The 57435-nt window shown below is 63.8% G+C and carries 48 protein-coding genes (2 of these 48 running past the window's edge); 20 read left to right on the forward strand and 28 right to left on the reverse strand.

The annotated features are described in order from the left end of the window. Together AC5O5R_RS26310 and glnK are read right to left on the reverse strand one after the other, a co-directional pair. Positions 1-912, reverse strand: partial view of an ammonium transporter gene (locus tag AC5O5R_RS26310; RefSeq protein ID WP_172219292.1) — the 5' portion only. Its footprint begins 420 nt before the window's first position; 912 of the gene's 1332 nt are visible here — the first part of the coding sequence; it begins with the start codon at positions 910-912; the stop codon falls past the left edge of the window. 47 nt (positions 913-959) lie between these two features. Next, the gene (gene glnK, locus AC5O5R_RS26315; RefSeq protein WP_002555808.1) at positions 960-1298 is read right to left on the reverse strand and encodes a P-II family nitrogen regulator; all 339 of its coding nucleotides are present in this window, start codon (positions 1296-1298) and stop codon (positions 960-962) included. A 372-nt stretch (positions 1299-1670) separates the two neighbouring features. Between glnK and AC5O5R_RS26320 the strand changes: the two genes are divergently transcribed. Together AC5O5R_RS26320 and AC5O5R_RS26325 are read left to right on the forward strand one after the other, a co-directional pair. Then, the gene (locus tag AC5O5R_RS26320; RefSeq protein ID WP_172219293.1) at positions 1671-1934 is read left to right on the forward strand and encodes an accessory factor UbiK family protein; all 264 of its coding nucleotides are present in this window, start codon (positions 1671-1673) and stop codon (positions 1932-1934) included. A gap of 13 nt (positions 1935-1947) precedes the next feature. Beyond that, complete coding sequence (locus AC5O5R_RS26325; protein WP_372242405.1) at positions 1948-2097, forward strand: hypothetical protein; 150 nt, start codon at positions 1948-1950, stop codon at positions 2095-2097. Positions 2098-2099: 2 nt separating this feature from the next. Here the strand turns inward: AC5O5R_RS26325 and AC5O5R_RS26330 are convergent, their stop codons facing one another. After that, positions 2100-4118, reverse strand: a complete 2019-nt coding sequence (locus tag AC5O5R_RS26330) for a DUF4034 domain-containing protein (protein ID WP_172286943.1) — start codon at positions 4116-4118, stop codon at positions 2100-2102. A 255-nt stretch (positions 4119-4373) separates the two neighbouring features. On the opposite strand from AC5O5R_RS26330, the gene AC5O5R_RS26335 reads away from it, so the two are divergent. Then, complete coding sequence (locus AC5O5R_RS26335) at positions 4374-5864, forward strand: YifB family Mg chelatase-like AAA ATPase (protein WP_494511836.1); 1491 nt, start codon at positions 4374-4376, stop codon at positions 5862-5864. Positions 5865-5966: 102 nt separating this feature from the next. On the opposite strand, the gene AC5O5R_RS26340 is transcribed toward AC5O5R_RS26335, so the two are convergent. The 3 genes from AC5O5R_RS26340 to AC5O5R_RS26350 are packed head-to-tail and all read right to left on the reverse strand — an operon-like array spanning position 5967 to position 7825. Next, entirely contained in the window at positions 5967-6404 is a 438-nt protein-coding gene (locus AC5O5R_RS26340; protein ID WP_172219315.1) for a DoxX family protein, read from the reverse strand. Positions 6405-6455: 51 nt separating this feature from the next. Continuing rightward, a complete protein-coding gene (locus AC5O5R_RS26345) occupies positions 6456-6842 on the reverse strand; it encodes a response regulator transcription factor (RefSeq protein WP_172219317.1) in 387 nt (128 codons plus the stop codon). Continuing rightward, positions 6839-7825, reverse strand: a complete 987-nt coding sequence (locus AC5O5R_RS26350; protein ID WP_494511837.1) for a response regulator — start codon at positions 7823-7825, stop codon at positions 6839-6841. The genes AC5O5R_RS26345 and AC5O5R_RS26350 overlap by 4 nt, the downstream gene beginning before the upstream one ends. A 238-nt stretch (positions 7826-8063) precedes the next feature. Between AC5O5R_RS26350 and AC5O5R_RS26355 the strand changes: the two genes are divergently transcribed. Then, complete coding sequence (locus AC5O5R_RS26355) at positions 8064-13112, forward strand: trifunctional serine/threonine-protein kinase/ATP-binding protein/sensor histidine kinase (RefSeq protein WP_494514853.1); 5049 nt, start codon at positions 8064-8066, stop codon at positions 13110-13112. A gap of 54 nt (positions 13113-13166) precedes the next feature. Here AC5O5R_RS26355 and ycaC (AC5O5R_RS26360) read toward each other — a convergent pair whose 3' ends face one another. Next, on the reverse strand, positions 13167-13793 hold the full coding sequence (gene ycaC, locus AC5O5R_RS26360) for an isochorismate family cysteine hydrolase YcaC (protein WP_172222600.1): 627 nt from the start codon (positions 13791-13793) through the stop codon (positions 13167-13169). Positions 13794-13864: 71 nt separating this feature from the next. After that, on the reverse strand, positions 13865-14227 hold the full coding sequence (locus AC5O5R_RS26365) for a helix-turn-helix domain-containing protein (RefSeq protein ID WP_172222597.1): 363 nt from the start codon (positions 14225-14227) through the stop codon (positions 13865-13867). A gap of 179 nt (positions 14228-14406) precedes the next feature. Between AC5O5R_RS26365 and AC5O5R_RS26370 the strand changes: the two genes are divergently transcribed. Together AC5O5R_RS26370 and AC5O5R_RS26375 are read left to right on the forward strand one after the other, a co-directional pair. After that, positions 14407-15381: a GlxA family transcriptional regulator gene (locus AC5O5R_RS26370; protein WP_494514854.1), complete on the forward strand. Its 975-nt coding sequence runs from the start codon at positions 14407-14409 to the stop codon at positions 15379-15381. Between the two features lie 241 nt (positions 15382-15622). Next, positions 15623-17410 carry a monovalent cation:proton antiporter-2 (CPA2) family protein gene (locus AC5O5R_RS26375; protein ID WP_494514855.1) on the forward strand — a complete coding sequence of 596 codons (1788 nt, stop codon included), beginning with the start codon at positions 15623-15625 and terminating at the stop codon, positions 17408-17410. A 4-nt stretch (positions 17411-17414) separates the two neighbouring features. On the opposite strand, the gene AC5O5R_RS26380 is transcribed toward AC5O5R_RS26375, so the two are convergent. Both AC5O5R_RS26380 and AC5O5R_RS26385 read right to left on the reverse strand, forming a co-directional pair. Further along, the gene (locus AC5O5R_RS26380) at positions 17415-17699 is read right to left on the reverse strand and encodes a HigA family addiction module antitoxin (RefSeq protein ID WP_172222584.1); all 285 of its coding nucleotides are present in this window, start codon (positions 17697-17699) and stop codon (positions 17415-17417) included. Between the two features lie 12 nt (positions 17700-17711). After that, on the reverse strand, positions 17712-17987 hold the full coding sequence (locus tag AC5O5R_RS26385; RefSeq protein WP_494515483.1) for a type II toxin-antitoxin system RelE/ParE family toxin: 276 nt from the start codon (positions 17985-17987) through the stop codon (positions 17712-17714). Between the two features lie 830 nt (positions 17988-18817). On the opposite strand from AC5O5R_RS26385, the gene AC5O5R_RS26390 reads away from it, so the two are divergent. Further along, positions 18818-19111 carry a hypothetical protein gene (locus AC5O5R_RS26390; RefSeq protein ID WP_494514856.1) on the forward strand — a complete coding sequence of 98 codons (294 nt, stop codon included), beginning with the start codon at positions 18818-18820 and terminating at the stop codon, positions 19109-19111. Between the two features lie 319 nt (positions 19112-19430). On the opposite strand, the gene ycaC (AC5O5R_RS26395) is transcribed toward AC5O5R_RS26390, so the two are convergent. Then, complete coding sequence (ycaC, locus tag AC5O5R_RS26395) at positions 19431-20060, reverse strand: isochorismate family cysteine hydrolase YcaC (RefSeq protein ID WP_172222571.1); 630 nt, start codon at positions 20058-20060, stop codon at positions 19431-19433. Positions 20061-20195: 135 nt separating this feature from the next. Between ycaC (AC5O5R_RS26395) and AC5O5R_RS26400 the strand changes: the two genes are divergently transcribed. The 3 genes from AC5O5R_RS26400 to AC5O5R_RS26410 all read left to right on the forward strand — a co-directional run bounded on the left by AC5O5R_RS26400 (position 20196) and on the right by AC5O5R_RS26410 (position 24173). Next, entirely contained in the window at positions 20196-21107 is a 912-nt protein-coding gene (locus tag AC5O5R_RS26400; protein ID WP_172222566.1) for a LysR substrate-binding domain-containing protein, read from the forward strand. A 203-nt stretch (positions 21108-21310) separates the two neighbouring features. Further along, positions 21311-22573, forward strand: a complete 1263-nt coding sequence (locus tag AC5O5R_RS26405) for an OprD family porin (RefSeq protein WP_494514857.1) — start codon at positions 21311-21313, stop codon at positions 22571-22573. A gap of 1 nt (position 22574) precedes the next feature. Beyond that, on the forward strand, positions 22575-24173 hold the full coding sequence (locus AC5O5R_RS26410; protein ID WP_172222556.1) for an MFS transporter: 1599 nt from the start codon (positions 22575-22577) through the stop codon (positions 24171-24173). 165 nt (positions 24174-24338) lie between these two features. Here the strand turns inward: AC5O5R_RS26410 and AC5O5R_RS26415 are convergent, their stop codons facing one another. The 4 genes from AC5O5R_RS26415 to ycaC (AC5O5R_RS26430) form a co-directional block, all read right to left on the reverse strand. Then, on the reverse strand, positions 24339-26321 hold the full coding sequence (locus tag AC5O5R_RS26415; RefSeq protein WP_172222553.1) for an amidohydrolase: 1983 nt from the start codon (positions 26319-26321) through the stop codon (positions 24339-24341). 175 nt (positions 26322-26496) lie between these two features. Then, a complete protein-coding gene (locus AC5O5R_RS26420; protein WP_172222550.1) occupies positions 26497-27315 on the reverse strand; it encodes an alpha/beta fold hydrolase in 819 nt (272 codons plus the stop codon). Between the two features lie 39 nt (positions 27316-27354). Next, positions 27355-27921 (reverse strand): antibiotic biosynthesis monooxygenase, encoded by a 567-nt coding sequence (locus tag AC5O5R_RS26425; protein ID WP_172222546.1) that lies wholly within the window; start codon positions 27919-27921, stop codon positions 27355-27357. Positions 27922-28037: 116 nt separating this feature from the next. Beyond that, positions 28038-28667, reverse strand: a complete 630-nt coding sequence (gene ycaC / locus AC5O5R_RS26430; protein WP_172222542.1) for an isochorismate family cysteine hydrolase YcaC — start codon at positions 28665-28667, stop codon at positions 28038-28040. Between the two features lie 309 nt (positions 28668-28976). Here ycaC (AC5O5R_RS26430) and AC5O5R_RS26435 point away from each other — a divergent pair, with 309 nt between their 5' ends. Then, positions 28977-30404, forward strand: coding sequence for a mechanosensitive ion channel family protein (locus tag AC5O5R_RS26435; protein WP_172222539.1), 1428 nt, complete (start codon positions 28977-28979; stop codon positions 30402-30404). 108 nt (positions 30405-30512) lie between these two features. Here the strand turns inward: AC5O5R_RS26435 and amaA are convergent, their stop codons facing one another. Both amaA and amaB read right to left on the reverse strand, forming a co-directional pair. Continuing rightward, positions 30513-31799, reverse strand: coding sequence for an L-pipecolate oxidase (gene amaA, locus AC5O5R_RS26440; protein ID WP_172222535.1), 1287 nt, complete (start codon positions 31797-31799; stop codon positions 30513-30515). Between the two features lie 149 nt (positions 31800-31948). Further along, positions 31949-33439, reverse strand: a complete 1491-nt coding sequence (gene amaB, locus AC5O5R_RS26445; RefSeq protein ID WP_494511845.1) for an L-piperidine-6-carboxylate dehydrogenase — start codon at positions 33437-33439, stop codon at positions 31949-31951. Between the two features lie 135 nt (positions 33440-33574). Here amaB and AC5O5R_RS26450 point away from each other — a divergent pair, with 135 nt between their 5' ends. Both AC5O5R_RS26450 and hglS read left to right on the forward strand, forming a co-directional pair. Then, complete coding sequence (locus tag AC5O5R_RS26450; RefSeq protein WP_172285945.1) at positions 33575-34465, forward strand: LysR family transcriptional regulator; 891 nt, start codon at positions 33575-33577, stop codon at positions 34463-34465. Positions 34466-34666: 201 nt separating this feature from the next. Further along, the gene (gene hglS, locus AC5O5R_RS26455; RefSeq protein ID WP_494514858.1) at positions 34667-36061 is read left to right on the forward strand and encodes a 2-oxoadipate dioxygenase/decarboxylase HglS; all 1395 of its coding nucleotides are present in this window, start codon (positions 34667-34669) and stop codon (positions 36059-36061) included. A gap of 11 nt (positions 36062-36072) precedes the next feature. Here hglS and AC5O5R_RS26460 read toward each other — a convergent pair whose 3' ends face one another. Continuing rightward, positions 36073-36999 (reverse strand): LysR substrate-binding domain-containing protein, encoded by a 927-nt coding sequence (locus AC5O5R_RS26460; RefSeq protein ID WP_172231453.1) that lies wholly within the window; start codon positions 36997-36999, stop codon positions 36073-36075. 153 nt (positions 37000-37152) lie between these two features. On the opposite strand from AC5O5R_RS26460, the gene AC5O5R_RS26465 reads away from it, so the two are divergent. Beyond that, positions 37153-38541 (forward strand): NorM family multidrug efflux MATE transporter, encoded by a 1389-nt coding sequence (locus AC5O5R_RS26465; protein ID WP_172231450.1) that lies wholly within the window; start codon positions 37153-37155, stop codon positions 38539-38541. A gap of 49 nt (positions 38542-38590) precedes the next feature. On the opposite strand, the gene AC5O5R_RS26470 is transcribed toward AC5O5R_RS26465, so the two are convergent. Then, a complete protein-coding gene (locus AC5O5R_RS26470) occupies positions 38591-40255 on the reverse strand; it encodes a putative bifunctional diguanylate cyclase/phosphodiesterase (RefSeq protein ID WP_172285943.1) in 1665 nt (554 codons plus the stop codon). Positions 40256-40508: 253 nt separating this feature from the next. Between AC5O5R_RS26470 and rep the strand changes: the two genes are divergently transcribed. After that, positions 40509-42518, forward strand: coding sequence for a DNA helicase Rep (gene rep, locus AC5O5R_RS26475; RefSeq protein ID WP_172285942.1), 2010 nt, complete (start codon positions 40509-40511; stop codon positions 42516-42518). 65 nt (positions 42519-42583) lie between these two features. Next, positions 42584-43156 (forward strand): xanthine phosphoribosyltransferase, encoded by a 573-nt coding sequence (locus AC5O5R_RS26480; protein ID WP_172232644.1) that lies wholly within the window; start codon positions 42584-42586, stop codon positions 43154-43156. Between the two features lie 123 nt (positions 43157-43279). Here the strand turns inward: AC5O5R_RS26480 and AC5O5R_RS26485 are convergent, their stop codons facing one another. The 5 genes from AC5O5R_RS26485 to dadA all read right to left on the reverse strand — a co-directional run bounded on the left by AC5O5R_RS26485 (position 43280) and on the right by dadA (position 49100). Beyond that, the gene (locus tag AC5O5R_RS26485; protein WP_494514859.1) at positions 43280-45136 is read right to left on the reverse strand and encodes an acetyl-CoA hydrolase/transferase C-terminal domain-containing protein; all 1857 of its coding nucleotides are present in this window, start codon (positions 45134-45136) and stop codon (positions 43280-43282) included. A 225-nt stretch (positions 45137-45361) separates the two neighbouring features. Then, complete coding sequence (locus tag AC5O5R_RS26490; protein ID WP_172223069.1) at positions 45362-45784, reverse strand: c-type cytochrome; 423 nt, start codon at positions 45782-45784, stop codon at positions 45362-45364. A gap of 136 nt (positions 45785-45920) precedes the next feature. Continuing rightward, positions 45921-46469, reverse strand: coding sequence for a cupin domain-containing protein (locus AC5O5R_RS26495; RefSeq protein ID WP_172223072.1), 549 nt, complete (start codon positions 46467-46469; stop codon positions 45921-45923). 109 nt (positions 46470-46578) lie between these two features. Next, a complete protein-coding gene (gene alr / locus AC5O5R_RS26500) occupies positions 46579-47652 on the reverse strand; it encodes an alanine racemase (protein ID WP_494514860.1) in 1074 nt (357 codons plus the stop codon). Between the two features lie 143 nt (positions 47653-47795). Then, positions 47796-49100, reverse strand: a complete 1305-nt coding sequence (dadA, locus tag AC5O5R_RS26505) for a D-amino acid dehydrogenase (protein WP_494514861.1) — start codon at positions 49098-49100, stop codon at positions 47796-47798. Between the two features lie 156 nt (positions 49101-49256). Here dadA and dadR point away from each other — a divergent pair, with 156 nt between their 5' ends. Continuing rightward, a complete protein-coding gene (gene dadR / locus AC5O5R_RS26510; protein WP_003258963.1) occupies positions 49257-49745 on the forward strand; it encodes a transcriptional regulator DadR in 489 nt (162 codons plus the stop codon). 2 nt (positions 49746-49747) lie between these two features. Here dadR and AC5O5R_RS26515 read toward each other — a convergent pair whose 3' ends face one another. Continuing rightward, complete coding sequence (locus AC5O5R_RS26515; RefSeq protein WP_172223084.1) at positions 49748-50101, reverse strand: YkgJ family cysteine cluster protein; 354 nt, start codon at positions 50099-50101, stop codon at positions 49748-49750. A gap of 256 nt (positions 50102-50357) precedes the next feature. Between AC5O5R_RS26515 and AC5O5R_RS26520 the strand changes: the two genes are divergently transcribed. Next, positions 50358-51650 (forward strand): NAD(P)/FAD-dependent oxidoreductase, encoded by a 1293-nt coding sequence (locus tag AC5O5R_RS26520; RefSeq protein ID WP_172223088.1) that lies wholly within the window; start codon positions 50358-50360, stop codon positions 51648-51650. A gap of 39 nt (positions 51651-51689) precedes the next feature. Here the strand turns inward: AC5O5R_RS26520 and AC5O5R_RS26525 are convergent, their stop codons facing one another. Beyond that, entirely contained in the window at positions 51690-51920 is a 231-nt protein-coding gene (locus AC5O5R_RS26525; RefSeq protein ID WP_172223092.1) for a DUF1127 domain-containing protein, read from the reverse strand. Positions 51921-52098: 178 nt separating this feature from the next. On the opposite strand from AC5O5R_RS26525, the gene AC5O5R_RS26530 reads away from it, so the two are divergent. Next, on the forward strand, positions 52099-53529 hold the full coding sequence (locus AC5O5R_RS26530; protein ID WP_172287600.1) for an aminotransferase-like domain-containing protein: 1431 nt from the start codon (positions 52099-52101) through the stop codon (positions 53527-53529). A gap of 60 nt (positions 53530-53589) precedes the next feature. Then, positions 53590-55137: a phospholipase D family protein gene (locus tag AC5O5R_RS26535; protein WP_172223100.1), complete on the forward strand. Its 1548-nt coding sequence runs from the start codon at positions 53590-53592 to the stop codon at positions 55135-55137. A gap of 60 nt (positions 55138-55197) precedes the next feature. Here AC5O5R_RS26535 and AC5O5R_RS26540 read toward each other — a convergent pair whose 3' ends face one another. Both AC5O5R_RS26540 and AC5O5R_RS26545 read right to left on the reverse strand, forming a co-directional pair. Next, positions 55198-56337: an MFS transporter gene (locus AC5O5R_RS26540; protein WP_172223105.1), complete on the reverse strand. Its 1140-nt coding sequence runs from the start codon at positions 56335-56337 to the stop codon at positions 55198-55200. Between the two features lie 105 nt (positions 56338-56442). Then, positions 56443-57435, reverse strand: partial view of an aldehyde dehydrogenase gene (locus AC5O5R_RS26545; protein ID WP_172223110.1) — the 3' portion only. It continues 501 nt past the right edge of the window; only the last 993 of its 1494 coding nucleotides appear in the window; its start codon lies off the right edge, out of view; the stop codon is at positions 56443-56445.

The following is a 57435-nucleotide window of genomic DNA, read 5'->3' on the forward strand; positions in this document are numbered from 1 at the left end:
CACACCCGAGGCAATGCCCAGGGCGCTCGGCTTGCCGTGGCCGATCCATTCGGCAAACATCCAGCCCAGTGCCGCAGCGGCGGTAGCGATCTGGGTCACCAGCATGGCCATGCCGGCAGTACCGTTGGCGGCAGCAGCAGAGCCTGCGTTGAAGCCGAACCAGCCGATCCACAGCATGGCAGCGCCCATCAGGGTGTAGCCGAGGTTGTGCGGCGCCATCGGGGTGGTCGGGTAGCCTTTGCGCTTGCCCAGCACCAGGCAGCAGACCAGGCCTGCGATACCGGCATTGATGTGCACCACGGTGCCGCCAGCGAAGTCCAGCACGCCCCAGTCCCACATCAGTGCACCGTCGCCGCTCCAGACCATGTGCGCGATTGGCGCGTACACCAGGGTGAACCAGATACCCATGAACACCAGCATCGCGGAGAACTTCATGCGCTCGGCGAAGGCACCGACGATCAGCGCCGGAGTGATGATGGCGAAGGTCATCTGGAAGGTGATGAACACCGCTTCCGGGAACAGCGCGGTGGCCGAAGTCAGGCTGTCGGGCGTGACGCCGCTGAGAAATGCCTTGGAAAAGCCACCGACGAAGGAATTGAAATTGAGCACGCCCTTTTCCATACCGGTGGTATCGAAGGCCATGCTGTAGCCGTAGACGACCCACAGAATGCTCATCAGGCCGGTGATTGCAAAGCATTGCATCATCACCGACAGCACGTTCTTGGAACGCACCATGCCGCCGTAGAACAGGGCCAGGCCCGGGATGGTCATGAACAGCACCAGCGCCGTTGCAGTCAGCATCCAGGCGGTGTCGCCGGAGTTCAGCGCTGGGGCAGCCTCCTCTGCCAGGGCAAGCCCGGGCATTACGAGGGGCAATAGGGCTCCTAGCCCTGCGATCTTACGCAGAGTCATGTTGTTTTCTCCTGGGGCGTTGGGTTTGGTGAGGCTTTTTTTGCTGCTTAGATCGCGTCGGTATCGGTTTCGCCGGTACGGATACGGATCGCCTGCTCCAGATTCACCACGAAAATCTTGCCGTCACCGATCTTGCCGGTGTTGGCTGCCTTGGTGATGGCTTCGATTACCCGATCAAGGTCCTTGTCATCGATGGCGACATCGATCTTCACCTTGGGCAGGAAATCGACCACATATTCAGCACCGCGATACAACTCGGTGTGGCCCTTCTGCCGACCGAAGCCTTTGACTTCGGTGACGGTGATGCCCTGCACGCCGATTTCCGACAGTGACTCGCGCACGTCGTCCAGCTTGAACGGCTTGATGATGGCTGTGACTAGCTTCATGAAACTCTCTCCCGATTTGGTGGACTTGCCCCAGGAAAACAAACCCGTCTCAAGTCTAAGCGCAGCGGTTGGCTTTGTAACGCGTCGTCGGCATGTGGCTCTGCGTGCGCACTGCCTGGTCACAAGGAACTGCATCAGTGCATGGCTCGCAAAGGTGTTTGCAGAAACCTTGCCAGTTCTGCCAAAGCGTCGAAAATCAGGGGGTTATGTGAATCCGGCGGACTTGGCCAGTCGCCAGCATGTAAAACATGCACGAAGTTGGTGCGCACCAGCAGCCCGCATTGCGCGAATTATGTGCAGCCGCGCCAGCCTGGGCAGCGCAATTGCCCGTGGTACACTGCCGGCCATTTCCCAGTTTCAGTGGACAGCCTCATGCTCGCGCCTAAAGCCCTTCTCGACGCCCTGAGTGACCAGGCCTCGCGCCTGTTCAGCAGCGACACCGCCCAGCCCCGTGCAGAGCTGGAAAGCCAGTTCAAGGTGCTGATGCAAGGTGCTTTCAGCAAGCTGGACCTGGTCAGCCGCGATGAATTCGACAGCCAGATGGTCGTGCTGGCCCGCACCCGTGCACGCCTGGAAGCCCTCGAGCAGCAGGTCGCCGAGCTGGAAGCGCGGATGGCGCCTGGCGGCAAGGAATAGCAATCGACAAGGAGTGCCTCAGCATGAGCTGAAGCCGGCCGGCGGTATCGAGGTGCATGCCATCGTCACCCGCGAAGCGGTACAGGGGCTGGGACCGGCGCCGAGCGTGAAAGCCACGGCGCTGATCAAGGCCTCGCACATCATCCTCGGCGCCAGGCCCTGAGATCAGGCCGAGGCTCCTAGGCGTTCCGGCGCGGATGGTGGCTGTCTTGGCGGTAACTCACTGGGATGCAGGGTGCCACGGAACAGTGCAGCACCGCACTGGGTGACCAGGGTCCTCACGCGGTTATGCGAATTGAGGACTTCGGCTTGAATATCCTCGATGGTCGAATCCCCTGGCTGCAAGGTGGCCGCACGATTGACCCATTCGATAGCGGCGAAGCGGCTTTGCTTGCGTGTACCGCGCCCCTGCATCCAGGCCAGCGCCAGTTCGGCGCTGGCACGCCCGGCGATCCATGGGTCCGGGTGCTCGACCAGGCTCGACAGGTAGGCCACCGCCTCGGCCGGCTCCTGCGCCTCGCCAAACTGGCGCAAAAGAATCCCCAGGTGCAAGCGAGCGCGGGCATTGGTCTGCGCATTGCCCAGCGCGTCGACCAGCAGGCGCCGGACTGCCAGCATGGCGCTGCGCTCGTTCAGGTCCTCATCGCCATGCATACGCAGGCAAGCCAGGTTGTACTTGGCCTGGCGGCTGCCCGCCGCGACCGCACGCTGCAGCCAGTACTCTGCCGTTTGCTCATCCAGGTAGTGCTGTGGTGTATTCCCCATGCCACCTCGGTGCAGCTCATACAGCCCCAAGGCCGCCCCTGGCAGGTTCAGTTGGGCGCAACGCTCATACAGGTAGCAGGCCACTTCATGCCGATTGGCAGCCCAGAGCAGCCGCGCCACCTCCAGCACCTCGAAGCCCGGCGCCTGGCCCGCGCACTGGCGTTTCACGGCCATCTGCAGCCATGCCCACGCCTGCTCGGCCGAGCGTGGCAACCCCCACAAGCCAAAGTGGTGGCCGGCAGCGCGTAATGCACAGGCGCCAGCATGCGAGCGACCTTCACTCAGGCGCTCGATGGCGGTGCGCAGCAGCTGTTTTTCGTCAGCCATGCCGTCGCGCAGGATCAGCTCGACCAGGCAGCGAAAGGGCGCGCCCATTGCGGGGATGGCACCATGGTCGGCATTGCTCGCAAAGCTTGCGGCGAAGTCGCGCATGGCGCCCGGGTGATCCTGCAACGCATGGCTGCGCAAGGCGCCCCGCCACGCCAGCACTACCGCACTTTCCCTGGGCCGGAGCAGGCGTTGTGACCAAGCATCCAGCACCTGTTGCCAATCGGCAACTGCCTGCAACTGATCGGTATGGGGTAGCGTCAGCCGGTCTTCGATGGGTATCCAGCGCAGCGCATTTCGCAGGCTTTCGTCCCAGGTTTCGCACAATGGCCCATTGGCCAGCAGTTCAATCGCGTCAGGGCTCGCACCCCAGCGGGGGGACAGGGAAATGGCGAGGGCCTGGATCGCTTCAAAGCATCCGGGGCGAGCGACCAGGGCATGGCGCAACCAGTAATAGCGAGGGTCCTCGTTCTCGTGATCGACCCGCCTGCCCAGACAGGTCGGCAGCGCTTTCGGTAGTTCGGCCAGCGGCAAAAGCCCATGCTTCACCAGCAACGGCGCCGCAGCCTCCTGCACTTCCACGTCCGCCTGGGCACTGGGCCGGTAGCGCGCGGGCTGGCCTTGAAACAGTTCGATCAACCACCCAGGCTCAGCAAACCGCGCACTGAGATGGAGCATGCCCACAAGCGCTGCCACTGGCTGGGCTGAGCGGTCCATGGCACGCACCAAGTGTGCGGCAGCGGTTTCGCAGATTTGTTCGACGGCTAGCGCGGCTGCGGCGTTGCGCTGGCCATTGCCATGCACCTGGCGGGCGCGCTGAAGGCAGTGCCAGCCCATCACCACCTGTGGGTGGTAAGCCTTGGGGCAGGCATCCATCCAGGCCTTGAGCACCTGGCTCATGGCCTTGCCGCCCTGGCACTCGGCGTCGACCAGCATGTGCCCTTCCAGGGCACTCAGGTAGGCAGGAAACTCCCCGTTCGGGGCCTGTCGCCATTGCGCTTCGAGGCTGTCGAAATAACGGTTGAGTTCAACAAATGCACGGGCGTCCGCCAGTTCGCGGATGACCTGGCGCGTGCGGGTGAGCGTTTGCACGGAGCAATACCTCAAGTCCATTTGGAAGAAGCTGCGGTGCCATCCCATGGCAACCGCCGTTGCCCAACAACACTAAGCCATACCTGGCGGCTGCGCAAAGTTAATTGGATCCATTTTAGTCGGCTCCAGTGAAATCACAGGGAAAAAACCTGCCCTGTAAAACCACGTCGCACACTTCCTGCGCCTGGCTCTGACGCGCTGGCTATCCTTGCCCCACCCGCAGGCAGCGGCCTTTTTAGCGACAACGGAGCGTCCATGTCCCTAGCACTCGTCCACAGCCGCGCCCAGGTGGGCGTGCAGGCACCGTCGGTAAGTGTCGAAACCCACCTGACCAACGGCCTGCCGCATCTCACCCTGGTCGGCCTGCCGGAAACCACGGTCAAGGAAAGCAAGGACCGGGTGCGCAGCGCCATCGTCAACTCCGGGCTGAACTACCCGCAGCGGCGCATTACCCAGAACCTCGCCCCCGCCGACCTGCCCAAGGATGGCGGGCGCTATGACCTGGCCATCGCCCTGGGCATTCTTGCCGCCGATGGTCAGGTGCCAATTGCCACCCTCGTCGATGTCGAATGCCTCGGTGAACTGGCGTTGTCTGGCAAGTTACGCCCGGTGCAGGGCGTGTTGCCTGCGGCTCTGGCGGCGCGCGAAGCCGGTCGGGCGCTGGTGGTGCCACGGGAAAATGCCGAGGAAGCCAGCCTGGCCAGTGGCCTGGTGGTGTATGCGGTGGGTCACCTGCTGGAACTGGTCGCCCACCTTAACGGCCAGGTACCACTGCCACCGTACGCAGCCAATGGTTTGATCCTGCATCCACGTCCCTACCCGGACCTGAGCGAAGTGCAGGGCCAGCTGGCGGCCAAGCGGGCCTTGCTGCTGGCGGCGGCCGGGGCTCACAATTTGCTGTTCACCGGCCCTCCTGGCACCGGCAAGACCCTGCTCGCCAGCCGCCTGCCCGGGCTGCTGCCGCCACTGGACGAGCACGAGGCGCTGGAAGTGGCGGCAATCCAGTCGGTCAGTGGGCACGCTCCGCTGAACAGCTGGCCACAGCGGCCGTTTCGTCACCCGCACCACTCCGCGTCTGGCCCGGCCCTGGTGGGTGGCAGCAGCCGACCGCAACCGGGTGAGATCACCCTCGCCCACCATGGCGTGCTGTTTCTGGATGAGCTGCCTGAGTTCGAACGGCGGGTGCTGGAAGTGCTGCGCGAGCCGCTGGAGTCGGGCGAGATCGTGATTGCCCGGGCGCGTGACAAGGTGCGTTTTCCGGCACGCTTTCAGCTGGTAGCGGCAATGAACCCGTGCCCTTGCGGGTACCTGGGCGACCCGACTGGCCGCTGTCGTTGCAGCACCGAACAGATCGCGCGGTATCGCAACAAGTTGTCCGGGCCGTTACTGGACCGCATTGACCTGCACCTGACCGTGGCCCGCGAGAGCACCACGCTGAACCACCAGCCTTGTGGTGAAACCAGTGCCGATGTTGCCGCCAGGGTTGCTGAAGCGCGGGAGGTGCAGCAACGGCGGCAAGGCTGCGCGAATGCGTTCCTGAACCTGGAGGGGTTGCGCCGCCATTGTGGCCTGGCAGCGGCGGACCAGCTCTGGCTGGAAGGTGCCTGCGAGCGGTTGACCTTGTCGTTGCGGGCAGCGCACCGGTTGTTGAAGGTGGCGCGCACGCTGGCGGACCTGGAAGGCTGCGAAGCGATTGCCCGGGGGCATCTGGCCGAGGCTTTGCAGTATCGGCCGGGGAGCAGTTAGGTGGCGGGGATGCGCTGTAGCCCATCGCCGACAAGCTAGCCATAGGGAATCGCGTGAGGGCTGACAGGTGCTTGCCGCAAGATATGCAGCGCCAAGCACCTGTCAGCCCTGCCGCGCCCCCCTCTTACCCCAAAGATACCCCGAAACCGAATACCCCCCAGGCCCGGTCACCGCCAACCCGCCATAAAGCGCCACCAGCAACCAGGCAAACTGCCCCTGCTCCAGCGTCCAGTCCGGGTGCACCACCACCAGCGCCACCAGCAAAACCGCCAGCACCGGCAGGCAAGCCAGGCGGGCAGCGACCCCCAACAGCAGCAGCAACGGGCATACCACCTCGGCGAATACTGCCACCCCCAACGTCAGCGAAGGCCCTAGCCCAAAGGGATCTTCGATGCGCTGCAACTCATCGCTCCAGTGCAGCAACTTGGGCAAGCCATGAATTGAAAGCAGCAGCACAGCAGCCATCACCCGCATGAACAGCAGGCCGGTGGCGGTCAGGGTCGGAGATTGAGGGTCGAGGAAAAACTTCAGGCGTGGCATGGCAATGGTCTCGCTGATCGATCAACACGTGAGCATTGCCTGATTGGCAGCCTATTGATTGCGCAGGTGTGCTGAGCTGGATGCCAGCGCCTCTTCAACCACCATCAGCAACACTTCCTCGGGAAAAGGCTTGCCCAGGCAGGCCAAGGCGCCAAGGCTCATGGCTGCGCGTACTGCGCCTTCCTCCCAATGCGCTGACATGCAGATCACCGGTAAACGCCATTGCAGCCGAATCAGCTCATGCTGCACTTGCTGACCACTCATCCCCGGCATCCGCAAATCAAGCAGCACACAGCCCGCCTGTGGCGCCAGCTCCGAGGCCAGAAACACCTCTCCTGCGGCAAATGGCAAGGTTTCGAACCCGGCCGAGCGCAGCAGGTTGGCCAGGCTTTTGCGCACCGAAGCATCGTCGTCGACGATGCACACCCATCTGTTCATGCGCCGCCCAGGCCTTCAGGCCGTGCTCCGATCACCTGGTGCATGGCCACCAGCTCAACCAGCGAGCGGGACTGCATCTTGTTCATGATGTTCTTCTTGTGCACCTTGGTCGTCACCTCGCTGGTGCCAATCTGCTTGGCGATCTGCTTGTGTGACAGGCCATCGACCACCAGTGAGAAAACCTGGCGCTCGCGCTGAGTCAGGCGCTGGTACTTGTCCTCGACCTGTCGCGCGTGGCGCCATTTGCGTCCATCGACCACAGCCCGTGCGCGCACCGCCTGCAGCAGTGCCAGCAACTGGTCCTCGTCGAAAGGCTTGGTCAGGAACTCCACGGCACCGGCACGCATGGCCTGGACCGTCATCGGGATGGTGCCGAAGCCGGTCATGAACACGATCGGCCACGGCAGGGCCAGTTGGCGCAGCGCATCCTGCACCTCCAGGCCGCTGGTCCCGGGCAGATGCATGTCCAGCAGCAGGCAGGCGTAGGGGGTTTCCAGGCGCGCATCGAAAAGCGCCTCGGCACTGGCGAACAGGTGATGCGGGATATCCTGGGCGCGCAGCAGCCGGCCCAGCGCCGTGCGCACCGATGGGTCATCGTCCACTACCAGCACCGGCACGTGCGTGCTGTCGACCAGCGGCTCCAGGGTGGAGGTGCACAGCGGCGATTGAGCAAAAGCCTTGCAAGGTACTTCCAGGCTGATATCGGCGGCCAGGCGGTAACCGCGGCGTGGCACGGTCTGGATCAGGCCGTGATTGGCAAAGGCCTTGCGCAGCAAGGACACCTGCACCTGCAGGTTGTTGTCCTCCACTACCGTGCCGGCCCACACCTGGCTGAACAGTTCCTCCTTGCCGACCACCCGGCCTTTGGCCTTGATCAGCGTGGCCAGCACCTCGAATGCACGCCCGCCCAACGCGATCGGCTTGCCGTCGAGAAACGCTTCTCGCCGCTCCAGCGACACCTGGGCATTACCTATTCGGATCATGGCTTCCTCGCACGGGGACGGGCGTTCGCGCAGCCCGGGCAGCCTAGGCCAGCGCACGCATTCAGACAATTATCCCGAGGGATAGGTTGGCCCAAGGACTATACAAGCGCCCGGCAAAGGCCTGGGGGCGATAACGGACAACGGCGTGCCCGTTACGGCCAAGCGCGCTGCAAGCCGCATCCACAGGGGGGGCGCTGCGTATACTCGCGTCTCATGATGTCGCTAGCAGGGGTGCCCGATGCTCGATGAACGCCTCGCCCACAGGCCCATCGATTTTGACCAGTCGATCGATGAGGGCTGGTTGAACCGCTGCGACATTACCGCGCTGGGCCAGGAAGGTGAACTCAGCTACTTTCGTCTGCACGACCCCGCCAGCCAGCAAGCCTGGATTGCAGTGCGCGCTCCGCTCGAAGCCCCTGCCGCCTGCCAGCGGCTGGAACGTGATTACCGCCTGCAACTGGACCCGCAGTGGGCGGTCATCCCGTCGGCATTCGTACGCTCCGCCGAAGGCCCGCTGCTGGTGTACCCGGCCGGCCGCTCGGTCGCCGACCTGATCGCCAACGGCCCACTGGCGCTCGCGCCGTTTCTCGATATTGCCATGAACGCGGCCAACGCCCTGGCGCTGGCCCACGAAGGCAATGTGCTGCATGGCGCCCTGCAGCCAGCGCATGTGTGCCTGCAGGGCAACCAGCGGGTGCGCCTGAGCTGCTTTCGTGCCGACCCGGCGCAGTTGATCAGCGAACAGGGCACCCCGCTCGGCAACTGGGCGTACCTGGCGCCGGAACAGGTCTGCCCGCACGGCAGCAGCAGCGACCGGCGCAGTGACATCTATGCCTTGGGCGCGATCCTTTACCAGCTACTGCTGGGCGAGCTGCCGCTGACCGGGCGCGACACCCCGCACTGGCGTCAGCTGCATGCGGGAGTGCAGCCGCGCGCCGCCTGCGAAGTCGAGAGCAACGTGCCGCAGCCGCTGAGCCGGATCCTGGCCAAGGCACTGGCCAAGGAACCCGATGCTCGCTATCAGAGCGCCCGCGCCCTGGCGATAGACCTGGGCCACTGTCAGCGGCAATGGACCGCTACCAGGACCCTGCCGGCCTTCGAGCCCGGTTGCGCCGACCCGGTCTCGCCCAGCCGCGAGCGCCTGTATGGCCGCAACGCCGAACAGAAAGCCATCACCCTGCTGCTCAGGGCCATGCGCCGCGACAGCACCCCGCAGGCCCTGCTGATCAACGGCCCCGCTGGCATGGGCAAGTCCAGCCTGGTCGAAACCACGCTGAAAACCTGTGCCACCGGCCATTGGGCAACTGGCAGATGCAACAGCCTGCAGCAAGCGGTGCCGTATGGGCCGTGGGTGGAGATACTCGGCGCGCTGACTACCCAGTTACTGGCCAAGAGCAGCGAGGACCTTGATGCCCCGCGGCGCGAGATACTGCGCCGCATCAAAGGCCACGGCCGGCTCCTCGGCACGCTGGCACCGGACCTGCAGTTGATCCTCGGTCCCCTGCCCGAGCTGCCAGCGAAACCCACGCGCCTGGCCTTGCAGAAGGAGCTGCGGGCCATCGTCGAGTTCCTGCAAGTGTTCAGCCGCCCCGGCCACCCGCTGGTGCTGTTCCTGGACGACGTGCAGTGGGCCGATGATGCCTCGCAGCGCCTGCTGGCTCAGCTACTGGCTGACCCGCCTGGCAACCTGCTGCTGATCTTCGCCAGGCGTACCGATGTGGCTGTCGGCAATGCCATGCCCACCTTGCCGGCAACCCTGCGCAGTACCACGCTGACCCTGCGTCCGCTGGCCGTTGGTGCGGTAGCCGAACTGATCGGCGAGCGCTACCACGTCGGCCCTGAGCAAGCGTTGCCGCTAGCCGGGCTGGTGCACGAAAAGACCGCGGGCAACCCGTTTTTCATCAACCAGATTCTCCGGGCCATGGTCGAAGACCAGCTGTTCAACTTCGACACCCAGGCCATGCGCTGGTCGTGGTGCCTGCAGGCAGTGGCCCGCCACCGCTATGCCGACAATGTTGCCGACCTGATGATCCACCGCCTGACACGCCTGCCAGCGGCGCAACGCGATGTGCTGCGAGTCGCCAGCGCGGCCGGCAACCGATGTGATGATGGCTTGCTCCACCAGGTCCTCGCAGAGCCACCAGGCGAACCGTTGAAAGCCTTGATTGCCGCCGGTTTCCTGTTGCCTGGCCAGAAAGGCCTGGGCTTTGCCCATGACCGGGTAATGGAGGCGGCTTACCAGCTCACGCCGATACCCGAGCGTGCCTCGCTGCATGGGCAGATTGCCCAGGCCATGCTCGGGGCCTGGCCCGAGCATTTGCACGAAGTGCTGTTCGAACTCGCCCACCAGCTGCAAAGCGCCGACCCATGCGGGTTTGCAGCGAACGACCGCGAAGTGTTCCTGCAGCTTTTGTGCGAAGCGGCATCGCGCACCCGCGACAGCGGTGCCTTTGCACAGGCAGTCAGCTACCTGCACACGGCCGACCAGCTACTGAACCACGGCGGCACGCTGCAAAGCCGCGCCAGCCATGGCTTTGCCATCGCCTGCATGGCGGCAGAGTGCGACATGCAACTGTCGCGCATGAGCGCGGCCGAGGCCCAGGTCGGCGTATGCCGGCAGCGCGCACGCACGCCGCTGGACCAGGCACGGGTGTGTCGGCTGCAGGCACGCCTGTGGACCTTGCGTGGTGACTATCAGGCGGCAATCGGCAGCGCCATGTGCGGCCTGGAGTTGCTGGGGATCCGCTTGCCGCGCGGGGTTGATCGGCAACACGTGGAGGCCAGCCATGCCCATGTGCTCAGCCTGATCGAGCACAAGGGTCGTCACTGCCTGGAGTCGCTGCCACGCACCGATTCGGAGGAAGCAACGGTCGCCATCAGCCTGCTGGCGACACTGTCGTCATCGTTCTTCGTGCAGGACGACCTGTGCTTCCTGCACCTGGCCAAACTCATGGAGCTGTCGCTGCTGCATGGCGTTGCGCCAGGCAGCACATATGGCCTGGCCTGGTTCGGGGTAATGGTTGCTCAGCGCTTCGGCGCCTATCATGACGGCCATGCCTATTGCCTTGCCGCCCTCAAGCTGATCGAACGCCACGGCTTCGAGGCTGACCTGACCAGCGCGCTGCTGGCCCTGGACCAGGTCAGCGCCTGGACTTCGCCCATGGAGTTTGCTCGCCGCACCGCGCTGGAGGCAGTCGACTCTGCGCGCCTGAGCGGCGACCTGGCGATGAGCTGCTACGCCTGCAATCACCTGGTTTCCGATTCGCTGTTCATGGGCCGTTACCTGCCTGACGTTGCCGATGAGGTGGCGCAAGGCCTGGCGACCGTGCGCCGCCATGGCTACCACGATGTCGAACAGATCCTGCAGGCCCAGCATGCATTCGTTGCCGAACTCAGCGGCACACCCTGCCCGGTCTCGACCGTACCAGTCGACTCGCCCACCACACTGTTCTTCCGCCACCTGTTTGCCGGTATGTCGGCGTTCTACCTGGGCAATATCCCCCACGCCCTGCAGCACCTGGCGAAAACCGCAGACCACGCCTGGGCGGCACCGGCGCATATCAACCTGGCCGACTACCACCTGTTCCACGGCCTGGCCCTGGGCAGCCCGGAGGCCCCTGGTAGCTTGACCGAAAAGCTGCACGCGCTGCAGGGCCTGCGTGAGCGCTTTGGCCATTGGGCCGGTTTCAACCCGGCCACGTTCCGCAACAAGCTGCTGCTGATCGAGGGCGTGATCGCCAAACTGGAGGGCGACGGCCTTGCCGCCATTCGTTGCTTCGACCAGGCCCAGATCGCCGCAACCGCCGCCGGCTTCATCCACGAACAGGCACTGGCCCACGAACAGCTGGCCGAGGTATGCATTCCCAGTGGCTTGATTTCGGGTGCCAACCTGCACCTGCGGGTCGCCCGGGACTGTTTTCACATCTGGGGCGCGACCGGCAAGGTGCATCAGCTGGAGACGTTGCATCCGTTTCTGCGCACCCAGCCGATCCAGGAGACCTACCGCGCAACCCACCAGGCCAAGCTCGACCTGGAGGCCGGCATCGAGGCGGCACGGGCGCTGTCCGAGGAAGTGCTGCTCGAAGGCCTGATCGAAACCCTGATGGGGCACCTGACCCAGCATTCCGGCGCCGACCATGGCGCTTTGCTGATCGTCAGTGGTGCCGAATTCCAGATGGCTGCCCTGGCCTACATCGACGATGCGGGGCTGCACGTGAGCATGGACAACTGCCAGAAGTTCATGACCCAGGCACCGCTGTCGATCATCAACGCCACCATGCGCACCCGCAAGCCGCTGGTGCTCAACGATGCGCAGAACGATTGCCCCGAGGCCTTCCGTCACGAACTGCAGGCGCGCAACGCCCGTTCGGTGCTGTGCCTGCCACTGGTGATCCAGGGCGTCCTGATCGGCCTGGTGTACCTGGAAAACCGCCTGGTGCCGAACCTGTTCGGCAGCCAGCGTCTGGCCATGCTGGAAATCCTTGCCTCGCAGGCCGCGGTGTCGCTGCAAACCGCCAAGTTCTACACCCGCCTGGCCGAAGACAACCAGAGCCGGGCGCAGATGGAGGCCGAGCTGCGCCGCTCACGTGCAGAGCTCGCACGCAGTGCGCACCTGCAGGTGATGAACGAGCTGTCGGCGTCGATCGCCCACGAAATCAGTCAACCGCTGCTGGGCATCGCCTCTAACGCTGCGGCCAGCCTGCGCTGGCTGAAGCGCAGCAAGCCCGACCTGGATGAGGCGATAGCCGGGCTGGAAGACATCCGCAACGACAGCGAACGTGCGGCCAACATCGTGCGTGCACTGCGTTCGCTGGCCAAACAGGCGCCGATGCAGCTCAAGGCGATGAAGCCCGACGAGCTGATACGCCAGGTGGTGCGGTTGACTTCGGCCGATGCCGCCAAGGGCACGGTAGACGTGCAGACGCGGTTGCAGGCGGGGGTCAGCGTGATGGCTGACCCGGTGCAGTTGCAGCAACTGGTGTTCAACCTGATCACCAATGCCCTGGAGGCACTGGCGGGATATCGCAGCGATGGAGTGCTGCGCATTACCTCGTCGGTCGCTGGCGACAGGGTGGAGATCTGCGTCGACGATAACGGCCCGGGCATCGCGCCCGACGAGCGCGAGCGGGTGTTCGGGGCGTTCTACACCACCAAGGACGATGGCATGGGGATGGGCCTGGCGATCTGCAATTCGGTGGTGCAGGCCCATGGCGGACAGCTGCAGGCGCTGGCCTCGGACCTCGGTGGTTGCCGGATTAGCTTCACGTTGCCGGTGAACCATTCGTAGCCTGTTGCAGCCCCTTCGCGGAATAGCCCGCGCAGGGGCCGCAACAGGTTTACATCAACGGGCAGTCAATGCCGAATAGCTGTTCATCAGGTTGCGGTAGTTGGGGATACGCTGCGACAGCAGGTTGCCCAGCCCTTCGATGTCGTTGCGCCAGTCGCGGTGCAGCTCACAGGCCACCGAGAACCAGTTCATCATCTGCGCGCCCGCCTGGGTCATGCGCGCCCAGGCCGCCTGCTGCACGGTTTCGTTGAAGGTACCGGAGGCATCGGTCACCACGAACACTTCAAAGCCTTCGGCCAGCGCGGACAGGGTCGGGAAAGCCACGCAGACATCGGTGACCACACCGGCAATGATCAGCTGCTTGCGACCGGTAGCCTTGATCGCCTTGACGAAGTCTTCGTTGTCCCAGGCGTTGATCTGGCCGGGGCGGGCAATGTACGGCGCGTCCGGGAACATCTCTTTCAGCTCAGGCACCAGCGGGCCGTTCGGGCCTTGCTCAAAGCTGGTGGTGAGGATGGTTGGCAGGCCGAAGAACTTGGCCAGGTCGCCCAGGGCCAGCACATTGTTCTTGAATTCGTTGGGCGAGAAGTCCTGCACCAGCGAAATCAGGCCGGTCTGGTGATCCACCAGCAGGACCACGGCGTCGTCTTTGTTCAGGCGCTTGTAATCGGGTTGGCTCATGGGGTGACTCCTTGGGTTGGGAAACGGGCCGGTACTGCCCACAGGGGGCTATACCGGTGGATAGATTAGGCTTAAGGATTGACCTGCGCCTGGCGCCAGGCCTTCGGTGGCTGGCCGACCAGGCGGCTGAAGGCGCGGGTGAAATGGGCCTGGTCGCAGAAGCCGCATTCCAGGCTTACATGCGTGATCGGTGCTTCGGTGGCGAGCAGGCGCTTGGCCTTTTCCATGCGCGCCAGCAAGCGCCAGGCCTGGGGCGATAGCCCGGTATTGACCTTGAACGCCCGGGAGAAATGGCTGCGGGTAAGGTTGCACACGCCGGCGATCTCGATGATCGACAGCGAGCTGCGCAGCATCAGTTCCTTGGCCTGACGTAACCGCGCAGGCGTCAGTGCGCCAGGGGCTTGCTGCTGCTCTTGGGGCGTCCAAGGGTGCATGGCGACTCTCCTGTTCAATGAGTAAAGTCTCGCCTTCCACTCATGACAAAGTCCTGAGCCAAACCTGAATTGTTCTTAATCGAGCACTGCTGGCCCTGGCCCTTTTGCCGTTACCATAAGATGCGTTTCGTATTCAGCTACAGGCCGCTGCGGCGGCCGGCATTAAAGGCAAAAGCGCCATGCAGGAAAAACCCGCCTACCGCACCGTGGCCATGGTGCTGTTCAACGATGTGCTGTCGCTGGATGTGACAGGGCCGATGGATGCGTTCGCCATCGCCAACCGCTTTTTGCCTGCAGACCGGCAATACCGGTTGCTCACCCTGGCCGAGGGGCAAGCGGCAGTGCGCAGCTCTTGTGGGCTGAAAGTACTGGCCGACCTGCGCCTGGATGACCTGCCGGAGGCCGTCGACCTGCTGCTGGTGCCCGGTGGGCCGGGGGCCTATGACATAGCGCTGCCCGGCATCGAGCGCTGGCTACCGCAGGCCGTACGCAGTGCCAGGCGCTTTGGTGCGATCTGCACCGGCGTGTTCCTGCTGGGCCGTGCCGGGCTGCTCGACGGCTATCGCTGCACCACCCACTGGAACTATGTAGAGCGCCTGGCGCGGGCGTTTCCCAATGCCCGGGTCGAGACCGAGCAGATCTACGTGATCGACCGCTGCCTGATCACCTCGGGCGGGATCACTGCAGGGATCGACCTGGCACTGGCGGTGGTGGCGGAGGACCACGGCAAGGCGCTGGCACTGGAAGTGGCCAAGGTGCTGCTGGTTGCGCGCCATCGTCAGGGTGGGCAGACGCCCTATGGGCCACTGCTGGCGGCGGTACCGCGCGACGATTCGCCGATCGCACGGGTGCAGGCGTTCATCGTCGATCACATCGAGCAGGTGTTCACCGTGCAGAAAATGGCCGATCTGGTGGCCATGAGCAGCCGCAACTTCGCCCGCACCTTTCAGCGCGAAGTGGGCATCACGCCTTTGCAGTACCTGCAGAATGCGCGCATCGACCGCGCGCGCAAGCTGCTGGAAGGCAGCGACCTGCCGCTGAAAGTGGTAGCGGCGCAGTGCGGGTTTGGCAGTGACCGGCATATGCGCAAGGTGTTCTGCGAGCGGATTGGCATGACGCCGGCGCAGTATCGGGCGCAGTTTGGTGAGGCCTGAGTCAGTGTTTTTCCTGTGCTGGCCTCTTCGCGGCTAAAGCCGCTCCCACAGGGATTGCACCTGCCTGGCAGGCTCCGCTGTACCTGGAGGGGGTTTACCCGCGAAGAGACCAGCACGGGTTGTCTCATTTTTCAGGACAATCTTTCTCCCCGATGGCAGATTGTCTGACTCCACCCCAGCCCCCAGAATTGTCCGCCAAACTGTTCAAACGCTGCCCCGGCAGCTCATGGAGTACGAGCCAATGCCACACGAAGGCAGCCTTCTGCAAACCGCGGTGATCTTTCTGCTCGCCGCCGTCGTCGCCGTCCCCCTGGCCAAGCGCCTGCAACTGGGTGCCGTGCTGGGTTACCTGCTGGCTGGCGTCGCCATCGGCCCGCAGGCACTGGGCCTGATCCGCGACACCGAAAGCGTGGCGCACATTTCCGAGCTGGGCGTGGTGTTGCTGCTGTTCATCATCGGCCTGGAACTGTCACCCAAGCGCCTGTGGCTGATGCGCAAGTCGGTGTTCGGCGTCGGCACTGCCCAGGTGCTGCTGACCGGCGCGATCATCGGCGCCATCGCCCTGTTCGGCTTCAGCCAGACCCTGCCTGCTGCCATCGTGCTGGGCCTGGGCCTGGCGCTTTCGTCCACCGCCCTTGGCTTGCAGAGCCTGGCCGAGAGCAAGCAGCTGAACGCCCCGCACGGCCGCCTGGCCTTCGCCATCCTGCTGTTCCAGGACATCGCCGCCATCCCGCTGATCGCCTTGGTACCGCTGCTGGCCGCCACTGGCCCCGACACCAGCCATGGTGACAGCTTGCAACACGGGCTGAAGGTATTCGCCAGCATCGCCGTGGTCATCGTCGGCGGCCGCTACCTGCTGCGCCCGGTGTTCCGCACCGTCGCCCGCACCGGTCTGCCGGAAGTATCCACTGCCACGGCGTTGCTGGTGGTGATCGGCACCGCCTGGCTGATGGAAGAAGCCGGCATTTCCATGGCGCTGGGCGCTTTCCTGGCAGGCCTGTTGCTGGCCGACTCGGAATACCGCCACGAGCTGGAATCGCAGATCGAGCCGTTCAAGGGCCTGCTGCTGGGGCTGTTTTTCATCAGCGTCGGCATGGGCGCCAACCTTAGCCTGCTGCTGGAAATGCCGCTGGTGCTGCTGGGCCTGACCCTGCTGCTGGTGACGGTGAAGCTGGCGCTTCTGTTCGGCGTCGGCCGCCTGGCCGGTGGCTTGAACAGCGCCAGCGCCCTGCGCCTGGGCATGGTCCTGGCCGCCGGTGGCGAGTTTGCTTTCGTGGTGTTCAAGCTGGGCAAGGACCAGGGCCTGTTCGACACCCAGACCTACGACCTGCTGCTGATGACAATCACCCTGTCGATGGCCATCACTCCGTTGCTGATGCTCGGTTGCGCTCGCGCCCTCAAACGCCCGCAGCCGGTGCGGGAAGTGCCTGAGCAATACACCCAGATCCAGACCGATGCACCTCGGGTGGTGATTGTCGGCATGGGCCGCATGGGGCAGATTGTGGCGCGCATCCTGCGGGCGCAGAAAATCCCGTTCCTGGCCCTGGAAACCTCGGTGGATGCCATCGAGATGACCCGCATGTTCGAGCAGGTGCCGGTGTTCTACGGCGACCCGCTGCGCGCGGAGGTGCTGCACGCCGCCAAGGTGGGCGAGGCGGAGTATGTGGTCATCACCATCGATGACCCCGAAGTCGCCACCCGCACTGCGGAGCGCATCAAGCGTCTGTACCCGCACCTGAAAGTGCTGGCCCGGGCACGTAACCGCCAGCATGTGCACAAGCTGGTGGATGTGGGTGCCGAGCCGATTCGCGAGACGTTCTACTCCAGCCTGGAGATGACCCGCAGGGCCTTGGTGGGGCTGGGCTTGAGCGATGAACAGGCGGCGGACCGGATTGCGCGGTTTACCCAGCATGATGAAGAAGTGCTGGTGGCTCAGGGGCAGGTGCGTGATGACCGGGCCAAGGTGATGCAGACGGCCAAGGAGGCGCGGGTGGAGTTGGAGCGGTTGTTTGATTCGGATGCGGGGTAAGTCGTCAGGCGAACACTAACCGCTCTATCTGAGGATGCTCACGGTGGGCAGCCTGCCAAAGATCGTAAGCGGCCTGTTCGGCAAGGTACTGCCTGGCAGGGCCGAGACCCGCCAGCTCAAGGCGATAAGCAAGATCGGCAGAAATGGCGGCGCGTCCATTGAGTACTGTGGATAACTGCCCCCGCGAATAACCTAGGTGACGAGCTAACTCAGAGACATTCATGCCAATTGAAGGCAACACGTCTTCTCGCAGGGACTCCCCTGGATGGGGAGGATCAAACATAGGCATGATTGAAGCCTTTTAGTGGTAGTCCAAATAATCAACAAGCTCCACATCGGTACCCAAGAAGCGGAACACCAGACGCCAGTTACCTGAAACATTCACTGCCCAAAAGCTATCCAGCTTTCCGTGCAGAGGATGAAGGCGGTAACCGGGACGGTTCATGTCTGCTGGCGTTTGTGCAACCTCCAGGGAAGCAAGCAAACGCCGCAAGCGATTGACATGATCCGCACGCACGCCAGATGCGTCACCCTGCTGATGGAGCAGCCTCAGGCCCTTGTGCCTGAAACTTCTGATCTTTGACGGTTGAGTGTAAGGTCATGCCTTACACTTTTCAAGCTTGTACTTGGACGGAACATGGGGGCACACCTGAAGGATTTCCGGGTTGCCCAGTTTGCGCTTGGCCTTCCTGCTTGGCCCCGTCATGCCATCCGTTTTCAATGTCAGAGGTTTCCCAAAAAGCATGCCTTGAGAATTATATCGCCTGTGAGATCGAGCGCCGCCCGCGCGGCGCATCGCGGATAAACCCGCTCACATTTGTTGCAACGTGCCGAACCTGTTACGCCATGGTTGCCAGCCTTGGCGCAGGTCTTCAGTCTTGCAAACCGGCTGACAACCATGGCCTCACAGGCATGGCCACGTTGCAACAAATGTAGGAGCGGATTTATCCGCGATGCGCCGCGCGGGCGGCGCTCGATTTCGCAGGCGCCACAAACCTATCGCCATACAACTGGAGGCCATCCTGCGATCTCCTGACGATCACCTCGCTGCCGTTACGCGGACACAAAAAACCCATCACAAGATCGTCCAATTTTCAGCAAGGTCCTACTTCCCCGCGAACCATTTCCTACGTCACCGCCAATCCCAAGGATTTATCCTACACCCCGTGTCGACATCCGTCTGATTGTCCGGGGAAGGCCTGCTCTCTAGGCTAACCGGGTCGCTGTCGGTTCAGCGATCGGGTGTGGAAACCCGGATGTGATGAAGGACTGCCGTAATGGCAGTTGTGCGCGTGTGGCCTTCTGGCCTACCGGCTTGCCTTCTCCCCGGTTTTCCACCTCGCGTACAACTGCCGCCTTCTGCGTGGAAACGGGTGGTTGCAGTTCATTTCTGGAGAAGGAATTGCCATGAAGAGAATCGTCCCGGATCCACCCCTCCCCAACACCACACAACGCCCTTTCAGCCGCTGCGATGCCGGCCACCCCCCGTTATTCACAGTAAACCCTGGCGTCTCTGCCCACGATGCCCTGGTGCATGTCGCCCAGTACCTGCGCGGTGCCTATGACTGTGGATACAAAGCCTTGGAGCATCTGGATGACACAGGCAAAAGCCTGTTCTGGAGCAACCTCAATGCACTCGAAATGGCAGAAGGGTTGGTTGAAGCATTGCTAGATGGGATTGAGTCACAGCCTATAAATTGAGTCGCCTGTACCGCCCTCTTCGCGGGTGAACCCGCTCCCACAGGATCACCGCAGGTTCTGAAGCTGTGCAGTACCTGTGGGAGATGACAGAAGGGCTGATTGAGGCACTGCTGGATGGGATTGAGTCACAGCCCATGAATTGATATCGCCTGTGCCGGCCTCTTCGCGGGTGAACCCGCTCCCACAGGATCACCGCAGGTTCTGAAGCTGTGCAGTACCTGCGGGAGCGGGTTTACCCGCGAAGAGGCCGGCACAGCAAATGCAAAAGGCCGGCTCCCTATAGAGGGAGCCGGCCTTCACGCTTAGAACTTACAGGCTGTCACTTACCCGCAGTCAGCGCGTTATAGCTGGTCATCAGGTTGCGATAATCCGGAATGTGGTTGGAGCACAGCGCCGCCAGCCCTTCCACATCGTTGCGCCAGTCGCGGTGCAGCTCACAGGCCACGCCGAACCAGGTCATCAGCTGCGCACCGGCCTGGCTCATGCGGTCATGGGCGGCGTCGCGGGTCATTTCGTTGAAGGTGCCGGAGGCGTCGGTCACCACGAACACGTCGAACTCTTCTTCCAGGGCTGCCAGGGCCGGGAAGGCTACGCAAACCTCGGTTACCACGCCGGCAATGATCAGCTGCTTCTTGCCGGTGGCCTTCACCGCCTTGACGAAGTCTTCGTTGTCCCAGGCGTTGATCTGGCCTGGGCGGGCGATGTACGGGGCGTCCGGGAACAGTGCTTTCAGCTCTGGCACCAGCGGGCCGTTGGGGCCTTGCTCGAAGCTGGTCGTGAGGATGGTCGGCAGGTTGAAGAACTTGGCCAGGTCAGCCAGGGCCAGTACGTTGTTCTTGAACTTGTCCGGCTCGATGTCGCGGACCAGGGAGAGCAGCCCGGCCTGGTGGTCGACCAGCAGTACGGCGGCGTCGTCTTTGTTCAGGCGGTTGTAGGTGAATTTGCTCATGGTCCGTGCTCTTAAGGGTTATGAATTTTTCAGCAATCCGGGGTGTTTCGCGTTGATGGGCACAGATTAAAATCATCCCCTTCACGGCGGTAGACTGCGAAAATTGCCTTTAGCGTTCCATCTGGAGAACGATCATTGGAAGACCTCAACTCCCTCTACTACTTCACCCAGGTTGTGGAGCACGGTGGCTTCGCTCCGGCTGGCCGGGCGCTGGACATGCCCAAGTCGAAGCTCAGCCGGCGCATCGCCGACCTTGAGGAGCGCCTGGGCGTGCGCCTGCTGCACCGCACCAGCCGCCATTGCTCGCTCACTGAAATCGGCCAGGCCTACTACAACCGCTGCCTGGCCATGCGCGTGGAAGCCGAGGGCGCGGCGGAGATCATCGAGCGCAATCGCAGCGAGCCGCGTGGGCTGGTGCGCATCAGCTGCCCGACCACCCTGCTGAATTCCTGGGTCGGGCCGATGCTGACCCGCTATATGCTCAAGTACCCGCAGGTAGAGCTGTTCATCGAAAGTACCAACCGCCGCGTCGACCTGTTGCACGAGGGTTTCGACATCGCCCTGCGGGTGCGTTTTCCGCCGCTGGAGAACACCGACATGGTGATGAAGGTGCTCAGCAACAGTACCCAGTGCCTGGTCGGCCACCCACAATACCTGGCGCAATTGCCCGAAGGTTTCGACCCGCAGCTGCTCGGCACGCTGCCCAGCGTGCATTGGGGCAGTGCCCAGCGGGAGTATCAGTGGGAACTGTTCCAGGGCGAGGACAACAGCCGCAGCATTGTCATCCCCCATACCCCGCGCATGGTCACTGACGACCTGTTCGCCCTGCGCCATTTCGTGGTGGCAGGGGTGGGTATTGCGCACTTGCCACGGGTGGCCGTGCGCGAGGACCTGGCGGAGGGGCGGCTGGTGGAGTTGATTCCGCAATGGCATCCACGCTGTGGAATTGTGCATGCGATCTTCCCGTCGCGGCGCGGGTTGCTGCCGTCGGTGCGATCGCTGATCGATCATCTGGCCGAGGAATTTGCGATCAGCGATATGGCTTGAGTCAGTTGCAGCCTGCACCGGCCCTTTCGCGGGTAAACCCGCTCCCACAGCGTCGGCGATAGCCCCGTGGCTTGTGCAGAACCGGTGGGAGCGGGTTTACCCGCGAAAGGGCCGCAACAGACAAAGCCAATGCCAGCACACTGTTACAAGACCCCTGCCCTACCCTTCATCCACAGTCCCGGATCATAACCCCCGGAGCCCCCATGATCCGCGCCACCCCCGGACCAGGCCGCGCCCTGCTCGCCACCCTCGCCCTGTGCCCGGCACTCAGCCAGGCCGAAGAACCCGGCTGGTCGCTGCTCAGCCGCAATTACTTCCTGCACAGCGACTTCCGCTCGCCCTCCGCCAGCGGCCAGAACTACCGCCAGGAATGGGCCCAAGGCTTCATCGGTGAAATCCGCTCCGGCTTCACCGAGGGCACCGTCGGCGTAGGCATCGACGCCCACGGTTTCCTTGGTCTCAAGCTCGACGGCGGTCGTGGCCATGCCGGTACCGGCCTGCTGCCGCGCGACAGCGATGGCCGCGCCGAGTCCGACTACTCCAGCGCCGGCGCCGCGCTCAAGCTGCGCCTGGGCAACACCCAGCTGCGCTACGGCGAGATGACCGTGGAAACCCCGGTGTTCGACACCAGCGACAAACGCCTGCACCCGGAATACGCCAGCGGCTGGTTGGTGGACAACACCGACCTGCCAGACTGGCGCCTGCAGGCTGGGCATTTCACCGCCTTCAACAACCAGGACAACAGCTCGGCCCACGATGATTTCAACGGCTATGGCGCCAGCACCCACAACCGCGCCATCAGCCTGGCCGGCGCCACCTTCGCGCCCGCCGGCCCTTTCGGCGCTGCGCTGTATGCCGGGCAACTGGAGGATACCTGGCGCCAGGCCTACCTGAACCTGAACCTGGCCGAGGGCAACTGGCGCCTGGACGGCAACCTGTACAACACCCGCGACACCGGCAACGCCAGCGCCGGGGCGATCGATACCCTCGCCTACAGCCTGCTGGCCAAGTACAGCATGGGCGCCCAGGCGCTGAGCCTGGCCTACCAGAAGGTCGAGGGCGATACCCCGTTCGACTTCGTCGGCGGTGACTCGATCTACCTGGCCAACTCGATCAAATACGCCGATTTCAACGGCCCGGGCGAACGCTCGTGGCAGCTGCGCTACGACCTCAATTTCGCCACCCTTGGCGTACCCGGCCTGAGCCTGATGGGCCGCTACGTCAGCGGCCGTGGCATCGACGGCAGCCACGCACCGGCGGGTGGTGCCTACGTCAACCAGTACGGCCAGGGCGGCAAGCACTGGGAGCGCGACATCGACCTGAAGTACGTGGTGCAGTCCGGCGCTGCCAAGGACCTGAGCCTGTCGTTCTCCCACGTCAGCCATCGCGCCAACCAGGCCCAGGCAGGCGACGACATCGACCGCTTCTACCTGATCATCGAATACCCACTCAAAGGCAGCTTCTGATATGAGCAATTCCCCTTCAGGCGCCTGGAGCCCGTTGCGCAACACCACCTTCCGCATGCTGTGGATTGCCACCATCGCCTCCAACATCGGCACCTGGATGCACGAAGTGGGTGCCGGCTGGCTGATGACCACGCTGTCGTCCAACCCGCTGCACGTGGCGCTGATCCAGGTGGCCGGTTCGCTACCGATGTTCTTCCTGGCCCTGCCGGCGGGGGCCGCAGCAGATATCGTCGACAAGCGTCGCTACCTGCTGCTGGTGCAGTTGTGGATGTCAGCGGTTGCCGTGGTGCTGGCGACCCTGACCTTGCTGGGGCTGATGAACGTTACCCTGCTGCTGGGACTGACCCTGGCGCTGGGCATCGGCACGGCACTGATGATGCCGGCCTGGAGTGCACTGACGCCGGAACTGGTGGGCAAGCAAGACCTGGCCAATGCAGTGGCCATCTCCAGCGTCGGCATCAACGTGTCCCGCGCCATCGGCCCGGCCCTGGCCGGGGTGGTGGTAAGCCTGGTCGGGCCCTGGCTGACGTTCGCCCTGAACGCGGTTTCGTTCGCCGGCGTCATCCTTGTGCTGTTGCTGTGGAAGCGCGAAGTGAAAGAGCCGCTGCTGCCGGCCGAACGGTTTATCGGCGCCATGCGCACCGGCCTGCGTTTTGCCCGCAGCGCCAAGCCGTTGCAGGCTGTGCTGCTGCGGGCCTTGGCGTTCTTTTTCTGCGCCAGCGCCGGCACCTCTTTGCTGCCGTTGATCGTACGCGGCGAGATGCATGGCACGGCCGCCGACTTCGGCCTGCTGCTGGCCGCCATCGGCATTGGCGCGGTGGCCGGTGCCACCTTGCTGCCACGCCTGCGCGAACGCATCAGCCGGGACCGCCTGGTGCTGCTGGCCAGCCTGCTGTATGCCCTGTTCCTGCTGGCCCTGGCGCTGGTACGCAACTTTTATGTGTTGCTGCCGGCGATGCTGCTCAGCGGTGCGGCGTGGATCGCCGTGCTGTCCAACCTGCAGGTGGCCGCGCAGACGTCGGTACCGGCCTGGGTGCGGGCACGGGCGTTGTCGGTGTACATCCTCATCTTCTTCGGCGCCATGGCCGCTGGCGGGTTGCTGTGGGGCACGCTGGCCAGCCATGCGTCGATCACCTTGAGCCTGCTGCTGGCTGCTGGCGGCCTGGCGCTGGGTACCCTGCTGACCTGCAAAGTGACCCTGCCGGAAACCGAGGCCGAAGAGCTGACGCCGTCGCTGCACTGGCCGGTGCCGGTGCTGAGCGATGACATGGACAAGGACAGCGGGCCGGTGATGGTGACTGTGGAGTACCACATCGACCCGGCCAAGGCCGACGCATTCCAGCAGGCGACCCGTGAGCTGGAGGCGATGCGCAAGCGCAATGGCGCGTTGTCCTGGGGGTTGATGCGCGACAGTGCGGACCCGGCGTTGTGGCTGGAGTTCTTCTTCGAGGAATCGTGGCTGGAGCACCTGCGCCATCACCATCGGGTGACCCGTGGTGAGTTGAAGATCGAGGCGCGGGTGCGGTTGCTGCAGACCGAGGGGGTGCAAGTGAAGATCAGGCATCTACTGGCTGGTGGGGAGCACAAGGCTCACCACTGATACTGACCTTCGCGGCCCTATCGCCGGCAAGCCAGCGCCCACAGGATTACACAGCTCTCAAGGCCAGTAGAGGTCTTGTGGGAGCTGGCTTGCCGGCGATAGGGCCAGAACAGTCACACAAAAAAGGGGGCCAGATACTGGCCCCCTTCTTCACATCAGCTCAGCTTAGAAGGCAAAGCACGAGCAACCCAGTGAACCCCAGAAGCCCTGGAAGTCGCTCACCGGCACACTCGATTTGCGCGCCTTGTCATGGCTGTGCGCATGCACCCCACACGGCCCGGAGCACTGGTGCACCGCCGCTGCCAGCGACGGGGTACCAACGCGCCAGTGCCCCGGCACCTTGGTCACTGGCGACCATTCCGGCAGCACCGGTACCTGCGGCGGGCCGAGCTTGTCGAATTCACCCGCGCCGTACACCACCTTGCCATCGACAACGGTCAGCACCGACTCGATGCCCTTGATCGCTTCTTCCTCGACGCTGAAGAAGTCCAGCGACAGCGCCGCCAGGTCAGCCAGCTGGCCGACCTTGATCTGGCCCTTCTTGCCCTGCTCGCTGGAGAACCACGCACTGCCCTGGGTGAACAGTTGCAGGGCGGTATCGCGGCTCAGGCCTTCGGGGTACAGCTCCATGCCGCCGACGGTCTTGCCGCTGACCAGCCAGTACAGCGAAGTCCACGGGTTGTAGCTGGACACGCGGGTGGCGTCGGTACCGGCACCCACCGGCACGCCCATGTCGAGCATGCGCTTGATGGGTGGGGTCTGCTCGGCGGCCTTGGCGCCGTAGCGGTCGACGAAGTATTCACCCTGGAAGGCCATGCGGTCCTGGATGGCGATACCGCCGCCCAGCGCACGCACGCGCTCGATGTTCTGCGGGGTGATGGTTTCGGCGTGGTCGAAGAACCACGGCAGGCCGTTGAACGGGATGTCGCGGTTGACCTTCTCGAACACGTCGAGCATGCGCGTGATCGATTCGTTGTAGGTGGCATGCAGGCGGAACGGCCAGCGCTGCTCGACCAGGTGGCGCACCACCGGCTCCAGCTCTTCTTCCATGGTCTGCGGCAGGTCCGGGCGCGGTTCGAGGAAGTCCTCGAAGTCGGCAGCGGAGAACACCAGCATCTCGCCGGCGCCGTTGTGGCGCAGGAAGTCGGTACCGCTGTGCAGCTTGACGCTGGAGGTCCACTTCCTGAAGTCGTCCAGCTCTTCCTTGGGCTTCTGGGTGAACAGGTTGTAGGCGATGCGCACGGTCAGCTGGTTGTTGTCGGCCAGCTCCTGGATCACCGAGTAGTCGTCCGGGAAGTTCTGGTAGCCGCCGCCGGCATCGATGGCACTGGTCAGGCCCAGGCGGTTCAGCTCGCGCATGAACTGGCGGGTGGAGTTGACCTGGTATTCCAGCGGCAGCTTCGGCCCTTTGGCCAGAGTCGCGTAGAGGATCATCGCGTTCGGACGGGCGATCAGCATGCCGGTCGGGTTGCCGAACTTGTCGCGCTGGATCTCGCCACCGGGCGGGTTCGGCGTGCTCTTGTCGTAGCCGACCGCCTTGAGCGCGGCGCGGTTGAGCAAGGCTCGGTCGTACAGGTGCAGCAGGAAGACTGGCGTGTCCGGGGCGGCCTGGTTGATTTCTTCCAGGGTCGGCATGCGTTTTTCGGCGAACTGGAATTCGTTCCAGCCACCGACCACGCGCACCCACTGCGGGGTGGGCGTGCGCGCGGCCTGGTCCTTGAGCATGCGCAGGGCATCGGCCACCGAGGGTACGCCTTCCCAGCGCAGTTCCAGGTTGTAGTTCAGGCCGCCGCGGATCAGGTGCAGGTGCGAGTCGTTCAGGCCCGGGATGACGGTGCGCTGCTTGAGGTCGATGATCTGCGTGGTGGCGCCCTTGTGGGCCATGGCCTCGGCGTCGTTGCCCACGGCGACGAACCGGCCATCCTTGATGGCGACGGCGGTGGCGGTGGGCTTTTCGCGGTCAACGGTGTGCAGTTTGCCGTTGAACAGAATCAGGTCGGCGGTCATGGAACCTCCTTGGGTGGATGCGTGAGCGGAACCGGCTTGGCCGGTGAATGGCAATGCGGACCAGAGCGCACCGGCAGCACCGAGCACCGTGCTGGTGGCGAGGAACTGGCGACGGGTCTGGTCGTTGCGGTCCTGGGACATGGGGTTCTCCGTCTCGGGGGCGGCGGCAGGCGCAACTGCGGAGCATGCCGGTTGGTGCCGGGCCAAGGCTTGGATGGATGTGCGGTGGGTTGTAGAAGGTTAGCCCTGATCAGGTTTTGTGCTGCCAGGCCTGGCCTCTTCGCGGCGGTTCGACGCCTCGAATGCCCCAGCGCAATTACTGCTGAAGGAACGCCAGCAAATCCTCATTCAGCTGCTGCGCGTGGGTCACCGCAAACCCATGCGGCGCCCCGGCATACACCTTCAGCTCAGCCCCACGAATCAGCTCCGCCGCCTGCTTGCCGGTGGTCTCGAACGGCACGATCTGGTCGTCGTCACCATGGATCACCAGCGTCGGCACATCGACCTTGGCCATGTCCGGCCGGAAGTCGGTTTCGGAGAAAGCTGTCACGCAATCCAGGGTGCCCTTGATCGACGCCATCAGCGCGATGTTCAGGGTTTGCGTCTGCACACCCTGGGACACCTGCTGCCCATGGTTCAGGCCATAGAACGGCGTGGCGAAATCGGCGATGAACTGCGCACGGTCGGCACGCAGGCCGGCGCGGATACCTTCGAATACCGACAGGTCGACACCTTCGGGGTTATCGTCACGCTTGCCGAACACCGGCGTCACAGCGCCCAGCAACACCAGCCCGGCCACCCGCTCGCTGCCATGGCGGGCGATGTAGCGGCTGACATCGCCGCCCCCCATCGAGAAGCCCACCAGCGTTACCTCACGCAGGTCGAGGTGCTCGATCAGCTGGGCGATGTCGTCGGCAAAGGTGTCGTAGTCATAGCCGGACCATGGCTGGCTCGACCGGCCGAAACCACGACGGTCGAATGCAATGGTGCGGTAGCCGCGGCTGGCCAGGAACTCCATCTGCGAGTCCCACATGTCGGCATCCAGCGGCCAGCCGTGGCTGAACAGCACCGGTTTGCCGCTGCCCCAGTCCTTGAAATAGATCGAGGTGCCATCGCGGGTAACGAACGTGCTCATGTCGGTATCTCCTTGAAAGTGTCGAGGGAAAGGCGTGGCTCAGCCGCGCAGCCACGTGGCACAGCGGCGGGTTACCCAAGGCATGATGTAGAACACCACGGGCAGGATGACGAAAAGGTTGACGATCAGGTTGCCGGTGATCGGGCCGCCCAACTGGGGGAAACGGGCGAACAGCGGCGCCAGCAATTGCGGGATGACCATGGTCATCGGACAGATCACCAGGTAGGTAAGCAGCGCCTGCTTCCAGCGCGGTGGCTGCGCGGCCGTGGTGCTCGGCGGGGTGAACCAGAACTCCGGGTCATCGTGGACCTGGGTATGGTCGCCGCCTTCGAGCAGCGGCAGCACTTCGCTGACCAGCGCCTGGCGCTCAGCCGAGTTGACCCAGGCCTGCAGCAAACTGGCATCGGCGAAACGCACCACGGTGGTGAAGTGCAGCCCGCCGTCGTCGGGGCGGATGACGTTGACGTCCAGGTGCCCCGGCTGGTGCCGCGCGGTGCTTACTGTGCGCTTGAGCCATGCTTCGTAGTCGGCCAGCGACGCGGCGCGAACCTTGTGCTGGATGACCAGGGTCACCACGTTGCGGTTGTCCTGGAGTGCGGTGTTCATCGGCGTTCCTTGGGATGAGCTTGCCCGCATCCACTGTGCAACGGTGAACGGGCGGAGGATTGGATGGGTGTGCTGCCCTTGCGGGCACCGACCGTCGGTGCCCGGGGCGTAGCGGTTTACTTGCTGGCGTTGAAGGCGTTGTAGCTGGTCATCAGGTTGCGGTAGTCAGGGATGTGGTTGGAGCACAGCGCGGCCAGGCCTTCCACGTCATTGCGCCAGTCGCGGTGCAGCTCACAGGCCACGCCGAACCAGGTCATCAGCTGCGCACCGGCCTGGCTCATGCGGTCATGGGCGGCGTCGCGGGTCATGGCGTTGAAGGTGCCGGAAGCATCGGTCACCACGAACACGTCGAATTCTTCTTCCAGGGCTGCCAGGGCCGGGAAGGCCACGCACACTTCAGTCACGACGCCGGCAATGATCAGCTGCTTCTTGCCGGTGGCCTTCACTGCCTTGACGAAGTCTTCGTTGTCCCAGGCGTTGATCTGGCCTGGGCGGGCAATGTACGGGGCGTCCGGGAACAGTGCCTTCAGTTCCGGTACCAGCGGGCCGTTGGGGCCTTGCTCGAAGCTGGTGGTGAGGATGGTCGGCAGGTTGAAGAACTTGGCCAGGTCGGCCAGGGCCAGCACGTTGTTCTTGAAGGCATCCGGTTCGATGTCGCGGACCAGCGACAGCAGGCCCGCCTGGTGGTCGACCAGCAGTACGGCGGCGTCGTCTTTGTTCAGGCGGTTGTATTTGAAGTTGGTCATGGTCGTTGCTCCAGAAGGTTTTGATTGTTCAGTAAGTTGGGTGTTTCGCGTTGATGGGAGAAGATTAAATCCATCACCTTTTCAGCGGTAGATAGCGGTTTTTGGCTTTAGCGTTCTGTTATGTGAACGATGGATTGGCGCTGAATTTGCTGGCCCCTTCGCGGGTGAACCCGCTCCCACAGGGACTTCACCAAACTCAGAGCTGTGGGAGCGGGTTCATCCGCAAAGAGGCCGGCACAGGTTCACATTGCCTGCGACGGCAACCTGCTCTATTACTACCCACAGCCTCCCCTCACCCCCGAGACTTCCATGCTGGCGTTCATCCAGTCGTCCCCGTTGTTGCTCGGCTCCGCCCTGATCCTGCTTGACCTGGTGCTCTGGCAGCTCATCCCTGTTCAGCGCCGCGCCTGGCGCATCGGCGCACGGCTGGTGATATTCCTGCTGTTCAGCTCGGTGCTGGTGGCCGCCGGCATGAGCCCGCTGCAACCGCCACCCTGGCCTGACGATGTTTCGCGCAACCTGATGGCCACGGTGCTGGCAATCGGCTGGTGGCTGTTTGGTGCGCGCACGATCACCGTGGTGTTCGGCCTGCTGCTGGTGGCCAGGGGCAGCCATGGCGGCCGGCTGCTGCAGGATGTACTGGGCGCGCTGATATTCCTGGTCGCAGTGGTCGCTGCTGCAGGCTATGTGCTGCAGCTGCCGGTAAAGGGCCTGCTGGCCACGTCCGGGGTGATGGCCATCGTCATCGGCCTCGCGCTGCAGAGCACGCTGGCCGACGTGTTCAGCGGCATCGTGCTGAATACCACGCGGCCCTATCAGATCGGCGATTCGATCTCCATAGATGGCACCGAGGGCAAGGTGGTGGATATCGACTGGCGGGCCACGCGCATGATCACCGGCACCGGCAGCCTGGCGGTCATCCCCAACTCGGTGGCGGCCAAGGCCAAGCTGCTCAACCATAGCCGCCCGGCCGATCGCCACGGGGTAACCATCAGCGTGGTGGTGCCGGCCAAGGTTCGCCCAAGGCGGGTGTTCGACGCCCTGGAAAAGGCCTTGCAGGGCACCAGCGCCCTGCTCGCCTCGCCAGCGCCCAAGGTTTCGGTGAAAACCTCGACACTGGAGTCGGTGGAGTACGAAGCCAGTGGTTTCATTGCTGACGCCGCACTCAAGACCGAAGCGCGCAACCAGCTGTTCGACCTGGCCCACCGGCACCTGGAGGCCAGCGGGGTGATGTGGAATGTCGACCTGGCGATGCCGCCGCGCAGCCGCCAGCGCGAGGTGCTGGATGAAGTGCGGGTGTTCCGCTCGTTGAGCGATGAAGAACGCGATGCACTAAGCCAGCGCATGACGACAGTGGAGTACCTGGCCGATCAGGTGATCCTGGGTGTGGGCGAGCATTCCGATCACCTGCTGGTAATCGGTAGCGGTGTGGTCTCGGCAGCGGTGCGCGATGGCGACAAGCTGCTGGAAGCCGGGCGCATGGGGCCGGGTGAGGTGCTGGGGGTCGAGGGGATCATTGACGAAGAAGATTCGTTTGCCGAGTTCCGCACCCTGACCAGCTGCGTGTTGTACCGGATCGACAAGGAACAGGTGAAGAGCTGCCTGGTACAGCGCGGCGAAGTGCAGACGGCGTTGAGCAAGTTGCAGCGCTTCCGGCGGCAGAGCCGGGAGTCGTTGCTGCTGCAGAAGCCGGCCCTGATCAAGAAGGGCGGCTTCCTTAGCTGGTTGCACAAGTAAGCCTGTACTGGCCTCTTCGCGGGTAAACCCGCTCCCACGGGTACATCACAAGTCTCGAAAACTGTGTTGTACCTGTGGGAGCGGGTTTACCCGCGAAGAGGCCGGTACTTACAACACAACTCTCAAGCATTGCCCCGCGTGGTACAGCGAGAACCCGGACTCATAGAACGCGGTGCGCAGTGACGGCGCGCTCACGCCGGCCATCGGCGAGAACGGTATCGGCAAGCTGTCCGCCTCGCCCTTGAGCAGGAACTCGGCAAACGCCCGGCCGATCACGGTGCCGGTCGTGTTGCCGCGGCCGTTGTAGCCAGTCACCGCCACCAGCCCCGGCGCCGGCTCGAACAGGCGCATCAAGTGGTCGGGGGTGAAGTCGATGCAACCGGTCCAGTGCATTTCCCACTCGACCTTGCCCAGCTCCGGGTAATAGTGGCTCTGGATGCGGTCCGCCCAGCTGCGCACAAACCACGCCGGCTTGTTGTCGACCCGGCCCAGGCTGCCGAGCAACAGCCGGCCCTGGTCGTCACGGCGGATGCTGCTGAGCACCGTGCGGGTGTCCCAGGAGCCTTGGCCATGAGGCAGCACTTTGTCGGCCGCAGCGCCGTGCAGAGGCTTGGAAGCCACCTGGTAGTAATACCCACGGAAAAACTGCTTCTGCAGGTTGCTCCAGTCGCCTTCGGTATAGGCGCCGGTGGAAATCACCACCTTGTCGGCGCGCACTGACCCGCGAGCGGTCTTCACCCGCCAGGCATCGCCGTCACGTTCAAGGCCTTCGACCGACGATTGCTGGAACAGCTTGCCGCCCAGACGCGCCACGGCAGCCGCCAGGCCCTGGGTGTAACCCATGGGGTTGATGGTGCCGGCGCGGCGGTCGAGCAGCGCGGCAGAAATCTTGTCGGTACCGCAGTACTCCTGGCACTGGGCGCCGGTCAGCAGCTCCACGTCGGCACCCCGGCGGCTCCACTGCGCATGGCGCGCTTCGAGGTCGGCGATGCCGGTGGCGTTGTGCGCCATGTGCAGCGTGCCTTTGTGCTGGGCCTGGCAGTCGATGCCAAGGCGCTCGATCATGGCGAACACTTCAGCCGGGGCCTCGCCGAGTACCTTGTTCAGGCGGCTGCCCGTCTTCTGGCCGAGGGTCGCTTCGACGTCGTCCGGGCGAATCCAGGTGCCGGCGTTGACCAGGCCGACGTTGCGCCCGGACCCGCCATGGCCGATCTTCCAGGCCTCCAGCAGGATCACCGACTTGCCCTGTTCGAGCAGGTGGATAGCCGCAGACAAGCCGGTAATGCCGCCACCGATCACACAGACATCCGCCTTGTGCTCACCGGCCAGGGCCTGGTCGGCGACGGTCGGTTTGCTGACGAATTCCCACAAGCATTCTTGACGCAGTTCGGACATGGCCCGGCTCCAGCAATTTGTTCTTGTTGGGGCCGCGGTGCGGCCCTGTCGCCGACAAGCCAGCTCCCACAGAGAGCGTACGGTAGACAACACTCTCTGTGGGAGCTGGCTTGCCGGCGAAACGGGGGCAGAGCCCCCGCCTGCGGTCATCAGTCGAACACGATACCCTGCGCCAGCGGCAGCTCGCGCGAGTAGTTCACGGTGTTGGTCTGGCGACGCATGTAGCCTTTCCAGGCATCCGAACCGGACTCACGGCCACCGCCGGTTTCCTTCTCGCCACCAAACGCGCCGCCGATCTCGGCGCCGCTGGTGCCGATGTTGACGTTGGCGATGCCACAGTCGCTGCCCGAAGCGCTCTGGAAGCGTTCGGCTTCACGCAGGTCGGTGGTGAAGATGCACGACGACAGGCCTTGTGGCACTTCGTTGTTCAGGCGCAGGGCCTCTTCGAAGTCGTCGTAGGCCAGCACGTACAGGATCGGGGCGAAGGTTTCATGGCGTACTACCTCGCTCTGCGCCGGCATTTCGGCGATGGCTGGCGACACGTAGTAGGCGTTCGGATACTGGTCGGCCAGCTGGCGCTCACCACCAAATACCTGGCCGCCTTCATCGCGAGCCTTGGCCAGCGCACCCTGCATGGCGTCGAACGACAGTTTGTCGATCAGCGGGCCAACCAGGTTGTCTTTGCGTGGGTCGCCGATGCGGACTTTGCCGTAGGCGGCTTTGACGCGGGCAACCACTTCGTCCTTGATCGAGCGGTGCACGATCAGGCGACGCAGGGTGGTGCAGCGCTGACCGGCGGTGCCGACAGCAGAGAACAGGATGCCGCGCACGGCCAGGTCCAGGTCTGCGCTCGGGGCCAGGATCATGGCGTTGTTGCCGCCCAGTTCCAGGATGCTGCGGCCGAAGCGGGCAGCGACACGCGGGCCGACTTCACGGCCCATGCGGGTGCTGCCGGTGGCGCTGACCAGCGGTACACGCGGGTCATCGACCATGGCTTCGCCAGCTTCACGGCCACCGATCACCAGTTGGGCCAGGCCAGCCGGTGCATCGCCGAAGGCTTTCAGGGCTTTGTCGAACAGCGCCTGGCAGGCCAGCGCGGTCAGCGGGGTTTTTTCAGACGGTTTCCACAGCACCGAGTTACCGGCCACCAGAGCCAGGGCGGTGTTCCAGGCCCAGACGGCTACCGGGAAGTTGAAGGCGCTGATCACGCCGACCACGCCCAGCGGGTGCCAGGTTTCACGCATGTGGTGGCCAGGGCGCTCGGAAGCGATGGTCAGGCCGTACAGCTGACGCGACAGGCCGACGGCGAAGTCGCAGATGTCGATCATTTCCTGCACTTCGCCCAGGCCTTCCTGGGTGATCTTGCCGGCTTCGATCGATACCAGCTCGCCGAGGTCCGCCTTGTGCTCGCGCAGCACTTCACCGAACAGACGCACCAGCTCGCCACGGCGTGGGGCTGGTACGCTGCGCCAGGCTTCGAAGGCGCTCTGGGCCTGATCGATGCGAGCGATGGTCTCGGCCTTGCCGAGCAGTTTCACCGAGGCGATCTGGCTGCCGTCGATCGGCGTGTGAACAGGGTAGTCGCCCTGGGTGTAAGCATCGGCGGCAACGCCAAGGCGCTCGAGCAATCCAGCAACCATTTGTGCATCTCCTCTATCGGTGATGGGGTGGAAAAATGATGTGGATCAGTATTAATCCGATCACACCAGTGCAACAAACGACCTTTATTCCGCATATCATTCCGTCAGGTAATGATTCGAGCCGCAGAGACCGCTATGTCCAAACGCCTGGTGCCCTCCATGACCGCCCTGCAGTGCTTTGAAGCTGCCGCGCGCCATTTAAGCTTTACCCGCGCCGCCGAAGAGCTGCACCTGACCCAGAGCGCGGTCAGCAAGCAGGTGGCGCAGCTTGAAGAGATGCTGCGCCACCACCTGTTCCTGCGCATTCGCCGGCGGCTGCAACTGACCCCGGCTGGCAGCCTGTACCTGGCCGAGGTCAACAAGATCCTCACCCAGGTCGACATGTCCAGCCGCTATGTCCTGACCTATGGCGAGCAGACCGAGATACTGAAGGTAGCTACTCAGCCGAGTTTTGGCGTGCGCTGGTTGATTCCTCACCTCAAGGGCTTTGGCAAACGCCACACCAATATCCACCTTGATATCCGCAACGAGATGGAACCGTTTGCGCTGCTGCAGGGGTCGGCGGACGTGGTGTTCTTCTATGGCCAGGGCACATGGCCGGGAGCCACCTGCGTTGAGCTGTTCCGCGAAGAAGTGGTGCCGGTGTGCGCGCCGGAGCTGCTGGCCGGGCGCGAGCTGGGCGGGGCTGAAGAGCTGGCCGAACTGGTGCTGCTGCAAAGCACCTCGCGGCCAGAGGCCTGGCATGAGTGGTTCCAGGAGCTGGGGCTGCAGAGCGTGAGTGCCTACCACGGGCCACGCTTTGATACGTTCTATATGGCGCTGAGCGCGGCGCAGGCTGGCTGCGGGGTGGCGTTGGTACCGCGTTATCTGGCGGCCAAGGAACTGGCCGACGGTAGCCTGGTGGTGCCGTGGAACCATGCAATGCGCAGTGGCGGGGCGCATTATCTGGCGTATGCCGAGCATGCGGCGGAGGTGCCAAAGGTGCGGGCGTTGGTGGAATGGATTGATGAGCAGCTTCAGGCTTGAGGGCCTCTTCGCGGGCACGCCCGCTCCTACAGGGACCGCGCAGGTTCAAGCCCTGTGCAGTACTTGTGGGAGCGGGCATGCCCGCGAAAGGGCCCTGAAGGTCGATCAAAAAAGGAATGACACACTCACTTTTTTTCGCTTGTGAGCCAAGTGCATTCCCAGCTTTCATGTAAGCGTCCAAACCTAACCAGGAAGCTAGCGATGCCCGCCCACGATTTCGTCAGCCCAGACAGCATCCGCGCGCAGTTCTCTGCCGCCATGTCGCTCATGTACAAACAGGAAGTGCCGCTCTACGGCACGTTGCTGGAGCTGGTGAGCGAAATCAACCAGCAGGTCATGGCCCAGCAACCCGAGGTAGCCGAAGCCCTGCGCTGGAGCGGCGAAATCGAGCGCCTGGATCAGGAACGCCACGGCGCCATCCGCGTCGGCACCGCTGAAGAGCTGGCCACCATCGCCCGTCTGTTCGCCGTCATGGGCATGCAGCCGGTCGGCTACTACGACCTCAGCTCTGCCGGCGTGCCGGTGCACTCCACCGCGTTTCGCGCGGTGCACGAGCAGTCGCTGCACGTCAGCCCGTTCCGCGTGTTCACCTCGCTGCTGCGCCTGGAGCTGATCGACAACCCGCAGCTGCGTGAACTGGCCCAGAGCATCCTCGCCAAACGCCAGATATTCACGGATCGCGCCCTCGCGCTGATTGCCCAGTGCGAACGCGATGGTGGCCTGAACGCTGCAGATGCCGACGCATTTGTGCAGGAAGCGCTGCACACCTTCCGCTGGCACCATGATGCCACGGTCACTGCCGAGCAGTACCAGCAGTTGCACGACCAGCATCGCCTGATCGCCGACGTGGTCGCCTTCAAGGGCCCGCACATCAACCACCTGACCCCGCGCACCCTGGATATCGACGCCATCCAGATGGGCATGCCGGCCAAGGGCATCCCGCCCAAGGCCGTGGTCGAAGGCCCGCCCACCCGCCGCCACCCGATCCTGCTGCGCCAGACCAGCTTCAAGGCGCTGCAGGAAAAGGTTGCCTTCCGCGACCAACAAGGCAGCGAGGGCAGCCACACTGCGCGCTTTGGCGAAATCGAGCAGCGCGGTGCGGCGCTGACGCCGAAAGGGCGCCAGCTGTACGACAAGCTGCTGGATGCGACCCGGGCCGCCTTGGGCGGTGTGCCGGCCGAGGCCAACGCCGAGCGCTACAGGGCGCTGCTGCAGGAAACTTTTGTCGAATTCCCGGATGACCTGGCGCAGATGCGTGAACAGGGCCTGGCGTACTTCCGCTACTTTGCCACCGAAAAAGGGCTGGCTGCGCGTGGCCAGGACGATCGACCGACCACCCTGCAGGGCCTGATCGACGCTGGTCATGTGCACTTCGAGGCGCTGGTGTACGAGGACTTCCTGCCGGTGAGTGCTGCAGGGATCTTCCAGTCCAACCTGGGTGACGATGCCCAGGCCGAGTACGGCAGCAACGCCAACCGCGATGCGTTCGAAGCGGCGTTGGGGCTGCAGGTGCAGGATGAGCTGGCGCTGTATGCACAAAGCGAGCGCCGGTCGTTGCAGGCCTGTGCACAGGCCTTGAATCTGGGCTCGATGTAAGGCTGCGGGAATCAGAGGGGCGGCAGGATTTCCACATCAGGCAGATCCATCGCCGCCACCTCCTCATCCAGAAACGCGCTCAACCGCCGCAAACGCTCGCCCCCCGGCCGTGTACGCGGCCACACCAGGTAATAGTCCATCCCGCTGGGCACCGCCGTCGGCCATGGCAGGCTAAGCCGTTTCTGCGCCACATCCTCGGCCACCATCAGCAAGTCGCCCATGGAAATCCCGTAACCACGCGCAGCAGCAATCATGCCCAGTTCCAGAGTGTCGAACACCTGGCCGCCCTTCAGCGAGACCTTGTCGCTGAGCCCCATGCGCTCCAGCCATTCGCGCCAGTCACGCTTGTCCACCGTGGGGTGCAACAGCTCGATGCAGGCCAGCCGGCGCACGTCCCACGGCTCCTCGTCCAGCAGGTCCGGCGCGCCCACCGGGATCAGCAACTCCGGGAACAACTTGCGCACCTCCCAGTCCGCCGGGAATGCCCCGTCACTGAGCAACACCGCGCAATCGAACGGCTCCTGGTTGAAGTCCACATGGTCCACGTCCATCCAGGCGCTGGTCAGCTGCACTTCATTGCCCGGCTGCAAATGACGGAAGCGACTCAAGCGCGCCAGCAACCAGCGCATGGTCAGCGTCGAAGGCGCCTTCATGCGCAGGATGTCATCTTCGCCGCGCAAGGTATCGCAGGCCCGCTCCAGCGCGGCAAAACCTTCACGCACCCCAGGCAGCAGCACCCGCGCCGCTTCGGTCAGCTGCAGGCTGCGGCCACTGCGGACGAACAAGCGGCAGGCAAAGTGATCCTCCAGCGTGCGGATATGCCGGCTGACCGCACTTTGGGTGATCGACAGCTCTTCACCCGCGCGGGTGAAAGAGCTTGAGCGTGCGGCAGCTTCAAATGCGCGCAGGGCATACAACGGTGGGAGCTGACGAGACATCGGGTACCTGCCATACGAGCTGTGAGGCAACTCCTGAAAGCATATATGCATGAGTCAAAGTCATGCCAACAATCGGTTTTATCCTTTTGTGCAAAGTTGACCGAAGCCTCAGAATCGCGCTTCGCTACATGACCTCAGGAAGAAGGACAGCCCATGCACGTCGCGCCCACCACAGAACTCAAGGCGTTGCTGCGCCTGGCCGGGCCGCTGATCGCCTCGCAGTTGGCGCACATGCTGATGGTGCTGACCGACACCCTGATGATGGCCCGCATCAGCCCGCAAGCCCTGGCCGGTGGTGGACTGGGCGCAGCCAGCTATTCGTTCGTGTCCATCTTCTGCCTGGGCGTGATCGCCGCCGTCGGCACCCTGGTGGCCATCCGCAAGGGCGCCAACGATATCGAGGGCGCTACCCGCCTGGCGCAAAACGGCCTGTGGCTTGCCTGGGGCCTGGCGCTGGTGGCCGCGCTGGCGTTGTGGAACCTTGAGCCGGTATTGCTGATGTTCGGCCAACAGCCGGAGAACGTGGCCTCGGCGGCGCAGTTCCTGACCCTGCTGCCACTGGCGCTGCCCAGCTACCTGACCTTCATGGCCCTGCGCGGTTTCACCAGCGCCCTCGGCCGCTCGACCCCGGTGATGGTCATCAGCGTGGTCGGCACGGTGCTCAACTACCTGCTCAATGTCGCCATGCTCGAAGGCATGTTCGGCCTGCCGAAGCTGGGCCTGATGGGCATTGGCCTGGTCACCGCGGTGGTATCGCTGGGCATGGCCATTGCCCTGGCGCTGTATATCCGCTGGCACCCGGCGTATGCCGCCTACCCGCTGCGCAAGGGCCTGTCGCGCCCGTCAATGCCGGCGCTGCGCGAGTTGTGGCGGCTGGGCTTGCCCATTGGCGGCACCTACATGGTGGAAGTAGGCCTGTTCGCCTTCGCCGCCCTGTGCATGGGTGTGCTGGGCAGCACCGAGCTGGCGGCGCATCAGATCGCCCTGCAGATCGTCTCCACGGCGTTCATGGTGCCGACCGGGCTGTCGTATGCGGTGACCATGCGCGTGGGCCTGTATTACGGCGCCGGCAATCTGCTGGCGGCACGCAGCGCCGGGCGGGTCGGGATTGGCTTCGGCGGGCTGATCATGTTCGGCTTTGCGGCACTGTTCTGGCTGTTGCCCGATGCACTGGTAGGGCTGTTTATCGACCGCAGCGACCCGGCCTTCGCCGCCATCTACCAACTGGCGGTGCAACTGGTGATGGTCGCGGCCTGGTTCGAGCTGTTCGATGGCATGCAGACCATCGCCATGGGTTCGATTCGTGGCCTCAAGGATGCCAAGACCACATTCCTGATCGGCTTGTGCTGTTACTGGCTGGTGGGCGCGCCGAGTGCCTGGCTGTTCGCATTCAACCTGGGCGGCGGCGCGGTCGGCATCTGGTGGGGGCTGGCATTGGGGCTGGCGTTTGCTGCCGTGGCGCTGACCTTCGGCTTTGAATGGCGGATGAAGCGGCTGCTGCGCAAAGCCGGTGTGGCTGACGGTTCTGCAGTGTCTGTGTGATTGCCGGGGCTTTGTGTTGCGATGGAGGGCAAAGCCCTCCCTCGCGATGTCACAGGCTAACCAGCTTCGGCTTGCTGCAATCCATCAAAAACTCCATCAACTCCGCCACGGGCAAAGGCTTGCTGACCAGAAAGCCCTGCACCTGGTCACAGCCAAACTCGCGCAACAGTGCCAGCTGCTCTTCGCTCTCCACGCCCTCGGCCACCACCTCGAGGTTGAGGTTGTGCGCCAGGTTGATCATGGCGTGCACCAGCTTGCGGTTCTCCTCGCGCATTTCCATTTCGGCAACGAAGCTGCGGTCCACCTTGAGCAAGGCGATCGGCAGGCTGTTGAGGTGTACGAAAGAAGAAAAGCCGGTGCCGAAATCGTCGAGGGAAAAGCGCACGCCCAGGCGCCCCAACGCGTCCATGGTCTGGCGCACCAGCTCGTTGCGGCGCATCACTGCCGTTTCGGTCAGCTCGAACTCCAGCCAGCGCGCATCGACGCCATGCTCAAGGATCAGACGGCTCAAGGTAGCCAACAGCTGGCTGTCCTGAAACTGGCGGAAGCTAAGGTTGACCGCCATGTGCAGCGGTTCCAGGCCACGCTCGCACAGCACCTGCATGTCACGCAGGGCGCGGGAAATCACCCAGTAGCCCAACGGCACGATCAGGCCGCTTTGCTCGGCCAACGGCACGAACTCGCTGGGCGGCAACAGCCCACGCTCGGCATGGCGCCAGCGCACCAGCGCCTCCAGGCCGACGATGCGCCCGTCGGCCATGTTCAGCCGCGGCTGGTAGTGCAGCTCCAGTTCATCCCGGCGCAAGGCACGGCGCAGTTCGCTTTCCAGGTCGGCGAGGCTGCGCGCATTACGGTTGATGCGCTCGTTGAACACATGGAAGGTGCAGCCCTGGCTGCCCTTGGCCTGGCGCATGGCGATGTGCGCGTGCCACATCAGCGGGTCGGCGCCACCCTGCGCGCGGGCGTGGGCCAGGCCCAGGCTGCAGCCCAGCAGCAGGCTTTCGCCATCGACCCAGTAAGGTTCGGCCAGGGCCTCGACGATGCGTTCGGCCATCCATTCGGCGCGGTTGGCGTCGCGGCGGGTGTCGATCAGCAGGGCAAACTCGTCGCTGCCCAGCCGCGCCAGCTGGTCGCCCGCCTCCAACTGATGCTTCAGGCGTGCAACCACCTGCAAGATCAGCCGGTCGCCACTCTGGTGGCCAAGGGCGTCGTTGACGTGGCGAAAGTTGTCCAGGTCGAGGTGGCCGAGGGCAATGCCGCGCCCCTCGTTTTCGGCCAGGCGCGCGGTCAGCAGTGCCTGAAAACCCTGGCGGTTGGCAATGCCGGTCAGCGGATCTTGTTCGGCCAGGCGCTGCAAGGTGGCCACCAGCACACCCCGCTCGCGCACATGGCGTAACGAGCGGCGCAGGTTATCGCTATTGAGCTGATCACGGACCAGCCAGTCGCTGGCACCACTGGGCGCCGTTTCGGGCTCATCCTCCAGCAGCAGGATGGTCGGCAGCTCGCAGCGCCCCGGCGCTGGCTGCATGGCAGGGGTTGCCAGTATCACGGCCTGGCGGTCATGGCTGAACAGGCTATCGACCGCCTCCCAGTTCGGTGCCGTGAGCAGCACGGCGCTGCCATTCAGGGCAGGCATGCACGCGTGCAGCAAAGCTGTCCAATCCGGCTCATCAGCCAACAGCAGCAAACGCAAAGGTTCGACAGGCGTGGACAAGCGGGCTCCTTAGGCTTCACGGTGCAACGAGATCTGGCGGGTATGCTACTGTATTCAATGAAAATGATTTTCACTTTTATACATGTTTTCAGGGCGTAGCAGCCCGACGTATTTTGTCGTGCATCCTGCGCGAAACTGCGCCGCCCGGCAAATCCCGTTTACATATTTGACTCACACGTCAGACGGTCACGCCACAACCGCCACATGCCTGTTAGAATGCGCGGCTATTTTCTGGCGACCCCCGGTTTCTAGCATGTCCCGACTCAATCCCCGGCAGCAGGAAGCCCGTGACTACGTCGGCGGCCCTCTTTTGGTGCTCGCCGGTGCAGGTTCGGGCAAGACCAGCGTGATCACACGCAAGATTGCCCACCTCATCCAGAACTGCGGCATCCGCGCCCAGTACATCGTGGCGATGACCTTCACCAACAAGGCCGCGCGCGAGATGAAGGAACGGGTCGCCACCTTGCTGCGTCCGGGGGAAGGCCGTGGCCTGACGGTGTGCACCTTTCACAACCTGGGCCTGAACATCATCCGCAAGGAGCACACCCGGCTGGGCTACAAGCCGGGGTTCTCGATCTTCGACGAGTCGGACATCAAGGCGTTGCTGTCCGACATCATGCAAAAGGAATACTCAGGCGACGACGGCATCGACGAGATCAAGAACATGATCGGTGCCTGGAAAAACGACCTGATCCTGCCACCCGAAGCCCTGGAAAAAGCGCGCAACCCGCGCGAGCAGACCGCCGCCATTGTCTACACCCACTACCAGCGCACGCTCAAGGCGTTCAACGCGGTGGACTTCGACGACCTGATCCTGCTGCCGGTCAAGCTGTTCCAGGAAAACCCCGACGTGCTCGAACGTTGGCAGAACCGCGTGCGCTACCTGCTGGTGGACGAATATCAGGACACCAACGCCAGCCAGTACCTGCTGGTGAAGATGCTGATCGGCATGCGCAACCAGTTCACCGTGGTGGGCGACGACGACCAGTCGATCTATGCCTGGCGTGGCGCCCGCCCAGAAAACCTGATGCTGCTCAAGGAGGATTACCCCTCCCTGAAAGTGGTCATGCTGGAGCAGAACTACCGCTCCACCAGCCGCATCCTGCGCTGCGCCAACGTGCTGATCGCCAACAACCCGCACGATTTCGAGAAGCAGCTGTGGAGCGAGATGGGCGTCGGCGACGAGATCCGCGTCATCCGCTGCAAGAACGAGGAAGCCGAGGCTGAACGCGTGGCCATGGAAATCCTTACCTTGCATCTGCGCACCGACCGCCCGTACAGCGACTTCGCCATCCTGTACCGCGGCAACTACCAGGCCAAGCTGATCGAACTGAAGCTGCAGCACCACCAGGTGCCGTATCGTCTGTCGGGCGGCAACAGCTTCTTCGGCCGCCAGGAGGTCAAGGACCTCATGGCCTACCTGCGCCTGCTGGTGAACCCGGACGACGACAACGCCTACCTGCGGGTGATCAACGTACCGCGCCGCGAAATCGGCTCCACCACCCTGGAAAAACTCGGCAACTACTCGACCGAGCGCGGTATTTCGATGTACGCCGCCAGCGAGGAGCTAGGCCTGGGCGAGCACCTGGAGCCCCGCTACACCGAGCGTTTGCAGCGCTTCAAGCACTGGCTGGACGGGGTTCGCCACAAGGTCGCCCTGGACGACCCGATTGCTGCGTTGCGCGAGATGATCCGCGACATCGACTACGAGAACTGGATCCGCCAGCAGACCGCCAGCGACAAGGCTGCCGAGTTCCGCATCAGCAACGTCTGGTTCCTGATCGAAGCGCTGAAAAACACCCTCGAGAAGGATGAAGAGGGTGACATGACCATCGAGGACGCCATCGGCAAACTGGTGCTGCGTGACATGCTCGAGCGCCAGCAGGAAGAGGAAGAAAACGCCGAAGGTGTGCAGATGATGACCCTGCATGCCTCCAAGGGCCTGGAATTCCCTTACGTGTTCATCATGGGCATGGAAGAGGAAATCCTCCCGCACCGCTCCAGCATCGAGGCCGACACCATCGAAGAGGAACGCCGCCTGGCCTACGTGGGCATCACCCGCGCCCGCCAGACCCTGGCGTTCACCTTCGCTGCCAAGCGCAAGCAGTACGGTGAAATCATCGACTGCACGCCCAGCCGGTTCCTCGACGAACTGCCACCGGACGACCTGGCCTGGGAAGGCCTGGACGATGCACCGGTCGAGGTAAAGGCCGCACGCGGCAACAACGCGCTGGCCGATATCCGGGCAATGCTCAAACGCTGATCAACCATTACTCTTAAACTTTGCCGCTAGCTAGCGGCAACCTTTGTTACATCGAGGAAACTACAGTGGAAGCACTGCATCAGAAGATTCGCGAAGAAGGCATCGTGCTTTCCGACCAGGTTCTCAAAGTCGACGCGTTTCTCAACCACCAGATCGATCCGGCGCTGATGCAGCTGATCGGTGACGAGTTTGCCCGCCTGTTCGCCGATGCCGGCGTGACCAAGATCGTCACCATTGAAGCTTCGGGCATTGCCCCGGCGGTAATGGCCGGCCTGAAGCTGGGTGTGCCGGTGATTTTCGCCCGCAAGCACCAGTCGCTGACCCTGACCGAGAACCTGCTGACTGCCTCGGTGTATTCCTTCACCAAGCAGACCGAGAACACCGTGGCCATCTCGCCGCGCCACCTCAACAGCAGCGACCGCGTGCTGGTGATCGACGACTTCCTGGCCAACGGCAAGGCATCGCAGGCGCTGATCTCGATCATTAAGCAGGCCGGTGCTACCGTAGCTGGCGTGGGTATCGTCATCGAAAAATCGTTCCAGGGCGGCCGTGCCGAGCTGGACAGCCAGGGCTACCGCGTTGAATCGCTGGCCCGGGTGAAGTCGCTGGAAGGCGGTGTGGTGTCCTTCATCGAGTAAGCCTGTACCGGCCCCATCGCCGGCAAGCCAGCTCCCACAGTAATTTCACAGAGGCCGAGCCTTGTGCAGTACCTGTGGGAGCTGGCTTGCCGGCGATGGGCTGCAATGCAGCCCCTGCAATCTTCAGGTCGCTGCCAACCCTGCCAGCAACAAGCGCTGATAAAGCTCTTGCTTCAATCCCTGCGGAGCATCCAGCCCCATCCGCGCCAGATGCCGCTCATACCCCTCCGGCCCCGGCGCCTCCAGCGCTGCCTTGCCCAGCTCCAGCATCTCGCTCAGCTTGAACTTGCTCTTCAACCAGTTCAGCGCCCGCAACAAGTCCCGCTCTTCAGTCGTGAAGTCCGTGCCCAGCGGATACTCCGGGAACAGCCGCGCATGTTGCGCCCTGATCGCCTCCAGCCGCTGCGGTGTGTTATCGGTAAAGCGCGGCTCCAGCTGGAAATCCCGGGCCAGTTTGCCGGCCTTCTTCGCCTGTTCGATCAGCGCGTCCTGGAAGCGCGAATCACTCACCGCCAGCAACCGCGCAATCACTTCGCTGTCGGTCTGCCCGCGCAAATCGGCGATGCCGTATTCGGTCACCACAATGTCGCGCAGGTGCCGGGGGATGGTGCAGTGGCCATAGCTCCAGAACAGGTTTGAACTGACCTCTCCACCCGCCTCGCGCCAGCTGCGCAACAACAGGATCGAGCGCCCGCCCTCCAGCGCATGGCCTTGGGCGACGAAGTTGTACTGCCCACCTACGCCACTGAGCACCCGGCCATCTTCCAGCTGGTCCGCCACGCCGGCGCCGAGCAGGGTCATGCCAAACACGGTGTTGATGAAGCGCGCATCGCGGCGCTGACGGCGCTTGAGTTCTTCCTGCCCGTACAGTTCGTTGATGAAGCTGATACGGGTCATGGCAAAACGCGCCCGCTGTTCGAGCGGCATATCCCTCAAGCGCTGGTAGAACGCACCAGGACCAAGGAAAAAGCCGCCATGCAACAACGGGCCCTGCTCATCCGCCGGGCGCCGTAACAGCCCTGCCTCGGCCAGCACCAACAGGCCATTGACGAACATTTCGCTGCAGCCGTACAGGCCCTGGGCGAAGGCGTCAAGGCCCCCTTCCCGCTCGATCAGCGCCTGCCACGGCCCGACATCCAGCGCATCGAGTAGCGCACGGTAGCCCGCGTTGTCACCCTGGCGCGCCAGCAGTGCAGCGGCAACGGCGTCGCCCATGGCGCCGATACCGATCTGCAGGGTACCGCCGTCGCGCACCAGGCTGCTGGCGTGCAGGCCAATGCAATGGTCCTGGGTGCTGACCGGCATGTTCGGTGTGGAGAACAGGCGGCGTTGCTCCGCTTCATCGATCAGCAGGTCGAAGCTGTCGATGGGCAGCTCGGCGTCGCCCGGCATGTAGGGCAGCTCGGCGTGCACCTGGCCCAGCATGAGGATGGTTTCGCCGGCCGCACGGCGCTTGGCGATCATCGGCAACAAGTCGAGGGTGATGTCGGGGTTGCAGGCCAGGCTCAGATGCACAGGCTTTTCGGGACTGGCAGCCACCAGTTGCGCGACCAGGTTCAGGCCTTTGCCGTTGATGTCGCGGGCGGCATGGCTGTAGTTGCTGCTGACGTAGTCCTGCTGAGCCGATTCGCTGTGCAGCAGGCTGCCGGGCTGCATGAAGAACTGTTCGACACGAATGTTTGCCGGCAAGGTGTCGGTGCGCAGGTCGGCGAGGTAGCTGAGCTCTTCATAGTCGGCGAAGACACGCTCGACGAAGGGTTCGAGAAAGCGCCGTTGCAGGCCATCACCCAGTGGCGGGCGGCCCAGGGACAGTGCGGTGTAGATGGTCAGGCGCCGCTCAGGCAGCTCGCGCACGCGGGCGTACAGGGCATTGACGAAGGCGTTGGGCTTGCCCAGGCCCAGCGGCAGGCCCATGTGGATATGGGCTGGCAGCTGTGACAGGACTTGCTCGACGGCTTGGTCGAGGGAGCAGAGATGCATCTGGGCCTCCTGAGTCATCCGTGGGTTCAGGGGTTGGACATGAGCTCAAAGGGTTGGTTGCCTGTACTGGCCCTTTCGCGGCTGAGGCCGCTCCCACAGAGGGCTCACAATCTTGAGTCGTGAGCAGTACCTGTAGCAGCGGCGTTAGCCGCGAAGAGGCCGGCACAGGCAGCACAAAAACAAAACCCGCCATCGATGGCGGGCTTCACACAATTCAGCTGTCACTCACAGCCCGGACATTTTCTGGATCGCCGCCTTCAGGTCGTCATCCGAGCAGTCTGCGCAAGTGCCTTTCGGCGGCATGGCGTTGATACCGGTAATGGCCTTGGCGAGGATGCCATCGAGCCCGCCCTGGTGGTCGGCGCGTTCCTTCCACGCGGCGGTATCGCCAATCTTCGGCGCGCCGAGCAGGCCGCTGCCATGGCAAGCATTGCAGTGCTTGGCGATGATATCGTCCGGCGTTTTCGCAGCGCCGCCAGCGGCTGCTGCAGCTACTTCCATGCCTTTGCATTCCTGGCCCTGGACACACACCTGGCCAACCGGTTCCAGGCGTTTGGCGATGTCGTCATTGGTCGCAGCGGTTGCACTCATTGCCCAGAGGGCGAATACGGCTGCTGGTACGGCCAGCATCTTCTTGATTTGGTTCACGCGTACACCCTCATGGTGGCTAATCACGCTCGCGGCCACGGATCGGCGAGCGTTGAAAAGTATAGCGGGAACCCAGAGGCCGTGAAACGACCCTACACGGGAAAGGGGTATTGCCGAATCAATGCACTGCGCTGGATCAAAAGTTTGAAGGGGTCGCCGCACTGATCAGCCGCGCGGGCTGGTCGAACGGGTTGCGAAAGCGGTGCGGGCGGGTGCTTTCAAAGTAGTAGCTGTCGCCCTCTTCAAGGATGAATAACTCGGTACCGACCACCAGTTCCAGCCGTCCCTCAAGCAGAATGCCGGTCTCTTCGCCGTCATGGGTGAGCATTTCGGCGCCGGTGTCGGCACCTGGCGGGTACACCTCGGTGAGAAAGGCAATGGCACGGTTGGGGTGCGACTTGCCGACCAGCTTCATGGTCACCGCACCGTCGGAGATATCGATCAGCTCATGGGCCTTGTAGACGATCTGCGCGGGGCGTTCGGATTCCAGCTCGACCGAGAAGAACTCGACCATGGACATGGGAATGCCGCTCAGCACCTTGCGCAGCGAGCTGATCGAGGGGCTCACGCTGTTCTTCTCGATCATCGAGATGGTGCTGTTGGTCACGCCGGCACGTTTGGCGAGTTCGCGCTGGGACAGGCCCTTGAGCTTGCGGATGGCTTGCAGTCGTTCGCCGACGTCCAAAGCTGGAGCCTCCTGAAACGGTGGTAAGGGGGGTGGATGTGAACGATATCATGGCAATGCCGTTCAGTATTTACAACACACCGCCCTTCATCCTGTCCGCTTCAGCGTGTCATTCGCCGCAGTAGTCCCGCGGTACCCGCTTCAGGTTGCAGAAGATCTGGTAGGGGATGGTGCCGGCGTGCGCCGCCACCTCACTGGCCAGCACCTGCTTGCCCCAAAGCTCGACCGGGCTGCCGACAGTCGCTTGCGGCACATCGGTCAGGTCGATGCTGAGCATGTCCATCGACACCCGGCCAATCAGCTGGGTGCGCTGGCCGGCCACCAGCACCGGGGTGCCATTGGGCGCCTGGCGGGGGTAGCCGTCGGCGTAGCCCATGGCGACCACGCCAACGCGGGTCGGGCGCGGGCTGACGAACCTGGCGCCATAGCCTACCGGCTCACCGGTGGGCAACTCACGCACGCTGATCACCCGTGATTGCAGGGTCATTACCGGTTGCAGGCGTTGGGCTTGCGCCTGCGCCACTTCGAATGGCGTGGCGCCGTACAGCATCAGGCCTGGCCGTACCCAGTCGCTGGGTGCCTGCGGCCAGCCCAGCACGCCGGGCGAGTTGCGCAGGCTGCACTCGGCGGCCAGGCCCTGGCGGGCGGCTTCGAATACGGCGATCTGCTGGGCCGTGGCGTCGGCATCCAGCTCATCGGCGCGGGCGAAGTGGCTCATCAGCACGATGCGTGAAACCTTGCCGCTGGCCAGCAGGCGCTGATAGGCGTCGTGGTAATCCTTGGGGTGCAGGCCGACGCGGTGCATGCCGCTGTCCAGCTTGAGCCAGACGGTGATTGGCTTGTGCAGCTGGGCGTGTTCAATGGCTTCCAGTTGCCACAGCGAGTGCACCACGCACCAAAGGTCGTGCTCGGCGATCAGGGCCAGTTCGCTGGCTTCGAAAAAGCCTTCCAGCAGCAGCACTGGGGCCTTGATACCGGCGGCGCGCAGCTCCAGCGCTTCTTCGATGCAGGCCACGGCGAAACCGTCGGCTTCGGCCTCCAGCGCGAGGGCGCAACGCACGGCGCCGTGGCCATAGGCGTCGGCCTTGATCACGGCGAGGGCTTTGGCACCGGTCAGTTCACGGGCCAGACGGTAGTTGTGGCGCAAGGCCTGGAGGTCGATCAGGGCGCGGGCGGGACGCATGGCGGCTGCCTTATGGTGGTTCGGGTTGAAAACGATGCTGGGTTCTTCGCGGGTGAACCCGCTCCCACAGGGACCGCACAATTCCAAGGTTTGGCAATCCTGTGGGAGCGGCTTTAGCCGCGAAGCGGCCGGTACAGGCGATCTTACTGCTGGTGAGCCGGCGCAGTCTGCCCGTGGCCGGCCGCTTCCCGGCTGTTGCCATAACGGGAAATATCCAGGCCTTCGGCACTGATCTGCGGCTTCTTGCGCGCAATCAGGTCGGCCAGCAGGCGACCGGAGCCGCACGCCATGGTCCAGCCCAGGGTCCCGTGACCGGTGTTCAGGAACAGGTTGCGGAACGCCGTGGCGCCAACGATCGGCGTGCCATCCGGCGTTGCCGGGCGCAGGCCGGTCCAGAAGCTGGCCTGGCTCAGATCACCCCCGCGAGGATAAAGGTCGTTGACGATCATCTCCAGCGTTTCGCGCCGACGCGGGTTCAGCGACAGGTCAAAACCGGCGATTTCAGCCATGCCACCGACGCGAATGCGGTTGTCGAAACGGGTGATCGCGACCTTGTAGGTTTCGTCGAGAATGGTCGAGGTCGGGGCCATGTCGACGTTGGTGATCGGCACGGTCAGCGAGTAGCCCTTCAACGGATATACCGGGGCCTTGATGCCCAACGGCTTGAGCATCTGCGGCGAGTAGCTGCCCAGTGCCAGCACGTAGCGGTCGGCGGTTTCCAGCTTGCCGTCAATCCACACGCCATTGATGCGATCGCCGGCAAAGTCCAGGCGCTGGATGTCCTGGCCGAAGCGGAACTCCACGCCCAGGTTCAGCGCCATTTCGGCGAGCTTGTTGGTGAACAGCTGGCAGTCGCCGGTCTGGTCGTTAGGCAGGCGCAGGGCACCGGCCAGGATGTCTTTCACACCCGCCAGGGCGGGTTCGACGCGGGCAATACCATCACGGTCCAGCAGCTCGTAAGGCACGCCGGACTGCTCGAGCACGGCGATGTCCTTGGCTGCAGCATCCACCTGGGCCTGGGTGCGGAACAGCTGGGTAGTACCCAGGCTGCGGTTTTCGTAGGCGATGCCAGTTTCGGCGCGCAGCTCGTCGAGGCAGTCACGGCTGTACTCGGACAAGCGCACCATGCGCTCCTTGTTCACCGCATAACGGCTGGCGGTGCAGTTGCGCAGCATCTGCGCCATCCACAGGTACTGGTCGACGTCGCCGGTGAGCTTGATGGCCAACGGGGCGTGGCGCTCGAGCAGCCACTTGATGGCCTTCAGCGGCACGCCTGGGGCGGCCCAAGGCGAGGCATAGCCGGGCGAGATCTGGCCAGCGTTGGCAAAGCTGGTTTCCATGGCCACCGCCGGCTGGCGGTCGACCACCGTCACTTCGAAACCTTGCCGGGCCAGGTAGTAGGCACTGGCGGTTCCGATTACACCGCTACCAAGTACCAGAACTCGCATCGTTTTATCCCTCATACGCGGCACGCCGCAGACTTTTATTGATATGGCATGAATGGGCGCAGTATAAAAATTCGAAGCCAGTGCAATTCACTATATAAAAGCCTATTATTGGCGAGAATTCTCGGCAAAATCGCCTTTCACGGAGGGGCATCCCCTATGAGAACCCAGCACCAGAGCAAGCGTGAACTGGACAAGATCGACCGTAACATCCTGCGTATCCTGCAGAATGACGGGCGGATTTCCTTCACCGAACTGGGCGAGAAAGTTGGGCTTTCCACCACGCCTTGCACCGAGCGGGTTCGCCGCCTGGAACGCGAGGGCATCATCATGGGCTACAACGCTCGCCTGAACCCGCAGCACCTCAAGGGCAGCCTGCTGGTGTTCGTCGAAATAAGCCTGGACTACAAGTCGGGCGATACCTTCGAGGAGTTCCGCCGGGCGGTATTGAAACTGCCCCATGTACTGGAGTGCCACCTTGTGTCAGGTGACTTTGACTACCTGGTGAAAGCGCGTATTTCGGAGATGGCGTCTTACCGCAAGCTGCTCGGCGACATCCTGCTGAAGCTGCCGCACGTGCGCGAGTCGAAGAGCTACATCGTGATGGAGGAAGTGAAGGAGAGCCTCTGCCTGCCGATCCCGGACTGAGGCTAGACCAGCACCTGCCGGGTGGTGGCGATGAACTGGTGGACGAGCTGCTCGGCGGCGGGCTCGATCATCGGTTGCGGGCCACGGCCACGTGGGCAGGCCATGCGCGGCGTGGTGCCAAACAGGCGGCAGATCATCGGGCGCTCTTCGTACACCGTGCAGCCGTCGGGGCCCAGGTGCACGCAGTCCAGGCGCTCCATGGCAGCGTCCTGTTCGGCCTGGGACTTGCGCGGCAGGCGGGCCATTTCTTCCGTCGAGGTGGTGACCGGGCCGCAGCAATCGTGGCAGCCGGGCTCGCACTCGAACGAGGGGATGAGTTCGCGCAGGAAGTGGATTTTGTGGCGGTTGCAGGACATGGCTGAGTTCAACGTTGATGACTTGCCGGATTATAGGCGCTCCGGCTTCGTGCAGGAGCGGCCTTGTGTCGCGAAAGGGGTGCGCAGCGCCCCCAGTGCCTCAGCTTCGCCACTGATATTGCCGGGGCCGCTCTGCGGCCCTTTCGCGACCCAAGGCCGCTCCTACAATTGACCGCACCAGACTTGAGGCCGGTTGCCCGCCCCGGAGCCCCGGCTTATCCTCCTCCCCTAGCCCACCAGCCCCAGGACACAGCCCATGATCCATAGCGCGCAGCACGCCGCCTCGTATTACGCCGCCAGCAGCGCGCCACACCCTGACCATTCATTCCTGCAAGGCGACCACTCAGCGGACGTATGCATCGTCGGCGGCGGCTACTCGGGTCTGAACACTGCCATCGAGCTGGCCGAGCGCGGCTTTTCGGTGATCTTGCTGGAAGCACGCAAACTCGGCTGGGGCGCCAGCGGGCGCAATGGCGGGCAGCTGATCCGCGGCGTCGGCCATGGCCTGGAGCAGTTCCTGCCGGTAATCGGCGAGGACGGTGTGCGCAGCTTGAAGCTCATGGGCCTGGAGGCGGTGCAGATCGTCCGCGAGCGGGTCGAAAAGCATGCCATCGCCTGCGACCTGACCTGGGGCTACTGCGACCTGGCCAACAAGCCCGCCGAACTGCAGGGCTTTGCCGAGGATGCCGAAGAGCTGCGCAGCCTCGGCTACCAGCACGAGCTGCGCCTGGTTGGCAAGGACGATATCCACAGCGTGGTCGGTGCCGACTGCTATGTCGGCGGGCTGGTCGACATGGGCTCCGGCCACCTGCACCCGCTCAACCTCGCCCTGGGTGAAGCGGCCGTGGCCAGCCGCCTGGGGGTGAAGCTGTTCGAGCAGTCCGAGGTCACCCGCATCGACTACGGCGCTGAAGTACAGGTGCATACCGCCCAGGGCCGGGTGCGTGCGAAAAACCTGGTGCTGTGCTGCAACGCCTATCTCAACAACCTCAACCGCGAGCTGGGCGGCAAGGTGTTGCCAGCCGGCAGCTACATCATCGCCACCGAGCCGCTGGGTGAAGAACGTGCCCACTCGCTTTTGCCTCGGAACATGGCCGTGTGCGACCAGCGCGTGGCGCTGGACTACTACCGTCTCTCCGCCGACCAGCGCCTGTTGTTCGGCGGTGCCTGCCATTATTCAGGCCGTGACCCGCAGGACATCGCCGCGTACATGCGGCCCAAGATGCTCAAGGTTTTCCCGCAATTGGCCGACGTGCGCATCGAATACCAGTGGGGGGGCATGATCGGCATTGGTGCCAACCGCCTGCCGCAGGTGGGCCGCCTGGCCAGCCAGCCGAACGTGTATTACGCCCAGGCCTACGCCGGGCATGGGCTGAACGCCACCCACCTGGCAGCGCGCCTGCTGGGCGAGGCTATCAGCGGCCAGGAGAGCGGGCGCTTCGACCTGTTTGCCAAAGTGCCGCACATCACCTTCCCTGGCGGCCAGCACCTGCGCTCGCCGCTGTTGGCGTTGGGGATGCTCTGGCATCGTCTTAAAGAGCTGGTCTGAAAGCAACGCGGTCTGTGCAGGAGCGCAGCCTCTGCCAGATCAGTCCTTCCAGAAGGGTTTACGCCCCTCGATCCGCGCCTGCTCCCAGCTCAGCCCGACATCGCGCAACTCGTCATCAGTCAACTGCAGCAGCGCCCTGCGGGTGTGCCAGCGATGCAGCATCAGCCCCCAGCGCCCCAACCCCTGCGGCGCGTTGAACACCTTGGCCTGCTGCCCGGCTTCCAGCTCCCTGGCCATCAGTTGCAAGCGCACATCGCTCATGCCACTCATCGCTGCGTTCTCCCATTCAGTTGATACCGTGGAGAAAGCATGCGCGTCGGCACTAGCGGCAATACAGATCCAATACAGCCTTATTATTCCCATACAGAATTGGCCGTAGGCCGACTGAATGCTGTATTTTCAGGGTAACTGTACCGGTCGTTATGCCATTGCAGCGCAGGAGTATGCCGTGACCCTCTACCTGAACCTTGCCGAGCTGCTGGGTGCCCGTATCGAACAAGGCCTGTACCGCCCTGGGCAACGGCTGCCATCCGTGCGCGCACTCAGCACAGAGCACGGGGTGAGCCTGAGCACCGTGCAGCAGGCCTACCGCACGCTTGAGGACAGCGGCATGGTCTCGCCAAGGCCCAAGTCCGGCTACTTCGTCAGCGACCACCGCCACCTGCCAGCCCTGCCAGCCGTGAGCCGTCCGGCCCAGCGCCCGGTGGATATCTCGCAGTGGGAACAGGTGCTGGAGCTGATCCGCAGCACCCCGCGCAAGGATGTGGTGCAACTCGGGCGGGGCATGCCCGATATCGACAGCCCCACCCTCAAGCCGCTGCTGCGCAGCCTCGCCCAGTTGAGTCGGCGCCAGGACATGCCTGGCCTGTACTACGACAACATCCATGGCAACCTGGCCCTGCGCGAACAGGTGGCCCGGCTGATGCTCGACTCCGGCTGCCGCCTCGGCCCGGCTGACCTGGTGATCACCACCGGCTGCCATGAGGCGCTGTCGTGCAGCATTCGCGCAGTGTGCGAGCCAGGCGACATTGTTGCAGTCGACTCCCCCAGCTTCCACGGCGCCATGCAAACCCTGAAGGGCCTAGGCATGAAAGCGCTGGAAATCCCCACCGACCCGGTCACCGGCATCAGCCTGGAAGCCCTGGAGCTGGCCCTGGAGCAGTGGCCGATCAAGCTCATCCAGATCACCCCCAGCTGCAACAACCCGCTCGGCTACATCATGCCCGAAGCGCGCAAGAAGGCCCTGCTGAGCCTGGCCCAACGCTACGATGTGGCGATTCTGGAAGACGATGTGTATGGCGACCTGGCCTACACCTACCCGCGCCCACGCACCCTCAAGTCGTTCGACGACGATGGCCGGGTGTTGTTCTGCAGCTCTTTCTCCAAGACCCTCGCCCCTGGGCTCAGGGTGGGCTGGGTGGCACCCGGACGCTACCTTGAGCGGGTGCTGCACATGAAGTACATCAGCACCGGCAGCAGTGCCAGCCAACCGCAACTGGCCATCGCCGACTTCATCGCCGGCGGGCATTACCAGCCTCACGTTCGCCGCATGCGCAGCCAGTATCAGCGCGGCCGCGACCAGATGAGCGACTGGGTAACCCGCTACTTCCCGGCGGGCACGCGGGTCAGCCGGCCCCAGGGCGGCTTCATGCTGTGGGTGGAATTACCAGAACATTTCGACACGCTACGGCTGAATCGGGCTTTACTGGAGCAAGGCGTGCAAGTTGCCGTCGGCAGCATCTTCTCGGCCTCGGGCAAGTTCCGCCACTGCCTGCGCATGAACTTCGCCGCGCGGCCGACGCCGCAGATCGAAGCTGCCGTGCGCAAGGTGGGTGAAACCGCCCTTCGTCTACTGGATGAAGATAGCGCCGGCGCGTAACTTTGCGCCGCCCACCACGGTCCAACCCTTCAAGCTTTCGCCGCACAGGACGATCCACCCTTGAGACTCCAGCGAGCCCTGCCCCTGCTGGTGCTGCTCGGCCTTGTCGGCTGCGCCAGCGTCGGCCCACCCCGCGAAACCAGCCAGGCGCTGCCCGCCCATGACTCGGCCTTCGGTCGCTCGGTGCTGCGCCAGGCCTCACCCTACGGCGGCCGCTCGGGCTTTCGCCTGCTGCCCAACAGCAACGAAGCATTCCGCGCCCGCGCCGAGTTGATCCGCAACGCCCAGGCCAGCATCGACCTGCAGTACTACATCGTCCACGACGGCCTCAGCACGCGCGCCCTGGTCCATGAACTGCTGCGCGCAGCCGACCGTGGGGTACGCGTGCGCGTTCTGCTCGACGACACCACCAGCGACGGCCTGGACACCATCATGGGCACCCTCGACGCCCACCCGAACATCCAGATCCGCGTCTTCAACCCGCTGCATCTGGGCCGCAGCACCGGCGTGACGCGCGCCGTGGGCCGCCTGTTCAACCTGTCGCGCCAGCACCGGCGCATGCACAACAAGCTGTTTCTGGTGGACAACAGCATGGCGATCGTTGGCGGGCGTAACCTGGGCGACGAGTATTTCGATGCCGAGCCCAACCTCAATTTCACCGACATTGACCTGCTCGGCGTAGGCCCGGTGGCCGAGCAGCTGGGACATGGGTTCGATCAATACTGGAACAGCGCCCTCAGCCGCCCCATCGGCGATTTTCTCTGGCGGCAGCCGGACGCCGCCGACCTGCGCGCCAGCCGCCATCGCCTGGAGACATCCCTGGCCGAGGCACGAACCAGGCGTAAAGCCTTGTACGACCGCCTGATGGCCTATCAGTCGCAGCCTCGCCTGGATATCTGGCGCAACGAGCTGATCTGGGCCCATAGCCAGGCCCTGTGGGATGCGCCCAGCAAAGTCCTGGCCGACGACGAACCGGACCCGCACCTGCTGCTGACCCAGCAGCTGGCCCCCGACCTCGGCAATGTGCAGCACGAACTGATTCTGGTGTCGGCGTACTTCGTGCCTGGCGAATCCGGCCTGCTGTACCTGACCCACAGTGCCGACGCCGGCATTTCGGTCAAGCTGCTGACCAACTCGCTGGAGGCCACCGACGTGCCGGCGGTGCACGGCGGCTATGCGCCCTACCGCCGCGCGCTGCTGGAGCATGGCGTGCAGTTGTACGAGCTGCGTCGCCAGCCAGGTGACCCAAGCGCCGGGCGCCTGAGCTTCCGGGGCAGCTCGGACTCGAGCCTGCACAGCAAGGCAATCGTCTTCGACCGGCGCAAGACCTTCATTGGCTCGTTCAACTTCGACCCGCGCTCGGTGCTGTGGAATACCGAGGTCGGCGTACTGGTGGATAGCCCGGAGCTGGCGGAATACACCCGTGAACTGGCAATCCAGGGTATGGCGCCAGCGTTGAGTTACCAGGTGAAGCTGGTGGGGGACAAGATGGTATGGGCGACCGAGGACGATGGCCGGCGGCACATGCTGACAGCCGAGCCGGGTGGGCTCTGGCGGCGCTTCAATGCGTGGATCAGCAAGGCAGTTGGCCTGGAAAAGATGCTGTAGGAGCGGCCTTGCCGGGGCGCCGGACCGGTCGGATGGGCCGCAAAGCGGCCCCAAAATCCCTCAGGCAGACGCCGGCTCAAAAGCCCCGCGCCGCTGGGTAAGCACCACCAACCCGCCAGCCCCGACAGCCATCAGCAACAGCAACGCATGCCCGCTGACCCACTGGCTCCCCGCCCCCGCCAGCAACGGCCCAAGCAGGCAGCCAATACCCCACAGCTGCGCCACGTGGGCATTGGCCCGTACCAGCGCATCATCGCGGTAGCGCTCGCCGATCAGCACCAGCGACAAGGTGAACAAGCCCCCGGCACTGGCGCCGAACAACACCCACAATGGCCAGATGGCCGGGGTATGCAGCAACAGCGGAATCGCCAGGCTGGACACTAGCAGGGTTACCGCACAGCCGGTGAACAAGGTACGCCGCGACATATGGTCGGCCAGCGCGCCAATGGGCAGCTGCAGCACCGCATCCCCCACCACCACGGTACTGACCATGAACAAGGCGATTTCGGTAGTGAAGCCCTGCTGCAGGCAATACACCGGCAGCAAGGTGAGGATCATCGCCTCGAACGAGGCGAACAGGGCGATGGCCCAGGCGATCACCGGCAACCGCCGGCAGAAGGCGAACAGGTCGCGGAAGGTGACATTGCAGGCTTCCGTGCTGGGTGCACCGCCACGCTTCAGAAGTATCAGCGGCGCCAACAGCAGCAGGCCGGTTGCGGCCCAGAAGCCGAAGTCATCGTCAGAGCCGAGAAAGCCCAGCACCAACGGCCCGGCCAGCTGGCTGAGGGCGTAGCTGCTGCCATACAGCGCCACCAGCCGGCCGCGCCACCGCTCGACCACCAGCTGGTTGATCCAGCTTTCGCCGAGGATGAACACCACAGTCAGCGACATGCCGATCATCAGGCGCAACAGTAGCCACAACGGATAACTGGGCAATAGTGCGACCAGGCCGATCGACAGCGCCCCGCCCCACAGGCACAGGCGCATGGCCGCAGGCACGCCAACCCAGCCGGCCAGGCGGCTGGCCAGGCTGGCACCCACCAGTACGCCCAACGCCGGCATCGCCGCCATCACGCCGATGGCGAAGCTGCCATAGCCCCAGGCCTCCAGGCGCAGGGACACCAGCGGCATGCTGACGCCGAGCGCCAGCCCGACGCTGAGCACGGACGCCAGTACGGCGAAGTAGGTACCCCAACGCATTGCAGCCTCCCTTGCAAAATTCTTGAACAGCAAAAACAACGAAGCCGGGGCAGCGTGAGCCGACCCGGCTATTGCTAGGGCCGCGTGGCGGCCCCAACCTCTGGATTACAGCTTGATCCAGGTTGCCTTCAGCTCGGTGTATTTTTCCAGCGCATGCAGCGACTTGTCACGGCCGTTGCCCGACTGCTTGAAGCCCCCGAACGGTGCGGTCATGTCGCCGCCGTCGTACTGGTTCACCCAGACGCTGCCGGCGCGCACGGCGCGGGCGGTCTTGTGGGCCTTGGAGATGTCCGACGTCCAGATGCCCGCCGCCAGGCCATACGGCGTGTCGTTGGCAATGGCCACGGCCTCTTCGGCGGTGTCGAAGGCGATCACCGACAGCACCGGTCCGAAGATTTCTTCCTGGGCGATCTTCATGGCGTTGGTCACGCCGTCGAAGATGGTCGGCTCGACGTAGGTACCGCCAGTCTCTTCCAGGGTGCGCTTGCCACCGGCGACCAGCTTGGCGCCGTCTTTGTGACCCGCATCGATGTAGGACAGCACAGTGTTCATTTGCTGGGTGTCGACCAGGGCACCGACAGTGGTCTGTGGGTCCAGCGGGTTGCCTGGCTTCCAGCCTTTGAGGGCTTCGATCACCATAGGCAGGAACTTGTCCTTGATCGAACGCTCGACCAGCAGGCGCGAGCCTGCGGTGCACACTTCGCCCTGGTTGAAGGCGATGGCGCTGGCAGCAGCCTCGGCGGCAGCCTGCAGGTCCGGGGCGTCGGCGAAGACGATGTTCGGGCTCTTGCCGCCAGCTTCCAGCCAGATGCGCTTCATGTTCGATTCGCCCGCGTAGACCATCAGCTGCTTGGCGATCTTGGTCGAACCGGTGAACACCAGGGTGTCGACGTCCATGTGCAGGGCCAGGGCCTTGCCCACGGTGTGGCCGTAGCCTGGCAGCACGTTCAGCACGCCAGCCGGGATACCGGCTTCGATGGCCAGCTGGGCAATGCGAATGGCGGTCAGCGGCGATTTTTCGGACGGCTTGAGCACCACCGAATTACCGGTGGCCAGCGCCGGGCCGAGCTTCCAGCAGGCCATCAGCAGCGGGAAGTT

Source organism: Pseudomonas sp. 8_5_2 (assembly GCF_059295255.1).

Excerpts from the sequence above, each read along its gene's own strand:
- AC5O5R_RS26320 (WP_172219293.1), top strand. The coding sequence starts at position 1,671 with ATGCTCGCGCCTAAAGCCCTTCTCGACGCCCTGAGTGACCAGGCCTCG.
- AC5O5R_RS26345 (WP_172219317.1), bottom strand. The coding sequence starts at position 6,842 with ATGAACAGATGGGTGTGCATCGTCGACGACGATGCTTCGGTGCGCAAA.
- AC5O5R_RS26520 (WP_172223088.1), top strand. The coding sequence starts at position 50,358 with ATGATCCATAGCGCGCAGCACGCCGCCTCGTATTACGCCGCCAGCAGC.
- AC5O5R_RS26370 (WP_494514854.1), top strand. The coding sequence starts at position 14,407 with ATGCAGGAAAAACCCGCCTACCGCACCGTGGCCATGGTGCTGTTCAAC.
- ycaC (WP_172222542.1), bottom strand. The coding sequence starts at position 28,667 with ATGACCAACTTCAAATACAACCGCCTGAACAAAGACGACGCCGCCGTA.
- AC5O5R_RS26415 (WP_172222553.1), bottom strand. The coding sequence starts at position 26,321 with ATGTCCCAGGACCGCAACGACCAGACCCGTCGCCAGTTCCTCGCCACC.
- AC5O5R_RS26485 (WP_494514859.1), bottom strand. The coding sequence starts at position 45,136 with ATGCATCTCTGCTCCCTCGACCAAGCCGTCGAGCAAGTCCTGTCACAG.
- AC5O5R_RS26340 (WP_172219315.1), bottom strand. The coding sequence starts at position 6,404 with ATGCCACGCCTGAAGTTTTTCCTCGACCCTCAATCTCCGACCCTGACC.
- AC5O5R_RS26380 (WP_172222584.1), bottom strand. The coding sequence starts at position 17,699 with ATGCCTATGTTTGATCCTCCCCATCCAGGGGAGTCCCTGCGAGAAGAC.
- rep (WP_172285942.1), top strand. The coding sequence starts at position 40,509 with ATGTCCCGACTCAATCCCCGGCAGCAGGAAGCCCGTGACTACGTCGGC.
- AC5O5R_RS26525 (WP_172223092.1), bottom strand. The coding sequence starts at position 51,920 with ATGAGTGGCATGAGCGATGTGCGCTTGCAACTGATGGCCAGGGAGCTG.
- AC5O5R_RS26515 (WP_172223084.1), bottom strand. The coding sequence starts at position 50,101 with ATGTCCTGCAACCGCCACAAAATCCACTTCCTGCGCGAACTCATCCCC.
- amaA (WP_172222535.1), bottom strand. The coding sequence starts at position 31,799 with ATGTCCGAACTGCGTCAAGAATGCTTGTGGGAATTCGTCAGCAAACCG.
- AC5O5R_RS26420 (WP_172222550.1), bottom strand. The coding sequence starts at position 27,315 with ATGAGCACGTTCGTTACCCGCGATGGCACCTCGATCTATTTCAAGGAC.
- AC5O5R_RS26375 (WP_494514855.1), top strand. The coding sequence starts at position 15,623 with ATGCCACACGAAGGCAGCCTTCTGCAAACCGCGGTGATCTTTCTGCTC.
- glnK (WP_002555808.1), bottom strand. The coding sequence starts at position 1,298 with ATGAAGCTAGTCACAGCCATCATCAAGCCGTTCAAGCTGGACGACGTG.
- AC5O5R_RS26460 (WP_172231453.1), bottom strand. The coding sequence starts at position 36,999 with ATGTCTCGTCAGCTCCCACCGTTGTATGCCCTGCGCGCATTTGAAGCT.
- AC5O5R_RS26465 (WP_172231450.1), top strand. The coding sequence starts at position 37,153 with ATGCACGTCGCGCCCACCACAGAACTCAAGGCGTTGCTGCGCCTGGCC.
- AC5O5R_RS26405 (WP_494514857.1), top strand. The coding sequence starts at position 21,311 with ATGATCCGCGCCACCCCCGGACCAGGCCGCGCCCTGCTCGCCACCCTC.
- dadR (WP_003258963.1), top strand. The coding sequence starts at position 49,257 with ATGAGAACCCAGCACCAGAGCAAGCGTGAACTGGACAAGATCGACCGT.
- AC5O5R_RS26355 (WP_494514853.1), top strand. The coding sequence starts at position 8,064 with ATGCTCGATGAACGCCTCGCCCACAGGCCCATCGATTTTGACCAGTCG.
- AC5O5R_RS26410 (WP_172222556.1), top strand. The coding sequence starts at position 22,575 with ATGAGCAATTCCCCTTCAGGCGCCTGGAGCCCGTTGCGCAACACCACC.
- hglS (WP_494514858.1), top strand. The coding sequence starts at position 34,667 with ATGCCCGCCCACGATTTCGTCAGCCCAGACAGCATCCGCGCGCAGTTC.
- AC5O5R_RS26335 (WP_494511836.1), top strand. The coding sequence starts at position 4,374 with ATGTCCCTAGCACTCGTCCACAGCCGCGCCCAGGTGGGCGTGCAGGCA.
- AC5O5R_RS26350 (WP_494511837.1), bottom strand. The coding sequence starts at position 7,825 with ATGATCCGAATAGGTAATGCCCAGGTGTCGCTGGAGCGGCGAGAAGCG.
- AC5O5R_RS26390 (WP_494514856.1), top strand. The coding sequence starts at position 18,818 with ATGAAGAGAATCGTCCCGGATCCACCCCTCCCCAACACCACACAACGC.
- ycaC (WP_172222571.1), bottom strand. The coding sequence starts at position 20,060 with ATGAGCAAATTCACCTACAACCGCCTGAACAAAGACGACGCCGCCGTA.
- alr (WP_494514860.1), bottom strand. The coding sequence starts at position 47,652 with ATGCGTCCCGCCCGCGCCCTGATCGACCTCCAGGCCTTGCGCCACAAC.
- AC5O5R_RS26540 (WP_172223105.1), bottom strand. The coding sequence starts at position 56,337 with ATGCGTTGGGGTACCTACTTCGCCGTACTGGCGTCCGTGCTCAGCGTC.
- ycaC (WP_172222600.1), bottom strand. The coding sequence starts at position 13,793 with ATGAGCCAACCCGATTACAAGCGCCTGAACAAAGACGACGCCGTGGTC.
- AC5O5R_RS26435 (WP_172222539.1), top strand. The coding sequence starts at position 28,977 with ATGCTGGCGTTCATCCAGTCGTCCCCGTTGTTGCTCGGCTCCGCCCTG.
- AC5O5R_RS26365 (WP_172222597.1), bottom strand. The coding sequence starts at position 14,227 with ATGCACCCTTGGACGCCCCAAGAGCAGCAGCAAGCCCCTGGCGCACTG.
- amaB (WP_494511845.1), bottom strand. The coding sequence starts at position 33,439 with ATGGTTGCTGGATTGCTCGAGCGCCTTGGCGTTGCCGCCGATGCTTAC.
- AC5O5R_RS26425 (WP_172222546.1), bottom strand. The coding sequence starts at position 27,921 with ATGAACACCGCACTCCAGGACAACCGCAACGTGGTGACCCTGGTCATC.
- dadA (WP_494514861.1), bottom strand. The coding sequence starts at position 49,100 with ATGCGAGTTCTGGTACTTGGTAGCGGTGTAATCGGAACCGCCAGTGCC.
- AC5O5R_RS26450 (WP_172285945.1), top strand. The coding sequence starts at position 33,575 with ATGTCCAAACGCCTGGTGCCCTCCATGACCGCCCTGCAGTGCTTTGAA.